51 protein-coding genes and 1 pseudogene (2 of these 52 only partly in view) are annotated in these 57,671 nt (G+C 52.7%); 37 read left to right on the top strand and 15 right to left on the bottom strand.

Translation table 11 applies throughout. The features are described from left to right. A protein-coding gene (gene xylE, locus NMD08_RS23985) for a D-xylose transporter XylE (protein WP_370620227.1) crosses the window boundary here: on the bottom strand, positions 1–1,404 show its 5' portion. It extends 51 nt beyond the left edge of the window; the window shows 1,404 of its 1,455 coding nt (coding positions 1–1,404); it begins with the start codon at positions 1,402–1,404; its stop codon lies beyond the left edge, outside the window. 49 nt (positions 1,405–1,453) lie between these two features. On the opposite strand from xylE, the gene NMD08_RS23980 reads away from it, so the two are divergent. Then, positions 1,454–2,151, top strand: a protein-coding gene (locus NMD08_RS23980; RefSeq protein WP_354689195.1) for an IS1-like element IS1B family transposase whose coding sequence is annotated in 2 segments (ribosomal slippage) — positions 1,454–1,703 and positions 1,703–2,151 — 699 coding nt in all. Because the reading frame shifts where the segments join, the coding sequence is not laid out codon by codon here. A 196-nt stretch (positions 2,152–2,347) separates the two neighbouring features. Here the strand turns inward: NMD08_RS23980 and malE are convergent. After that, positions 2,348–3,538 carry a maltose/maltodextrin ABC transporter substrate-binding protein MalE gene (gene malE, locus NMD08_RS23975; RefSeq protein ID WP_151218074.1) on the bottom strand — a complete coding sequence of 397 codons (1,191 nt, stop codon included), beginning with the start codon at positions 3,536–3,538 and terminating at the stop codon, positions 2,348–2,350. Positions 3,539–3,898: 360 nt separating this feature from the next. Here malE and malK point away from each other — a divergent pair, with 360 nt between their 5' ends. The 5 genes from malK (at position 3,899) to ubiA (ending at position 9,069) form a co-directional block, all read left to right on the top strand. Next, a complete protein-coding gene (gene malK / locus NMD08_RS23970) occupies positions 3,899–5,008 on the top strand; it encodes a maltose/maltodextrin ABC transporter ATP-binding protein MalK (RefSeq protein WP_151218073.1) in 1,110 nt (369 codons plus the stop codon). Positions 5,009–5,088: 80 nt separating this feature from the next. Continuing rightward, a complete protein-coding gene (locus NMD08_RS23965) occupies positions 5,089–6,444 on the top strand; it encodes a maltoporin (protein ID WP_151218072.1) in 1,356 nt (451 codons plus the stop codon). Positions 6,445–6,557: 113 nt separating this feature from the next. After that, positions 6,558–7,505, top strand: coding sequence for a maltose operon protein MalM (malM, locus tag NMD08_RS23960; protein WP_286541267.1), 948 nt, complete (start codon positions 6,558–6,560; stop codon positions 7,503–7,505). A gap of 180 nt (positions 7,506–7,685) precedes the next feature. Then, a complete protein-coding gene (gene ubiC / locus NMD08_RS23955) occupies positions 7,686–8,183 on the top strand; it encodes a chorismate lyase (protein WP_044715430.1) in 498 nt (165 codons plus the stop codon). Positions 8,184–8,196: 13 nt separating this feature from the next. After that, positions 8,197–9,069: a 4-hydroxybenzoate octaprenyltransferase gene (ubiA, locus tag NMD08_RS23950; RefSeq protein ID WP_151218070.1), complete on the top strand. Its 873-nt coding sequence runs from the start codon at positions 8,197–8,199 to the stop codon at positions 9,067–9,069. Positions 9,070–9,122: 53 nt separating this feature from the next. On the opposite strand, the gene plsB is transcribed toward ubiA, so the two are convergent. Further along, on the bottom strand, positions 9,123–11,543 hold the full coding sequence (gene plsB / locus NMD08_RS23945; RefSeq protein WP_286541272.1) for a glycerol-3-phosphate 1-O-acyltransferase PlsB: 2,421 nt from the start codon (positions 11,541–11,543) through the stop codon (positions 9,123–9,125). Positions 11,544–11,714: 171 nt separating this feature from the next. On the opposite strand from plsB, the gene NMD08_RS23940 reads away from it, so the two are divergent. From NMD08_RS23940 to NMD08_RS23925, 4 genes are all read left to right on the top strand, one after another. After that, on the top strand, positions 11,715–12,083 hold the full coding sequence (locus NMD08_RS23940) for a diacylglycerol kinase (protein WP_370619195.1): 369 nt from the start codon (positions 11,715–11,717) through the stop codon (positions 12,081–12,083). Between the two features lie 109 nt (positions 12,084–12,192). After that, positions 12,193–12,801 (top strand): transcriptional repressor LexA, encoded by a 609-nt coding sequence (lexA, locus tag NMD08_RS23935; protein WP_003826596.1) that lies wholly within the window; start codon positions 12,193–12,195, stop codon positions 12,799–12,801. 70 nt (positions 12,802–12,871) lie between these two features. Then, complete coding sequence (dinF, locus tag NMD08_RS23930; protein WP_370619193.1) at positions 12,872–14,191, top strand: MATE family efflux transporter DinF; 1,320 nt, start codon at positions 12,872–12,874, stop codon at positions 14,189–14,191. A 136-nt stretch (positions 14,192–14,327) separates the two neighbouring features. After that, on the top strand, positions 14,328–14,537 hold the full coding sequence (locus NMD08_RS23925) for a CsbD family protein (protein ID WP_003031706.1): 210 nt from the start codon (positions 14,328–14,330) through the stop codon (positions 14,535–14,537). Positions 14,538–14,585: 48 nt separating this feature from the next. On the opposite strand, the gene zur is transcribed toward NMD08_RS23925, so the two are convergent. Then, on the bottom strand, positions 14,586–15,104 hold the full coding sequence (gene zur, locus NMD08_RS23920; protein WP_151218068.1) for a zinc uptake transcriptional repressor Zur: 519 nt from the start codon (positions 15,102–15,104) through the stop codon (positions 14,586–14,588). A gap of 115 nt (positions 15,105–15,219) precedes the next feature. On the opposite strand from zur, the gene NMD08_RS23915 reads away from it, so the two are divergent. From NMD08_RS23915 to pspG, 3 genes are all read left to right on the top strand, one after another. Beyond that, positions 15,220–15,708, top strand: coding sequence for a cupin domain-containing protein (locus tag NMD08_RS23915; RefSeq protein ID WP_003031710.1), 489 nt, complete (start codon positions 15,220–15,222; stop codon positions 15,706–15,708). A gap of 106 nt (positions 15,709–15,814) precedes the next feature. Beyond that, on the top strand, positions 15,815–16,813 hold the full coding sequence (dusA, locus tag NMD08_RS23910) for a tRNA dihydrouridine(20/20a) synthase DusA (RefSeq protein WP_151218067.1): 999 nt from the start codon (positions 15,815–15,817) through the stop codon (positions 16,811–16,813). A gap of 133 nt (positions 16,814–16,946) precedes the next feature. Continuing rightward, positions 16,947–17,189, top strand: coding sequence for an envelope stress response protein PspG (pspG, locus tag NMD08_RS23905; RefSeq protein ID WP_151218066.1), 243 nt, complete (start codon positions 16,947–16,949; stop codon positions 17,187–17,189). Positions 17,190–17,559: 370 nt separating this feature from the next. Here pspG and NMD08_RS23900 read toward each other — a convergent pair whose 3' ends face one another. Beyond that, positions 17,560–18,543 carry a quinone oxidoreductase gene (locus NMD08_RS23900; protein ID WP_187253976.1) on the bottom strand — a complete coding sequence of 328 codons (984 nt, stop codon included), beginning with the start codon at positions 18,541–18,543 and terminating at the stop codon, positions 17,560–17,562. Between the two features lie 64 nt (positions 18,544–18,607). Between NMD08_RS23900 and dnaB the strand changes: the two genes are divergently transcribed. From dnaB to NMD08_RS23875, 5 genes are all read left to right on the top strand, one after another. Then, positions 18,608–20,023: a replicative DNA helicase gene (dnaB, locus tag NMD08_RS23895; RefSeq protein ID WP_061067020.1), complete on the top strand. Its 1,416-nt coding sequence runs from the start codon at positions 18,608–18,610 to the stop codon at positions 20,021–20,023. Between the two features lie 214 nt (positions 20,024–20,237). Continuing rightward, positions 20,238–21,317, top strand: a complete 1,080-nt coding sequence (gene alr, locus NMD08_RS23890) for an alanine racemase (protein WP_187253975.1) — start codon at positions 20,238–20,240, stop codon at positions 21,315–21,317. 133 nt (positions 21,318–21,450) lie between these two features. Next, positions 21,451–22,644: an aromatic amino acid transaminase gene (tyrB, locus tag NMD08_RS23885; RefSeq protein WP_151218065.1), complete on the top strand. Its 1,194-nt coding sequence runs from the start codon at positions 21,451–21,453 to the stop codon at positions 22,642–22,644. A gap of 184 nt (positions 22,645–22,828) precedes the next feature. Beyond that, positions 22,829–23,542 carry an acid phosphatase AphA gene (gene aphA / locus NMD08_RS23880; protein ID WP_151218064.1) on the top strand — a complete coding sequence of 238 codons (714 nt, stop codon included), beginning with the start codon at positions 22,829–22,831 and terminating at the stop codon, positions 23,540–23,542. Between the two features lie 119 nt (positions 23,543–23,661). After that, positions 23,662–24,015: an MmcQ/YjbR family DNA-binding protein gene (locus NMD08_RS23875; RefSeq protein ID WP_151218063.1), complete on the top strand. Its 354-nt coding sequence runs from the start codon at positions 23,662–23,664 to the stop codon at positions 24,013–24,015. Between the two features lie 41 nt (positions 24,016–24,056). Here the strand turns inward: NMD08_RS23875 and uvrA are convergent, their stop codons facing one another. Continuing rightward, the gene (gene uvrA / locus NMD08_RS23870; RefSeq protein WP_016155358.1) at positions 24,057–26,879 is read right to left on the bottom strand and encodes an excinuclease ABC subunit UvrA; all 2,823 of its coding nucleotides are present in this window, start codon (positions 26,877–26,879) and stop codon (positions 24,057–24,059) included. A gap of 252 nt (positions 26,880–27,131) precedes the next feature. Here uvrA and ssb1 point away from each other — a divergent pair, with 252 nt between their 5' ends. Together ssb1 and NMD08_RS23860 are read left to right on the top strand one after the other, a co-directional pair. Further along, positions 27,132–27,656 carry a single-stranded DNA-binding protein SSB1 gene (ssb1, locus tag NMD08_RS23865; protein WP_003826621.1) on the top strand — a complete coding sequence of 175 codons (525 nt, stop codon included), beginning with the start codon at positions 27,132–27,134 and terminating at the stop codon, positions 27,654–27,656. A gap of 458 nt (positions 27,657–28,114) precedes the next feature. Continuing rightward, the gene (locus tag NMD08_RS23860; RefSeq protein ID WP_370619191.1) at positions 28,115–29,620 is read left to right on the top strand and encodes an autotransporter outer membrane beta-barrel domain-containing protein; all 1,506 of its coding nucleotides are present in this window, start codon (positions 28,115–28,117) and stop codon (positions 29,618–29,620) included. Positions 29,621–29,703: 83 nt separating this feature from the next. Here the strand turns inward: NMD08_RS23860 and NMD08_RS23855 are convergent, their stop codons facing one another. Beyond that, positions 29,704–29,985, bottom strand: a complete 282-nt coding sequence (locus NMD08_RS23855; RefSeq protein WP_151218062.1) for a YjcB family protein — start codon at positions 29,983–29,985, stop codon at positions 29,704–29,706. A gap of 554 nt (positions 29,986–30,539) precedes the next feature. Here NMD08_RS23855 and NMD08_RS23850 point away from each other — a divergent pair. Next, the gene (locus tag NMD08_RS23850; RefSeq protein WP_151224610.1) at positions 30,540–32,126 is read left to right on the top strand and encodes an EAL domain-containing protein; all 1,587 of its coding nucleotides are present in this window, start codon (positions 30,540–30,542) and stop codon (positions 32,124–32,126) included. Positions 32,127–32,128: 2 nt separating this feature from the next. Here the strand turns inward: NMD08_RS23850 and soxS are convergent, their stop codons facing one another. Further along, positions 32,129–32,452, bottom strand: coding sequence for a superoxide response transcriptional regulator SoxS (gene soxS / locus NMD08_RS23845; protein ID WP_003031731.1), 324 nt, complete (start codon positions 32,450–32,452; stop codon positions 32,129–32,131). A gap of 86 nt (positions 32,453–32,538) precedes the next feature. Between soxS and soxR the strand changes: the two genes are divergently transcribed. The 3 genes from soxR to NMD08_RS23830 all read left to right on the top strand — a co-directional run bounded on the left by soxR (position 32,539) and on the right by NMD08_RS23830 (position 36,734). Further along, positions 32,539–32,997 (top strand): redox-sensitive transcriptional activator SoxR, encoded by a 459-nt coding sequence (gene soxR / locus NMD08_RS23840; protein WP_003031733.1) that lies wholly within the window; start codon positions 32,539–32,541, stop codon positions 32,995–32,997. Positions 32,998–33,580: 583 nt separating this feature from the next. After that, on the top strand, positions 33,581–34,930 hold the full coding sequence (gene ghxP / locus NMD08_RS23835) for a guanine/hypoxanthine transporter GhxP (protein ID WP_003031735.1): 1,350 nt from the start codon (positions 33,581–33,583) through the stop codon (positions 34,928–34,930). 157 nt (positions 34,931–35,087) lie between these two features. Then, on the top strand, positions 35,088–36,734 hold the full coding sequence (locus NMD08_RS23830; protein ID WP_079938973.1) for a Na+/H+ antiporter: 1,647 nt from the start codon (positions 35,088–35,090) through the stop codon (positions 36,732–36,734). Positions 36,735–36,814: 80 nt separating this feature from the next. Here the strand turns inward: NMD08_RS23830 and NMD08_RS23825 are convergent, their stop codons facing one another. Next, on the bottom strand, positions 36,815–37,705 hold the full coding sequence (locus NMD08_RS23825; protein WP_370619189.1) for a LysR family transcriptional regulator: 891 nt from the start codon (positions 37,703–37,705) through the stop codon (positions 36,815–36,817). A gap of 101 nt (positions 37,706–37,806) precedes the next feature. Here NMD08_RS23825 and NMD08_RS23820 point away from each other — a divergent pair, with 101 nt between their 5' ends. The 4 genes from NMD08_RS23820 (at position 37,807) to NMD08_RS23805 (ending at position 40,356) form a co-directional block, all read left to right on the top strand. Further along, the gene (locus NMD08_RS23820) at positions 37,807–38,217 is read left to right on the top strand and encodes a CidA/LrgA family protein (RefSeq protein WP_005132599.1); all 411 of its coding nucleotides are present in this window, start codon (positions 37,807–37,809) and stop codon (positions 38,215–38,217) included. Beyond that, the gene (locus tag NMD08_RS23815; RefSeq protein ID WP_151224611.1) at positions 38,210–38,899 is read left to right on the top strand and encodes an LrgB family protein; all 690 of its coding nucleotides are present in this window, start codon (positions 38,210–38,212) and stop codon (positions 38,897–38,899) included. Before NMD08_RS23820 ends, NMD08_RS23815 begins: the two co-directional genes overlap by 8 nt. Before the next feature lie 90 nt (positions 38,900–38,989). Further along, positions 38,990–39,934, top strand: a complete 945-nt coding sequence (locus NMD08_RS23810) for a DUF4431 domain-containing protein (RefSeq protein WP_279574288.1) — start codon at positions 38,990–38,992, stop codon at positions 39,932–39,934. 41 nt (positions 39,935–39,975) lie between these two features. Beyond that, positions 39,976–40,356 (top strand): hypothetical protein, encoded by a 381-nt coding sequence (locus NMD08_RS23805; RefSeq protein WP_151218057.1) that lies wholly within the window; start codon positions 39,976–39,978, stop codon positions 40,354–40,356. Between the two features lie 50 nt (positions 40,357–40,406). On the opposite strand, the gene actP is transcribed toward NMD08_RS23805, so the two are convergent. The 3 genes from actP to acs all read right to left on the bottom strand — a co-directional run bounded on the left by actP (position 40,407) and on the right by acs (position 44,562). Next, positions 40,407–42,056 (bottom strand): cation/acetate symporter ActP, encoded by a 1,650-nt coding sequence (actP, locus tag NMD08_RS23800; RefSeq protein ID WP_151218056.1) that lies wholly within the window; start codon positions 42,054–42,056, stop codon positions 40,407–40,409. Then, positions 42,053–42,367 carry a DUF485 domain-containing protein gene (locus NMD08_RS23795; protein ID WP_151218055.1) on the bottom strand — a complete coding sequence of 105 codons (315 nt, stop codon included), beginning with the start codon at positions 42,365–42,367 and terminating at the stop codon, positions 42,053–42,055. The genes actP and NMD08_RS23795 overlap by 4 nt, the downstream gene beginning before the upstream one ends. Before the next feature lie 236 nt (positions 42,368–42,603). Beyond that, positions 42,604–44,562, bottom strand: coding sequence for an acetate--CoA ligase (gene acs, locus NMD08_RS23790; RefSeq protein WP_151218054.1), 1,959 nt, complete (start codon positions 44,560–44,562; stop codon positions 42,604–42,606). Between the two features lie 434 nt (positions 44,563–44,996). Here acs and nrfA point away from each other — a divergent pair, with 434 nt between their 5' ends. From nrfA to gltP, 8 genes and pseudogenes are all read left to right on the top strand, one after another. After that, complete coding sequence (gene nrfA / locus NMD08_RS23785) at positions 44,997–46,433, top strand: ammonia-forming nitrite reductase cytochrome c552 subunit (RefSeq protein ID WP_151218053.1); 1,437 nt, start codon at positions 44,997–44,999, stop codon at positions 46,431–46,433. Between the two features lie 44 nt (positions 46,434–46,477). Then, a complete protein-coding gene (nrfB, locus tag NMD08_RS23780; protein WP_151218052.1) occupies positions 46,478–47,044 on the top strand; it encodes a cytochrome c nitrite reductase pentaheme subunit in 567 nt (188 codons plus the stop codon). Further along, positions 47,041–47,712 carry a cytochrome c nitrite reductase Fe-S protein gene (nrfC, locus tag NMD08_RS23775; RefSeq protein ID WP_370619187.1) on the top strand — a complete coding sequence of 224 codons (672 nt, stop codon included), beginning with the start codon at positions 47,041–47,043 and terminating at the stop codon, positions 47,710–47,712. The genes nrfB and nrfC overlap by 4 nt, the downstream gene beginning before the upstream one ends. Further along, complete coding sequence (gene nrfD, locus NMD08_RS23770; RefSeq protein ID WP_151218050.1) at positions 47,709–48,665, top strand: cytochrome c nitrite reductase subunit NrfD; 957 nt, start codon at positions 47,709–47,711, stop codon at positions 48,663–48,665. Before nrfC ends, nrfD begins: the two co-directional genes overlap by 4 nt. Positions 48,666–48,673: 8 nt before the next feature. Continuing rightward, the gene (locus tag NMD08_RS23765) at positions 48,674–50,401 is read left to right on the top strand and encodes a heme lyase CcmF/NrfE family subunit (protein ID WP_210905483.1); all 1,728 of its coding nucleotides are present in this window, start codon (positions 48,674–48,676) and stop codon (positions 50,399–50,401) included. A gap of 25 nt (positions 50,402–50,426) precedes the next feature. Continuing rightward, a pseudogene (gene nrfF, locus NMD08_RS23760) lies at positions 50,427–50,801 on the top strand (heme lyase NrfEFG subunit NrfF); the annotation flags it as partial. Beyond that, entirely contained in the window at positions 50,798–51,418 is a 621-nt protein-coding gene (gene nrfG, locus NMD08_RS23755; protein WP_151224613.1) for a heme lyase NrfEFG subunit NrfG, read from the top strand. The pseudogene nrfF and the gene nrfG, both read left to right, overlap by 4 nt. Positions 51,419–51,887: 469 nt before the next feature. Beyond that, positions 51,888–53,198, top strand: a complete 1,311-nt coding sequence (gene gltP / locus NMD08_RS23750) for a glutamate/aspartate:proton symporter GltP (protein ID WP_187253972.1) — start codon at positions 51,888–51,890, stop codon at positions 53,196–53,198. 96 nt (positions 53,199–53,294) lie between these two features. On the opposite strand, the gene yjcO is transcribed toward gltP, so the two are convergent. Together yjcO and fdhF are read right to left on the bottom strand one after the other, a co-directional pair. After that, the gene (gene yjcO, locus NMD08_RS23745; RefSeq protein WP_151218048.1) at positions 53,295–53,984 is read right to left on the bottom strand and encodes a Sel1 family TPR-like repeat protein YjcO; all 690 of its coding nucleotides are present in this window, start codon (positions 53,982–53,984) and stop codon (positions 53,295–53,297) included. Positions 53,985–54,087: 103 nt separating this feature from the next. Beyond that, complete coding sequence (gene fdhF, locus NMD08_RS23740) at positions 54,088–56,235, bottom strand: formate dehydrogenase subunit alpha (RefSeq protein ID WP_151218047.1); 2,148 nt, start codon at positions 56,233–56,235, stop codon at positions 54,088–54,090. Positions 56,236–56,522: 287 nt separating this feature from the next. On the opposite strand from fdhF, the gene NMD08_RS23735 reads away from it, so the two are divergent. After that, on the top strand, positions 56,523–57,254 hold the full coding sequence (locus NMD08_RS23735) for a response regulator (protein ID WP_210905466.1): 732 nt from the start codon (positions 56,523–56,525) through the stop codon (positions 57,252–57,254). 5 nt (positions 57,255–57,259) lie between these two features. On the opposite strand, the gene NMD08_RS23730 is transcribed toward NMD08_RS23735, so the two are convergent. Next, positions 57,260–57,671, bottom strand: the 3' end of a protein-coding gene (locus tag NMD08_RS23730) for a carbohydrate kinase family protein (protein ID WP_370620226.1). Its footprint extends 596 nt past the window's final position; only the last 412 of its 1,008 coding nucleotides appear in the window; the start codon falls outside the window, past its right edge — the gene reads right to left on this strand; the stop codon is at positions 57,260–57,262.

Below are 57,671 nucleotides of genomic sequence, written 5' to 3'. Positions count from 1 at the left end.
TTCAAGTTCTTCCAGCGTTTTGCCCTTGGTTTCCGGTACGAACCGCCACATAAACAAGGCTGCCAGAATGCCCATACAACCGTAGATCCAGTAGGAAAAACCGTTGTGGAAATGGGAAACCAGCCACGAATTTTTGTCCATCATCGGGAAGGTCCAGGAAACGAAGTAGTTTGCCAGCCATTGAGCGGCAACCGCAATGGCGAGTGCCTTGCCACGAATCGCATTGGGGAAAATTTCGGCCAACAGCACCCAGCAAACCGGCCCCCAGGACATGGCGAATGCGGCGACGTAAAACAGCATCGACAGCAGCGCTATCAGCCCGGAAGCCTGGGTGTAAAACGCAGTACCGAGACTGAACATACCAATGGCCATACCTAAGGCGCCAATAATTTGCAGCGGTTTGCGACCAAATTTATCCACCGTCATGATCGCCAATACGGTAAAGCTCAGGTTGATCACGCCGACAATAATGGTCTGCAGCAGCGCCACATCGGTACTGGCTCCCAGCGTTTTAAACACCTCCGGGGCGTAGTACAGCACGACGTTGATACCGACGAACTGTTGGAAAATGGAAAGCATTACGCCGATGACGATAACGCCTGCACCAAACATCAGCAGGCGACCACCGGTTTTGCGACCATGTTCCAGAGACTGATTGATCTCCTGCATGGCCTGAGTGGCGAGTGTGCTACCCATAATCTTGCGCAGAATACCTTCTGCTTGTTCGTGTCGACCACGCGCCATCAGCCAGCGCGGGCTTTCTGGTACGGTGTACAGCAGCAGTAAAAACAGCAGGGCGGGAATACTTTCTGACGCAAACATATATCGCCAGCCATCGGTATTCAGCCAGTTAGCGTCGCCTGAACGCGCGATGAAATAGTTAACGCAATACACTAATAGTTGACCAAAAATAATGGCGAACTGGTTAAACGAGACCAGTTTCCCACGAATGTGTGCGGGGGCCAGTTCGGCAATATACATTGGTGAGAGCATCGAGGCTAAACCTACGCCAATACCACCAATGATACGATAAATAACAAATTCGGGAACGTATCCGGCCAAATAAACGGGTACGGCGTTATCTGGATTAATCGTGGTAAAGCCTAATTCAGGCCAGGCGGAACCAATACCGGAAATAAAAAAAAGCAGGGCCGCGATTTTCAGCGAGTCCCGACGACCAAAGCGGTTACTACAATAGCCGCCCAGCGCACCGCCGATGATGCAGCCAATCAACGCGCTGGCGACGCAAAAACCCAACAATGAGTTGGCGGCGGATTCACTTAAGTGTTGTGGAGCGACAAATACGGTATTTAAGGATTCTACCGTTCCGGATATGACAGCAGTGTCGTAACCGAATAATAGTCCTCCTAAAGTTGCGACTAATGTAATCGAAAAAATGGTGATGCTGCCAACTTACTGATTTAGTGTATGATGGTGTTTTTGAGGTGCTCCAGTGGCTTCTGTTTCTATCAGCTGTCCCTCCTGTTCAGCTACTGACGGGGTGGTGCGTAACGGCAAAAGCACTGCCGGACATCAGCGCTATCTCTGCTCTCACTGCCGTAAAACATGGCAACTGCAGTTCACTTACACCGCTTCTCAACCCGGTACGCACCAGAAAATCATTGATATGGCCATGAATGGCGTTGGATGCCGGGCAACCGCCCGCATTATGGGCGTTGGCCTCAACACGATTTTCCGCCATTTAAAAAACTCAGGCCGCAGTCGCTAACCTCGCGCATACAGCCGGGCAGTGACGTCATCGTCTGCGCGGAAATGGACGAACAGTGGGGATACGTCGGGGCTAAATCGCGCCAGCGCTGGCTGTTTTACGCGTATGACAGGCTCCGGAAGACGGTTGTTGCGCACGTATTCGGTGAACGCACTATGGCGACGCTGGGGCGTCTTATGAGCCTGCTGTCACCCTTTGACGTGGTGATATGGATGACGGATGGCTGGCCGCTGTATGAATCCCGCCTGAAGGGAAAGCTGCACGTAATCAGCAAGCGATATACGCAGCGAATTGAGCGGCATAACCTGAATCTGAGGCAGCACCTGGCACGGCTGGGACGGAAGTCGCTGTCGTTCTCAAAATCGGTGGAGCTGCATGACAAAGTCATCGGGCATTATCTGAACATAAAACACTATCAATAAGTTGGAGTCATTACCCAATCCTCTTTACGCTTTATCCTTCGCACTACCTCTTTGTTGGCTGCGGAAGCGCACCCCAGTCACTTACTTATGTAAGCTCCTGGGGATTTGCCTCCTTGCCGCCTCGATGTAGCGCGAATGCTTTCGCGTAACAACGTATTCAATAAACCTGATTCCCTAAGAAATAAGGGAAACCGTATTACTTGGTGATACGACCCTGCGCGTCTTTCAGTGCAGCATCAACTGTCTGACGACCGCTGGCGGCGTTGATCACTGCAGTACGAACGGCATACCAGAATGCAGACATCTGCGGGATGTTCGGCATGATTTCGCCTTTCTGGGCGTTATCCATGGTGGCCGCGATACGTGGGTCTTTGGCTAACTGATCCTGGAAGGATTTCAGCGCAACCGCACCCAGTGGTTTATCCTTGTTCACTTCATCCAGACCCTGATCGGTCAGCAGGTAGTTTTCGAGGAACTCTTTCGCCAATTCTTTGTTCGGGCTGGCAGCGTTGATACCGGCGCTCAGCACGCCAACAAACGGTTTAGACGGCTTGCCTTTGAAGGTTGGCAGTAGAGTCACGCCGTAGTTGATTTTGCTCTTGTCGATGTTCGACCATGCCCACGGACCGTTGATGGTCATCGCCGTATCGCCTTTGTTAAAGGCGGCTTCGGCGATGGAATAGTCGGTATCCGCGTTCATGTGTTTGTTCTTGATCAGGGAGACCAGGAAGGTCAGACCCGCTTTCGCGCCGGCGTTATCCACGCCCACGTCTTTCACATCGTACTTGCCGTTTTCAAACTTGAATGCATAACCGCCGTCGGCGGCAATCAGTGGCCAGGTGAAGTACGGTTCTTGCAGATTGAACATCAGCGCGGATTTACCTTTCGCCTTCAGCTCTTTATCCAGTGCAGGAATTTCTTCCCAGGTTTTCGGTGGGTTTGGCACGAGGTCTTTATTGTAAATCAGCGACAGCGCTTCAACCGCGATCGGGTAGGCGATCAGTTTGCCGTTATAGCGCACGGCATCCCAGGTGAACGGATAGAGCTTGTCCTGGAATGCTTTGTCTGGCGTGATTTCAGCCAGCAGGCCAGACTGAGCGTAACCGCCAAAACGGTCATGCGCCCAAAAAATGATGTCCGGGCCGTCACCGGTTGCGGCAACCTGAGGGAATTTCTCTTCCAGTTTGTCCGGGTGCTCAATGGTGACTTTGATACCGGTGTCTTTTTCGAATTTTTTGCCCACTTCAGCGAGGCCGTTATAGCCTTTGTCGCCGTTAATCCAGATAACCAGCTTACCTTCTTCAATCTTGGCGAGAGCCGAGGCGGAAAACATCATCGTCGTTAATGCGGACAATGCGAGGATGCGTGCGCCAGTTTTGATTTTCATAGTTCCCATCCTGTTTGGTGATTTTGCAGAGGTGGCTTAACGGTGACTAGTTTCTTTATACGACAACCTCTTTCCATCCTCCTTACCCCTACGCCCCACCCACTCTTTATGTGATCTGTGTTACATAAATGTGAGTATTGCGTACTGGCGCACATAAAAACCCACCGATTTTTGCAGGCTGCATCACGAAATTCCTCTGAAGCAGGAGGGCCGGGTCTCAGACGCTGCTCTCTCATCCTCCCGCCTCCTCCCCCATAAAAAAGCCGGGGGGTGGAGGATTCACGCCATCAAGGGATAACGCATAGTCAGCCCATCATGAATGTTGCTGTCGATGACAGGTTGTAACGAAGGGAGAAGGGCATGGCGAGCGTACAGCTGCGTAATGTAACGAAAGCCTGGGGTGACGTGGTGGTATCAAAAGATATCAATCTCGACATTCACGAAGGGGAGTTCGTGGTGTTTGTCGGACCGTCAGGCTGTGGTAAGTCGACCTTGCTGCGTATGATCGCCGGACTTGAAACCATCACCAGTGGCGACCTGTTTATCGGTGAGACCCGGATGAACGACATTCCGCCCGCCGAACGCGGCGTGGGCATGGTCTTTCAGTCCTACGCGTTGTATCCCCATTTATCCGTTGCGGAAAATATGTCGTTCGGCCTCAAGCTGGCTGGCGCAAAAAAAGAGGTGATGAACCAGCGCGTGAATCAGGTGGCGGAAGTTCTGCAACTGGCCCATCTGCTGGAGCGTAAACCGAAAGCACTTTCCGGCGGACAACGTCAGCGCGTGGCGATTGGTCGTACGTTGGTCGCTGAACCGCGCGTATTTCTGCTCGATGAACCTCTCTCCAACCTCGATGCAGCACTGCGCGTACAGATGCGCATTGAAATTTCCCGTCTGCATAAACGTCTTGGCCGCACGATGATTTACGTCACCCACGATCAGGTCGAGGCGATGACGCTGGCCGACAAAATCGTGGTGCTGGATGCGGGGCGCGTGGCGCAGGTTGGTAAACCGTTGGAGCTGTACCATTACCCGGCTGACCGCTTTGTTGCCGGGTTTATTGGCTCGCCGAAGATGAACTTCCTGCCGGTGAAAGTTACCGGGACGGCCATCGATCAGGTGCAGGTTGAACTGCCCAACCGCCAGCAAATATGGCTGCCGGTAGACAGCCACGCGGTGCAGGTTGGCGCCAACATGTCTTTAGGTATCCGTCCGGAGCATTTGCTGCCCAGTGATATCGCCGATGTCACCCTCGAAGGTGAAGTGCAGGTGGTCGAGCAGCTTGGTCACGAAACACAAATTCATATCCAGATCCCCGCCATCCGTCAAAACCTGGTTTACCGCCAGAACGACGTGGTGTTGGTACAAGAGGGTGCCACATTCGCTATCGGCCTGCCGCCAGAGCGTTGCCATCTGTTCCGTGAGGATGGCACTGCATGTCGTCGGTTGCATCAAGAGCCGGGCGTTTAAGGCCCCCATAAAAAAAACGAAACGCAAAACTATCAAGTCGATGCGTTTAGAGAAAAGCAATGATCTCAGGAGATAGAACGATGATTACTCTGCGCAAACTTCCTCTGGCGGTTGCTGTGGCGGCAGGCATTATGTCTGTTCAGGCAATGGCTGTGGATTTCCATGGTTATGCACGTTCCGGCATAGGCTGGACGGGTAGCGGCGGTGAACAACAGTGTTTCCAGGCAACCGGTGCTCAAAGTAAATACCGTCTTGGTAACGAATGTGAAACCTATGCGGAAATCAAATTAGGTCAGGAAGTGTGGAAAGAAGGCGATAAGAGCTTCTACTTCGACACCAACGTAGCCTACTCTGTGGCACAACAGAATGACTGGGAATCGACCAGTCCGGCATTCCGTGAAGCCAACGTGCAGGGTAAAAACCTGATTGAATGGCTGCCAGGCTCCACTATCTGGGCCGGTAAACGTTTCTATCAGCGTCATGACGTCCACATGATCGACTTCTACTACTGGGATATTTCAGGTCCTGGCGCTGGTATTGAAAACATCGATCTGGGCTTCGGTAAACTGTCTCTGGCCGCCACCCGTTCTCAGGAAGCTGGGGGGTCTTATACCTTCAGTAGCCAGAATATCTACGACACCTCTAAAGATACCGCGAACGACGTATTTGACGTACGTTTAGCGCAGATGGCTACTAACCCTGACGGCATGCTGGAGCTGGGTGTGGACTATGGCCGCGCGAATAAAACCGACGGTTACAGCTACGCGGATGACGCAACGAAAGATGGTTGGATGTTCACCGCAGAACACACCCAAAGCATGCTGAAAGGCTATAACAAATTTGTTGTTCAGTACGCGACTGACGCCATGACAACGCAAGGTAAGGGCGGCTCGCAGGGGACTTACGGCTCTACCTTCGATACGCAGGTATCTCCAGATGCACCTGTCATCCATCATGTTGACAACAACATCAATAACAACGGTAGCCTGGTACGCGTACTTGACCACGGTGCAATCTCTCTGGGCGACAAGTGGGACCTGATGTACGTCGGTATGTATCAGAACATCGACCTGGATAACGACCTGGGTACCGAATGGTACACCGTCGGTATCCGTCCGATGTACAAATGGACGCCGATCATGAGCACCTTGCTGGAAGTCGGTTACGACAACGTCAAATCTCAGCAAACTGGTGATCGCAACAGCCAGTACAAAATCACCCTGGCGCAACAGTGGCAGGCGGGCGACAGCATCTGGTCTCGCCCGGCAATCCGCGTCTTCGCAACCTATGCCAAATGGGATGAAGAGTGGGGTTACGTGAAAAATGGCGACAAAGTTTCTAAATATGCCGCCGCAACCAACTCTGGTATCAGCACAACCAGCCGTGGCGACAGCGATGAGTGGTCCTTCGGTGCCCAGATGGAAATCTGGTGGTAATTCAGCACTAATCTGACGTAAAGACCGAAAGAGGGGCGCCAGCCCCTCTTGATTACGGTTTAGCGCGCTATTGCCTGGCCACCGCTGAACCCATGCTATCTGAGGTGATAACAATGAAAATGAAGAAAAGTCTCGTTGCCCTTTGTTTATCTGCAGGGTTATTTGCCAGCGCGCCTGGCATCAGCCTGGCCGATGTAAATATTGTTCCGCAGAACACCACCGCGGCTCCAGCTATTCCCACTGCTGCGCTACAACAGTTAACCTGGACGCCGGTTGATCAATCCAAAACCCAGTCGACACAGCTAGCGACAGCGGGTCAGCATCTGGATGTTGCTGGTATTACTGGCCCAGTCGCTGCGTACAGTGTACCCGCGAATATTGGTGAGTTAACCCTGACGCTGACCAGTGAAGTCAACAAACAAACCAGCGTATTTGCACCAAACGTTTTAATTCTTGATCAGAACATGACGCCATCTGCGTTCTTCCCCAGCAGTTATTTCACTTATCAGGAACCCGGCGTGATGAGTGCCGATCGCCTGGAAGGAGTCATGCGTCTGACGCCTGCGCTGGGCCAGCAAAAACTCTATATGCTGGTCTTTACCACGGATAAAGATCTCCAGCAGACCACGACCCTGCTTGACCCGGCAAAAGCCTATGCCAAAGGTGTAGGGAACGCGATTCCGGATATTCCAGACCCGATTGCCCGTCATACCACCGACGGTCTGCTGAAGCTGAAAGTCAAAACCAGCTCCTCTTCCAGTGTTCTGGTTGGGCCGCTGTTTGGTTCATCCGGCCCTGGCCCTGTCACGGTTGGCAATACCGCCGCGCCTGCGGTGGCCTACGCGGCCCCGGCTGCAACAGTGGCTACTCCAGCGCCACAACCGGTGAAGAAAAGTGAGCCAATGCTAAATGACACGGAAAGTTATTTTAACCAGGGCATTAAGGATGCCGTGGCGAAAGGCGATGTCGATAAAGCGCTGAAGCTGCTTGATGAAGCTGAGCGTCTGGGATCCAAATCCGCCCGATCCACCTTTATCAGCAGTGTAAAAGGCAAGGGGTAAACATTTCCCCGCAGTGCTGATTTTGCAACAACTGGTGCGTCTCCTGGCGCACCTTTTTTTATCCTTCGGTGCTAATTGTTACACTTATGTTGCTTTGACGATCACTTAATTGTGTTTGCTCACCCCGTAATGCATTTTCTGCGATACAATGCCTTCAGGTTATAAATCGGAGAGTAAGGCATGCCACACCCTGCGTTAACGCAACTGCGTGCGCTGCGTTATTTTGATGCGATTCCGGCGCTGGACCCGCAACTGCTCGACTGGTTGTTACTGGAAGATTCCATGACTAAACGTTTTGAGCAGCAGGGAAAAAAGGTTACCGTCACGTTACTTCGCGAAGGATTTGTTGGGCAAAATGAGGTGGCTGAAGAACTGATGCTGCTGCCGACAGAACCCCGTTATTGGTTGCGTGAAATCCTGCTCTGCGCGGACGGTGAACCCTGGCTTGCCGGGCGCACAGTGGTGCCTGAATCAACTTTGTGCGGCCCTGAACTGGCCTTACAAAACCTGGGAAAAACCCCACTTGGGCGCTACCTGTTTACGTCATCGACATTGACCCGAGATTTTATTGAGATTGGCCGTGATGCTGCGCTGTGGGGGCGACGTTCCCGCCTGCGGCTGAGCGGTAAGCCGCTGATGCTTACCGAACTTTTCCTACCTGCATCGCCGTTGTACTGAGAGGAAGATAAAGATGGAGTGGAGTCTGACGCAGAATAAGCTGCTGGCGTTTCACCGCTTGATGCGTACGGATAAGCCAATCGGCGCCTTACTGCTGCTCTGGCCTACGCTATGGGCATTGTGGGTGGCGACCCCAGGCATGCCGCAACTGTGGATCCTGGCGGTATTTGTCGCCGGCGTTTGGTTAATGCGCGCCGCCGGATGCGTGGTGAATGATTATGCCGACAGGAAATTTGACGGACACGTTAAACGCACCGCGAATCGACCGCTGCCGAGCGGGGCCGTCACCGAAAAAGAAGCCCGAACGCTGTTCGTCGTATTGGTATTGCTCGCCTTCCTGCTGGTTTTAACGCTCAACACAATGACCATTATGTTGTCCGTTGCGGCGTTAGCGTTGGCGTGGGTTTACCCGTTTATGAAACGCTATACGCATTTGCCGCAGGTGGTGCTGGGGGCGGCGTTTGGCTGGTCTATTCCGATGGCGTTTGCTGCCGTGAGCGAGTCTGTGCCGCTGAGCTGCTGGCTGATGTTCCTCGCCAACATTCTCTGGGCGGTGGCCTATGACACCCAGTATGCGATGGTTGACCGGGATGATGACCTGAAGATTGGCATTAAATCGACCGCGATCTTGTTTGGTCAAAACGACAAGCTGATCATTGGTATTCTGCAGGTGGGCGTGCTGGTGCTGATGGCGCTGGTGGGCTGGCTAAACGGGCTGGGGCTGGGCTATTACTGGTCACTGCTGGTGGCGGGTGCGCTGTTTGTGTATCAGCAGAAGCTGATCGTTAATCGTGAACGGGATGCCTGTTTTAAAGCGTTTATGAACAATAACTATGTAGGGCTGGTACTGTTTTTAGGACTGGCGATGAGCTACTGGCATTTTTGAGTTTGGCTTAGCCTGCAAAATAAAAACCGGTCATTTCGACCGGTTTTTTTTACTTACTCGCCCTGTGTGGCACTCTCGATGGTCAGACGAACATCCGATGTGACCAGTTCAGCCAGCATCTGATAGATCTTCATCGTCTCTTCCGGCTCGGCATCTCCGGTATCGCTAATGAATCCTTCGTCACGCAGCGTCAGCACCAGAGAGCTGAATACCGCTTTGTCGAAGAATTCCGGCGCGTTAATGCCGTGCAGTACGGAGAGGCGTTGCGCCACGGTGCGGCTCTCTTTCTCAAGCGTACCACGGTTGATGGACGGGTTGGCGCTCAGCAGCCAGAAGGTAATGGCGTAGCGTTGCAACGTCTCGCGAGCACCCGCAGCCAACAGCTGGAGCGTACGGGAGCGGGCTGGGTTAATATGCAGTTCGCCATCCTGCTGAGCGATCAATCCCTGGCGCTGCATTTCGCTGGCCAATTCGTCAATCACTCCGGCAAGCTCATTGCGTTCCCAGCGCAGGAACAGCTCGGCTTTCAGCATTGGATACAACGCATCAATATGCTGCTGTAGCGCGACGCGTGAAATACGACGGCGCTGAGTTACAATGGCTGCCATCAACGAAGGCAGAACCAGCATGTGCGCAATGTTGTTGCGATAGTAGGTCATCAATACGGCCTGCTCGCGCGGCAGTATGATGATGTCGCCGATGGTGTCTTTCTCGACCTCAAACTTGTTCATCTGCAAGGCGTGGTCGATCAACTCACTGGCGCTCTGTGCAGGAACAGTTGAGTCTGCTGCGTACGGCACGTTGCGCAGCAGGCTAAGGTAGCAGTCAAGCTGCTCGGTTAACTGTTCACGGGTCAGAGAGCGCTGGCGGGAAGCCAACAGCGCGGTACAACACAGGTTCATGGCGTTGGCCGCGCCAGCGTTGTTAATGCGCACCATCAGATCGGCGGCAATGTTATTCACTGTCGGCGTCAGCCAGGCCGGGCGGATAGACTCGATAGGATCGATAGATTCACGCCACTCCGGCACATGCTGATTGAGGTACGTCATCAGCGGCATCGGCTCGCCAAAGTTAACGTAGCCCTGACCCAGATTACGCAGCTTGCTTAAGCCACGCAGCATTTGTGGCAGACTCTCTTTTTCTTTTGTCGCGCCACGCAGCTCTTTTGCGTAGGTGCCTACTTCCATTACGTGCTCATAGCCGATGTAGATCGGTACGAGGGTAATCGGACGCGTACCGCCGCGCAGCATCGCCTGAATGGTCATCGACAGCGTGCCGGTTTTCGGGTCGAGCAGACGACCGGTACGTGAACGGCCGCCTTCGACAAAATACTCAACCGAGTAACCGCGGCTGAACAGCTCGCCCAGGTATTCACGGAAAACGGTGGAGTAGAGCTTATTGCCCTTGAAGGTACGACGAATAAAGAACGCGCCCAGGCGGCGGAAAATCGGACCTGCCGGCCAGAAATTCAGGTTGATACCGGCAGCGATGTGCGGTGGAACCAGCCCCTGATGATACAGAACGTACGACAGCAGCATATAGTCCATATGGCTGCGGTGGCACGGAACATAAACGATTTCATGCCCATCGTGCGCCAACTGACGTACACGTTCCGCATTATGAACGTTAATCCCCTGATACAGACGGTTCCAGGTAAAGCCCAGAATTCGGTCCGTGAGGCGGATCATCTCGTAGGAGAAGTTGGCGGCAATCTCTTCCATCAGTGCAATGGCATTTTGCTGTGCTTTTTCGTGGGAGATTTTTTTACTGCGCGCTTCATCTTCTACCGCGCGAGCGATCGCTTTTGACGCCAGCAGCTTATTAAACAGATCCTGGCGGGCAGGGAGGCGAGGGCCAACCGCGGCCAGACGCTGGCGAGCAAAATGCATACGCGCCACGCGTGCCAGTTTCTGAGCGATTATCTTATCCGTACCGTGTTCATCCGCCATACGACGCAGGGAGACTGATGGGGAGAAACGGACAAAACTGTCGCGACCCAGCCAGGACACAGCAAAGAATTTCTGTACGCCGTTCAGCATGCGCAGCGGCGGATTGACTTCGCCTTTTTCGCGTCCTGGCGCACGGCCAAACATCACCGAAACCGGCACCATCTGCACATCCAGATCTGGATTGCTGCGATGCAGGTCGAGATAGTTATGGAACAGCTTGATGGACTCTTCTTTCGGCGTGTAATAGGTGAACACGCGCGGGCCGCCGTGAATAAACACGTAGCGCGGCAGCAGAGTCCCGTCTATCTCCAGCGGTTCCAGGGGATCGGGGAGATCGTGCACCAGACATTGGGCACGCAGCGTCAGCAAGTCTGCTTTTGAATTGTACGGTAGGACGTACATAATGGGACGAGACGTATCGAGTCCCAATTCCGGGGCAGGTTCTGCCGGAATAGACTTGCTTTTTACCAGGATGCTTAATGGTAAATTCAGTAATTTGTAGTAAATTCGTGGCCAGCCGGACATAAACGATGTAAAGCCTCTGGTTAATAATGCAAATGCGCTGCAAGGATATCAGAAAGTTTAGTGAATTTCTGTGGTATCCCGTCATACTTCGCGCTGCTTTGCCACCCCCTGAAACAAACGGGGTAACGTTACAATGACATTGACGCTAATAATGTAAAAAGGTTCTTTTTGATGGCCAATAATACCACTGGATTCACCCGAATTATCAAAGCTGCAGGCTATTCCTGGAAAGGTTTTCGCGCCGCATGGATCAATGAGGCGGCATTCCGCCAGGAAAGCGTTGCCGTGCTGCTGGGCGTAGCTATCGCCTGCTGGCTGGACGTCGATGCGATTACCCGCGTGCTGTTAATTGGTTCCGTGATGCTGGTGATGATCGTTGAAATCCTCAACAGTGCGATTGAGGCGGTGGTTGATCGCATAGGCTCTGAGTATCACGAACTTTCCGGCCGGGCGAAAGATATGGGTTCTGCGGCGGTGTTGTTGTCTATTTTCGTTGCTCTGATCACCTGGGGCATTCTGTTGTGGCCGCATTTGCGATAAGGATTCCACATCTTCATAAATCTCCTGCTTTTTGTGCAGTTTGCGGTTCCAAAATCACCTTTAGCTGTATATACTCACAGCATAACTGTATATACACCCAGGGGGCGGAATGAAAGCGTTAACGGCCAGGCAGCAAGAGGTGTTTGATCTCATTAGAGATCACATCAGCCAGACAGGTATGCCACCGACGCGTGCGGAGATCGCGCAGCGTTTGGGGTTCCGTTCCCCAAACGCTGCTGAAGAACATCTGAAAGCGCTGGCGCGTAAAGGTGTGCTGGAAATTGTCTCCGGTGCATCGCGTGGTATTCGACTGCTGCAGGAAGAAGAAGAAGGATTACCGCTTGTCGGTCGTGTGGCGGCAGGCGAGCCACTTCTGGCGCAGCAACACATCGAAGGCCACTACCAGGTCGATCCCTCATTGTTCAAACCGAACGCCGATTTTCTGCTGCGGGTTAGCGGTATGTCGATGAAAGATATCGGTATTATGGACGGCGATTTGCTGGCGGTGCATAAAACTCAGGACGTGCGTAACGGACAGGTTGTTGTTGCCCGTATCGACGACGAAGTCACGGTTAAGCGCCTGAAAAAGCAGGGCAACAAGGTTGAACTTCTGCCAGAAAACAGTGAATTTAAACCTATCGTTGTCGATCTGCGCGAGCAAAACTTCACCATTGAAGGGCTGGCGGTAGGCGTCATTCGTAACGGTGAATGGCTGTAATCATGTATTAATACTGTGGCGCATTCTGCGCCACAGCTAGTTTTCACTTCTTTTCATCAGGCTTTCCTGTATGCCTTTCTTTACCGCCTCTGATAAAGCGCTCTGGCACCTCGCCTTACCGATGATCTTCTCCAATATCACCGTTCCCTTGCTGGGGTTGGTGGATACTGCTGTGATTGGTCATCTGGACAGCCCGGTCTATCTTGGCGGCGTTGCTGTCGGGGCCACGGCGACCAGTTTTCTCTTTATGCTGCTTCTTTTTTTGCGCATGAGTACCACCGGTCTTACCGCGCAGGCATTTGGTGCGAAAAATCCACAGGCGCTGGCGCGCGCGCTGGTACAGCCGCTGATGCTGGCATTGGGCGCAGGGGTACTTATCGCGCTGTTTCGCACGCCGATTATCGATTTAGCGCTGCATATTGTCGGGGGAAGTGAACCTGTACTTGAACAAGCCCGGCGTTTCCTTGAAATCCGCTGGCTCAGCGCGCCAGCCTCGCTGGCGAATCTGGTGCTGCTCGGCTGGTTGCTGGGCGTGCAGTATGCGCGAGCGCCGGTTATCCTGCTGATTGTCGGCAATATTCTCAACATTGCGCTCGATTTATGGCTGGTGATGGGTCTGCATATGAACGTGCAGGGTGCGGCACTGGCAACGGTGATTGCTGAATATGCCACACTGCTTATCGGTCTGATGATGGTGCGCAAAGTCCTGCATATGCGCGGAATATCGCTGGCAATGTTGAAACAGGCGTGGCGGGGCAACTTCCGTCGTTTGTTGGCACTCAACCGTGACATCATGCTGCGTTCGCTGCTGTTGCAGCTCTGCTTTGGGGCCATTACGGTGCTGGGGGCGCGTCTGGGAGGCGATATCATTGCGGTTAATGCCGTACTGATGACTTTGCTGACGTTTACCGCTTATGCACTGGACGGATTTGCCTATGCCGTGGAAGCGCATTCGGGCCAGGCCTATGGGGCGCGGGACGGCAGCCAGTTGCTGGATGTCTGGCGAGCAGCGTGTCGACAGTCAGGAATTGTGGCAATCCTTTTTTCGCTGATCTATGCCTTGTTTGGCGAGCAGATTGTGGCGCTGCTGACCTCACTGTCGCAAATCCAACTTTTGGCCGATCGCTATCTTTTCTGGCAGGTGGTTTTACCGCTGGTGGGCGTGTGGTGTTATCTGCTTGACGGTATGTTTATTGGCGCAACGCGGGCTGCAGAAATGCGTAACAGTATGGCCGTTGCCGCAGTGGGATTCGCCTTAACGCTCCTGACGTTGCCGTGGCTGGGAAATCATGGTTTGTGGCTGGCGTTAACCGTTTTCCTCGCGTTGCGCGGGCTGTCGCTGGCCTTTATCTGGCGGCGTCACTGGCGTAATGGAACCTGGTTTGCCTGATCAGAATGGTTAAAAATTCCGAATAGTAAATAAAACCCAGAATCACTGACTACACTTATTCTCACGTCCAGAGAAAACAGCATGTGTCTGGACATGGCACTCTCGCTATTCACAACCTAACGATGAGGACTTGATGATGAATAAAGACGAAGTCGGCGGCAACTGGAAGCAGTTTAAAGGTAAAGTGAAAGAGCAATGGGGCAAACTGACCGATGATGATATGACGGTCATTGAAGGTAAACGTGACCAACTGGTTGGTAAAGTCCAGGAGCGTTACGGTTACGCCAAAGATCAGGCGGAAAAAGAAGTTAACGATTGGGAAAAACGTAATGATTACCGCTGGTAATTGACCCTTCCCTCCTGAGAGTACAAGGATGTACGCTCTCCCACCTGACTAACGCCCAACTTTCTTCTTCACCTGAATTGTGTGGTCATGCTGGCAGTCGCCTGGATGACGGCATGACTCAACTTCCACACAGGCCGGACACAGCCCGTGGGCTTCAATAACATTATGTCGCAAAGCAAAGCCCATTTTGGCCGCCAGCGTATGCATGATGTCTTCCACACCTTCTGCGCACTCTTCTTTTACCACGCCACAGCGGTCGCAAATGAACATCGCAGAACTGTGCGTTGGCTGATCGAACAGATGACAAAGGACATAGCTGTTGGTGGATTCCACCTTATGCACAAACCCTTGTTCAAGCAGAAAATCGAGCGCGCGATACACGGTTGGTGGTTTGGCCTGCGGCTCGGTTTCCCGCAACAGGTCGAGCAGGTCGTAAGCGCTGATGGCACCTTCCTGCAGGCTCATCAGTCGCAGCACTTCGAGGCGTTGTGGCGTAAGCCGCACGTTGCGTTGCGCACAGAGTTTTTCAGCTTGAGCCAATAACTCTTGCGTAGTGGTTTTGTCCATTTGGCGCCTCGATTTGCGTGGAAGGTTAATCCCTTACTTTAACATGTTCTGCTTAAAACGCCGAGATCCGCCGCGATGTGCTATACCTGAGCCATCGCAATACTGGAAAATAAACATGAAAAGACCCGATTGTATTCGTCACTGGCGTGAAGTTGAGGGGGCCGATGATTCCACCTACCCAGACAGCGATGAGCTGTTTGCCATAGGAGCGCCGCTTGCCCGCAAATTGGGGTTAGGACGACTCGGCATTCATCATGAACGCCTGCCGCCAGGTCGGCGCACGTCTTACCCGCATGCTGAAAGTGATGAAGAAGAGTTTATCTATGTGCTGGAAGGATATCCTGAGGCCTGGATTAACGGTTATTTATGGAAGCTGGAGCCTGGCGACAGTGTTGGTTTTCCTGCAGGTACTGGCGTGTGTCACACCTTTATCAATAACACCAGTGAAGAGGTACGTCTGCTGGTCGTGGGTGAGGCGAACAAAAAATACAATCGCATTTATTATCCGCTTAATCCGGTCTATGCCGCCACGCGCGAGGATCGCTGGGTTGACCATCCGCCGCAGTTTTTTGGATCTCACGACGGAAAACCGGGGCGTAAGTAGCGTTGGTCGGCACCAGAGATGGAGAACTGTGAGGATGTGGCTCACTATCGTAACGGTCTATGCTATAGTAGCGCCCCTTTTTTAACCGGATGCTTGAATATTCGCCATGCTGCCTGAATCTCAGTCTACCGCTTTTCCCGCTCATCGTTTTTCTATCGCGCCGATGCTCGACTGGACGGACAGGCACTGCCGCTACTTTTTGCGCTTACTGTCCAGCCAGACGCTCCTCTATACGGAGATGGTAACTACCGGTGCGATCATTCATGGCAAAGGCGATTATCTGGCGTATAGCGAAGAAGAACATCCGGTCGCATTGCAACTGGGTGGGAGCGATCCGGCTGCACTGGCGCAGTGCGCAAAGCTCGCTGAACAGCGGGGGTATGATGAAATTAACCTCAACGTGGGCTGCCCTTCCGATCGTGTTCAAAATGGGATGTTTGGCGCTTGTCTGATGGGAAATGCGCAACTGGTCGCTGATTGCGTCAAAGCGATGCGTGATGTGGTGTCGATACCGGTCACGGTGAAAACCCGTATTGGCATTGATGATCAGGACAGCTACGAATTTCTGTGCGATTTCATCAACACGGTCTCGGGTAACGGCGAATGTGAGATGTTTATCATCCATGCCCGCAAGGCCTGGCTGTCTGGGTTAAGTCCGAAAGAAAACCGCGAAATTCCACCGCTGGATTATGACCGCGTTTATCAGCTAAAGCGCGATTTCCCGCATCTGACGATGTCGATCAATGGCGGCATTAAATCGTTGGCAGAAGCGAAAATCCATTTGCAGCATATGGATGGCGTAATGGTGGGGCGCGAAGCTTATCAAAACCCAGGTATTCTGGCCTCCGTTGACCGCGAGATTTTTGCCGCTACTACTCAGGATGCCGATCCGGTCGCCGTGGTGCGTGCCATGTATCCCTATATTGAGCGTGAACTGAGTAAAGGTACGTATCTTGGACATGTGACGCGTCATATGCTGGGGCTGTTCCAGGGGATTCCTGGGGCCCGTCAGTGGCGTCGTTATCTGAGCGAAAATGCGCATAAAGCCGGGGCAGATATTAACGTTCTGGAACACGCCTTGCAGCTGGTCGCTGACAAGCGTTAATTTTTCACCAAAAGTTAGTGAATTTCACCACGCCCTGCGCTTTGTCGCGGGGCGTTTGCTTTATAAATCAATATAATAATTTTGGCATGTTTCTTGTAATGCAGTGGAGAGTATTTAATTTCGGGAGAGAGCTATGCTGGAACTACTTTTTGTGATTGGGTTTTTTATCATGCTGATGGTCACCGGCGTATCTTTGCTGGGGGTATTGGCCGCATTAGTGGTCGCCACTGCAGTGATGTTTTTGGGCGGACTATTTGCCTTGATGATAAAACTTTTACCCTGGCTGCTACTGGCCGTTGCGGTGGTGTGGATTATCAAGGCGATAAAAGCGCCAAAAGTCCCACAGTATCAGCGTAATAACCGCCGATTTTACTAAGGTATTGAGCGGTGCGTCACAACCTGTAACATTGCCTTTAGAACCAAATAGGAATTGATTATCAAATCTGTCACTATTGCCAGGTTAACGAATTCATCGAGCTGTACCCTACATACAGCCGAACTAAAAAAAGAAAGGGCTTCCCACGGGAAGCCCTAATTCTTTATTTCCCCGTCATAATTCAAACCGCAGGTGTGTTGGCTGCTTTCATTCACCCCAGTCACTTACTCCAGTAAGCTCCTGGGGATTCATTCAATTGCCGCGTTACTCAGCTTAAAGCCTAGCCCCTTCAGGGTCAGCGCAAGCGCTGCTCAAAAACGCCTAATCATTTTTATCCTGCTGTTTGAATTGTTTAGGGGAAGTCGGAGCATTATGGGATGAGTAAACTCGAGCCCTGCGTGGCCCGGCTTTCCAGCACTTCATGGGCTCGTTGCGCGTCACTTAGCGCAAATTTCTGACCCGGCGCGACATCCACTTTGATCACCCCGCTGGCAATCAGCGAGAACAGCTCATTGCTGGCTTCGGTTAATTCATGGTGGTTGGTGATGTAACCCTGGAGCGAAGGGCGGGTCACGTACAGCGAACCTTTCTGATTCAGAATGCCTAAGTTAACGCCAGTCACCGGTCCGGAGGCGTTACCAAAGCTGACCATCAGCCCTCGACGCTGTAAACAATCCAATGAGGCTTCCCAGGTATCTTTTCCCACTGAGTCATAGACCACCCGCACTTTTTTACCGCCGGTTACCTCTTTCACTCGCTCAACAATGCTCTCTTCACGATAGTTAATGACCTGCCATGCACCGGCCTGCAGCGCAATTTGCGCTTTTTGCGCATTGCCGACGGTACCAATCAGCTTCGCACCCAATGCTTTTGCCCACTGGCAGGCAATCATCCCGACGCCGCCCGCAGCCGCATGGAACAAAAATGGTTCATCAGGCTGAATTTCATAGGTTTTACGCAACAGATAAAAAACAGTTAACCCTTTCAGGAATGAGGCTGCAGCTTGTTCAAATGAGATAGCGTTGGGCAGGATGGCGGCTTTATCGGCCGGAACGTTATGTACTGAGCTGTAAGCGCCAAGCGCAGACTGGGCGTAAACCACGCGATCGCCTGCTTTAATGTGCGTTACTTTACTCCCCACTTTGCTGACTATGCCCGCGGCTTCGGTTCCCAGGCCGCTGGGCAGAGAAGGCGGCGGATAAAGACCACTACGGATGTATGTGTCGATATAGTTGATCCCAATCGCTTTGTTCTCGACCTGGATTTCGTTCTCCGCCGGATCTGCAGGCGTAAACTCGACGACCTGAAGCACTTCAGGACCACCATGCTTGTGAAATTCAATACGTGTTGCCATGCTTCCTCCAAAAGAAATGTGGTAATCTTTCGACCCAATCATTATCTCGGTAACTCCATTCACTATGGCAGGAAATAAACCCTTCAACAAACAACAGACTGATGCTCGTGAGCGCGATCCCCAGGTCGCCGGGCTGAAAGTACCGCCGCACTCGATTGAAGCGGAACAGTCGGTGTTGGGCGGTTTAATGCTGGATAACGAACGCTGGGACGATGTGGCCGAGCGTGTGGTGGCGGAAGATTTTTATACCCGACCGCACCGGCACATCTTCACCGAAATGCATCGACTGCAGGAGATGGGAAAACCCATCGACCTGATCACGCTCGCAGAATCGTTGGAGGTTCAGGGACAACTGGACAGCGTCGGCGGCTTTGCTTACCTGGCTGAGTTATCTAAAAATACCCCAAGTGCGGCGAACATTAGTGCTTATGCGGATATCGTCCGTGAACGTGCTGTTGTTCGTGACATGATTTCGGTTGCGCACGAAATCGCGGAAGCCGGGTTTGATCCGCAAGGCCGTTCCAGTGAAGATCTGCTGGACCTCGCGGAATCACGCGTTTTTAAAATCGCTGAAAGTCGGGCCAACAAAGACGAAGGCCCGAAAAACATCACCGATGTGCTCGACGCAACCGTCGCGCGTATTGAGCAGCTGTTCCAGCAGCCGCACGACGGCGTCACCGGGGTGAACACCGGCTATGACGACCTCAACAAAAAGACGGCGGGTTTGCAGCCGTCAGACTTGATTATCGTCGCCGCGCGTCCGTCGATGGGTAAGACGACATTTGCAATGAACCTCGTCGAAAATGCGGCGATGTTGCAGGATAAGCCAGTTCTTATCTTTAGTCTTGAAATGCCCTCGGAACAGATCATGATGCGTTCCCTGGCTTCGCTTTCACGCGTAGACCAAACCAAAATCCGTACCGGTCAACTGGATGATGAAGACTGGGCGCGAATTTCCGGAACAATGGGTATTTTGCTGGAGAAACGAAACATCTATATTGATGATTCTTCCGGCCTGACGCCAACGGAAGTGCGCTCGCGTGCTCGTCGTATCGCCCGTGAACACGGCGGTATCGGCCTGATCATGATCGACTACCTGCAACTGATGCGCGTGCCGTCGCTCTCCGATAACCGTACGCTGGAAATTGCTGAAATTTCCCGCTCGCTGAAGGCGTTAGCAAAAGAACTGCATGTGCCGGTGGTGGCGCTGTCGCAGCTTAACCGCTCACTGGAACAACGCGCCGACAAACGTCCGGTTAACTCGGATCTGCGTGAATCCGGCTCCATCGAACAGGATGCCGACTTAATCATGTTTATCTATCGTGATGAGGTTTATCACGAAAATAGTGACTTAAAAGGCATCGCCGAAATTATTATTGGTAAGCAGCGTAACGGTCCGATTGGCACGGTGCGCCTGACGTTTAACGGACAGTGGTCGCGATTCGATAACTATGCGGGCCCACAATACGACGACGAATAAATCTCCGTCATCCTTCATGCTGCAGATGCGTTGACTACGCCCGTTCACCCCAGTCACTTAGCTTACTAAGCTCCCGGGGGTTCTCTGGCTTGTCGCGTGACTCGGACTGCGTCCTCGCCCCTTTGGGGCCAGCGCAGGCGCTGTTCAAAAACGCCAAAGCGTTTTTGTCCTGCAACACGAATGATTTAGGGGATTCTTTTATTAAGGAATACGAATGCAAGCGGCAACTGTAGTTATTAACCGCCGCGCTCTGCGACACAACCTGCAACGTCTGCGTGAACTGGCTCCTGCCAGCAAACTGGTTGCGGTCGTGAAAGCGAACGCTTATGGCCATGGTCTGTTAGAGACCGCGCGAACGCTCCCCGATGCGGACGCTTTTGGTGTCGCTCGTCTTGAAGAAGCCCTGCGGTTGCGAGCGGGAGGGATCACGCAGCCCATTCTGCTGCTGGAGGGATTTTTTGATGCCTCCGATCTGCCGACGATCTCCGCGCAGCGTCTGCATACTGCCGTCCACAACCAGGAGCAACTTGAAGCCCTGGAAGCCGCAGAATTGGCTGAACCGGTCACCGTCTGGATGAAGCTCGACACGGGAATGCACCGCCTGGGCGTACGTCCTGAGAAGGCTGAGGCGTTTTATCAGCGCTTGACCCAATGTGAAAATGTGCGTCAACCGGTTAATATCGTCAGCCACTTTGCGCGCGCAGACGAACCTGAATGCGGCGCGACCGAAAAACAGCTCGATATCTTCAATAGCTTTTGCGAGGGCAAACCTGGGCAACGTTCAATTGCCGCGTCGGGGGGAATTTTGCTGTGGCCCCAGTCCCACTTCGACTGGGCGCGTCCGGGGCTGATTCTGTATGGCGTATCGCCGCTGGAAAACCACTCTATCGGCGCCGATTTTGGCTGCCAGCCAGTGATGTCGTTGACCTCCAGCCTGATTGCGGTGCGTGAACACAAGGCGGGCGAACCGGTTGGCTATGGTGGAACCTGGCAGAGTGAGCGCGATACACGTCTGGGCGTGGTGGCGATGGGCTATGGCGACGGTTATCCGCGTGCAGCGCCGTCAGGGACACCGGTGCTGGTTAATGGCCGTGAAGTGCCGATCGTCGGTCGTGTCGCGATGGATATGATCTGCGTCGATTTAGGCCCCGAGGCGCAGGACAAAGCTGGCGATTCGGTGATCCTGTGGGGTGAAGGCCTGCCCGTTGAACGCATTGCTGAAATGACGAAAGTAAGTGCTTACGAACTTATTACGCGCCTGACTTCGCGCGTGGCGATGAAGTATATCGATTAATTAAGCGCATGATATGCCGGATAAGGCGGTTACGCCGCTATCCGGCAATATTCCTCTCAACATCCTCTCGATCTTCTCCTGCTTCCGGTTTATTGTGTTCTTATCCTCTGCCTGTAAACCTGGAGAACCACACGTGTTTCAAAAAGTTGACGCCTACGCTGGCGACCCGATTTTATCGCTTATGGAGCGGTTCAAAGAAGATTCACGTAGCGACAAAGTGAACCTCAGCATTGGCCTGTATTACAACGAAGACGGGATTATTCCTCAGCTTAAAGCGGTCGCGGAAGCGGAAGCCCGACTCAATGCCAAACCGCATGGCGCTTCGCTGTATCTGCCGATGGAAGGTCTGAACGCTTATCGTCATACCATTGCACCACTGCTGTTTGGCGCAGATCATCCGGTTCTCCAGCAGCAGCGCGTCGCAACCATTCAGACGCTGGGCGGCTCCGGCGCGCTAAAGGTTGGCGCAGACTTCCTGAAGCGCTATTTCCCTGATTCTGGCGTGTGGGTTAGCGATCCGACCTGGGAAAACCACATCGCGATTTTTGAAGGTGCTGGATTCAATGTAAGTACTTACCCCTGGTATGACAACACGACCAATGGCGTGCGTTTCAACGACCTGCTGGCAGCGCTGAATACCTTACCCGCGCGTAGCATCGTGCTACTGCATCCGTGCTGCCATAACCCGACAGGGGCGGATTTAACTCCAACGCAGTGGGATGGCGTCATTGAGATCCTGAAAGCACGTGATCTCATCCCATTCCTGGATATTGCTTACCAGGGCTTCGGCGGTGGAATGGAAGATGATGCCTACGCGATCCGCGCCATTGCCAGCGCCGGATTGCCTGCCCTGGTCAGCAATTCATTCTCGAAGATCTTTTCCTTGTACGGTGAACGCGTCGGTGGGCTGTCAGTGGTGTGTGAAGACGCCGATGCCGCCAGCCGCGTTCTGGGGCAGCTAAAAGCGACGGTGCGCCGGAACTACTCCAGTCCGCCAAATTTTGGTGCGCAGGTGGTTGCTGCGGTGTTGGGGGATGACACGCTGAAAGCCAGCTGGCTGGCGGAAGTCGAAGAGATGCGTACCCGTATTCTGGCGATGCGCCAGGAGCTGGTTAACGTATTGAATGCGGAGATCCCGGGCCGTAACTTTGATTACCTGCTGCAACAGCGCGGTATGTTCAGTTATACCGGGCTCAGCGCCGCTCAGGTCGATCGCCTGCGCGATGAGTTTGGGGTATACCTGATAGCCAGCGGTCGTATGTGCGTGGCCGGGTTGAATCACAGTAATGTGCAGCGCGTGGCGAAGGCATTTGCCGCCGTCATGTAACCGGGTGTACAGGCCTGATACGCGTCACGAGATCAGGCCTGTTTTCCAATGTGATCATGCTCCTTTTCCTGGACAAAACCAGAGAAAATCCTTCCTTTCCCTTCCCCCAAGGGGTAATGTCAGATAGTTTTTTGACCAGTTGTTAATAAAAAAATGATAACTAACTGACTACTTAGGGAAAAATATGCGCAAGTTTACCCTGGCACTGAGTGCCGTTTGTTTATTGTTCACGTTAAATCAGCCCGTTCAGGCGTTAGTTTCCTCTCCCTCTCAGCTTAACCCCGGCACCAACGTTGCAAAACTCGCTGAGCAGGCTCCCATTCATTGGGTCTCCGTGGCACAAATCGAAAACAGTTTGACCGGGCGCCCGCCGATGGCCGTCGGGTTTGATATTGATGACACCGTCCTCTTTTCCAGCCCGGGCTTCTGGCGCGGTAAAAAAACGTATTCCCCGGACAGTGAGGATTACCTGAAGAATCCGGCCTTCTGGGAAAAAATGAACAATGGCTGGGATGAATTTAGTATTCCAAAAGAAGTGGCGCGTCAGTTGATTGATATGCATGTGCGTCGTGGCGACCGCATCTTTTTCGTGACCGGGCGTAGTCAGACCAAGACCGAAACGGTATCGAAAACGCTGGCCGATAACTTTCACATTCCGGCCGGTAATATGAATCCGGTCATTTTTGCCGGTGATAAACCCGGTCAGAACACTAAAACACAGTGGCTGCAGGATAAAAGCATCCGCATGTTCTACGGTGACTCCGACAATGACATCACCGCCGCTCGCGACGTGGGTATTCGCGGTATTCGTATTTTGCGCGCCTCTAACTCCACTTATAAACCGCTGCCGCAGGCTGGCGCGTTTGGTGAAGAGGTGATCGTCAACTCGGAGTATTGAGAAGACGGAATGCTGATTTTTTAAACAAATTTACGCTACTGGCTTTTACCTTTTGCGGACTTGCTGCACACTGAATAAAGATGTTCTCATTAGGCAATATGCTGGTAAGGGGAATAAAGATGACGAATTCGGAGTTGCTGCAATACTGCATGGCAAAAACGGGTGCAGAGCAGAGCGTGCACAGTGACTGGAAAGCCACACAAATCAAAGTTGAAGATGTACTCTTTGCGATGGTCAAAGAGGTCGAAGGTCGCCCGGCGGTTTCTCTGAAAACCAGCCCTGAACTCGCAGAATTGCTGCGTCAGCAACATAAAGACGTGCGTCCCAGCCGTCATCTCAATAAAGCGCACTGGAGCACGGTGTATCTTGATGGCTCGCTGCCAGATTCACAGATCTACTATCTGGTAGATGCCTCCTGGCAACAGGCTGTAAATACGCTGCCGGAAGATAAACGTAAGTTGCTGGTGCAATAATTTACCGCTTCCTGTTGCGCCAGGAAGCGGTACGGGGATACTTACAACAGCGGTTTGAGGAAACGAGCCGTGTGTGAGGCTTCACATTCAGCGACCGTCTCCGGCGTGCCGGAGACTAAAATTTCCCCGCCGCCGCTGCCGCCTTCCGGACCGAGATCGACAATCCAGTCTGCGGTTTTAATCACGTCCAGATTGTGCTCAATCACCACGATGGTGTTGCCCTGATCCCGAAGCTGATGCAGCACGTCCAGCAGTTGCTGAATATCCGCAAAATGCAGGCCGGTGGTTGGCTCATCGAGAATATACAGCGTCTGTCCGGTACCGCGTTTGGACAACTCACGCGCCAGCTTCACGCGCTGCGCTTCACCGCCCGAGAGCGTGGTGGCAGACTGGCCGAGGCGGATGTACGTCAGACCAACGTCCATCAGCGTTTGCAGCTTACGCGCCAGCGCCGGAACGGCATCGAAGAACTCACGTGCTTCTTCAATCGTCATATCCAGCACTTCGTGGATAGTCTTGCCCTTGTACTTAATCTCCAGCGTTTCGCGGTTATAGCGCTTACCTTTGCACTGATCGCACGGCACGTAGATATCTGGCAGGAAGTGCATTTCCACTTTGATCACGCCATCGCCCTGACAGGCTTCGCAGCGTCCACCGCGGACGTTAAAGCTGAAACGACCCGGCGTGTAACCGCGTGCACGGGACTCCGGCACGCCGGCAAACAGTTCGCGCACTGGCGTAAATACCCCGGTGTAGGTTGCCGGGTTAGATCGCGGGGTACGGCCAATTGGGCTTTGGTCAATATCGATGACTTTGTCGAAATGTTCCAGACCCTGAACATCGCGATACGGCGCAGGTTCCGCCAGCGTCGCACCGTTCAGCGCCGTCTGCGCAATGGGGAACAGCGTATCGTTGATCAGCGTCGATTTACCTGAGCCGGAAACCCCGGTAATGCAGGTAAATAAACCAACCGGCAGCGTCAGGGTGACATCTTTCAGGTTGTTACCGCGTGCGCCGGTGAGCTTCAGCACTTTTTCCGGATCAGCTGCCACGCGCTGTTTCGGTACTTCAATTTTGCGCTTACCGCTCATGTACTGGCCGGTCAGCGACTCAGGCACCGCCATAATATCTTTTAGCGTTCCTTCGGCAACTACCTGGCCGCCGTGAACGCCCGCGCCGGGACCGATGTCGATAACGTGGTCAGCGGCGCGAATCGCATCTTCATCGTGTTCGACCACAATCACGGTATTACCCAGGTTACGCAGATGGATAAGCGTACCCAGCAGTCGTTCATTATCGCGCTGATGCAGACCAATAGACGGCTCATCCAGCACGTACATTACGCCGACCAGTCCTGCGCCGATCTGACTTGCCAGACGAATACGCTGGGCTTCGCCGCCGGAGAGCGTTTCGGCTGAACGCGACAGCGTCAGATAGTTGAGGCCGACGTTGACCAGGAACTTCAGACGATCGCCAATCTCTTTAAGGATTTTCTCTGCAATCTTCGCCCGCTGACCTGCAAGTTTCAGGTTGTTGAAGAAATCCATCGCATGACCGATGCTCATGTCGGAAATCGCGGGCAGCGGCGTATTTTCGACAAATACGTGGCGGGCTTCCCGGCGTAAACGCGTCCCTTCACAGCTGGCGCACGGCCGGTTACTGATGAATTTGGCTAATTCTTCGCGTACCGCGCTGGATTCCGTCTCTTTATAACGGCGCTCCATATTGTGTAATACGCCTTCGAACGGGTGACGACGTACGGACGTATCGCCGCGATCGTTCATGTATTTGAATTCGATATTTTCTTTACCCGAACCATACAGCACCACTTTATGCACAGCAGGGTTCAGGCTGGCCCATGGGGCTTCGACGTCGAACTTATAGTGCTCCGCCAGCGACTTAAGCATCTGGAAGTAATAGAAGTTACGACGATCCCAACCGCGGATGGCGCCACCGGCCAGCGACAGTTCCGGGTTTTGGATCACCCGGTCAGGATCGAAATACTGCTGCACGCCGAGACCGTCACAGGTTGGGCACGCACCCGCCGGGTTGTTGAACGAGAACAGGCGGGGTTCCAGTTCGCGCATACTGTAGCCGCAAATCGGGCAGGCAAAGTTGGCGGAGAACAGTAGCTCTTCCGCTTTCGGGTCGTCCATATCGGCGACCACCGCCGTACCACCGGACAGTTCCAGCGCGGTTTCAAAGGATTCAGCCAGTCGCTGAGTGAGGTCATCGCGGACTTTAAAGCGGTCAATCACCACTTCAATGGTGTGTTTCTTTTGCAGCTCCAGCTTGGGCGGATCGGAAAGGTCACACACTTCGCCGTCGATACGGGCGCGGATATAGCCCTGGCCCGCCAGGTTTTCCAGTGTTTTGGTGTGCTCGCCTTTACGCTCCTTAATTACCGGCGCCAGTAACATCAGACGTTTGCCTTCCGGCTGCGACAGTACGTTGTCCACCATCTGGCTAACGGTCTGCGCCGCCAGGGGAACGTCGTGATCCGGGCAGCGCGGCTCGCCAACGCGGGCAAACAGCAGGCGCAGATAGTCGTGAATTTCGGTAATCGTACCTACCGTGGATCGCGGGTTATGAGATGTCGATTTTTGTTCAATTGAGATGGCAGGAGACAGCCCCTCAATGTGGTCGACATCCGGTTTTTCCATCAGTGACAGAAACTGACGCGCGTAAGCTGAAAGGGATTCAACGTAACGACGTTGCCCTTCGGCATACAGGGTGTCGAAAGCAAGCGAAGATTTGCCTGAGCCCGAAAGCCCGGTGACGACAATCAGCTTGTCGCGCGGGATGACGAGGTTGATGTTTTTGAGATTATGGGTGCGGGCGCCCCGAACTTCGATCTTATCCATTCATCTTTCCCGGATTAAACGCTTTTTTTGCCTGGCTGCATGGTGCTACCGGCGATCACAAACGGTTAATTATGACACAACTTGACCTGAATGGATATACAGTATTGGAATGCAAAACGCATGTTCCTGTGCAACAATGTTTGACGGGGATTGTTTACTGGAATCGATCTCGCAACGTAGTAAAAGCGCTATTGGAAATGCTACAATCCCGCGCTTACACTTATTCAGTAACGTTTTTCAGGAGACACGATCATGGCCAGCAGAGGCGTAAACAAGGTGATTCTCGTCGGTAATCTGGGCCAGGACCCGGAAGTACGCTATATGCCGAATGGTGGCGCAGTTGCCAACATTACGCTGGCTACTTCCGAATCCTGGCGTGATAAAGCGACCGGCGAAATGAAAGAGCAGACTGAATGGCACCGCGTTGTGCTGTTTGGCAAACTGGCGGAAGTGGCCAGTGAATATCTGCGTAAAGGCTCCCAGGTCTATATCGAAGGTCAGCTGCGTACCCGCAAATGGACCGATCAGTCCGGCGTAGAAAAGTACACCACTGAAGTTGTTGTTAACGTTGGCGGCACCATGCAAATGCTGGGTGGTCGTCAGGGCGGTGGTGCTCCGGCAGGTGGCGGTCAGCAGCAAGGGGGTTGGGGTCAGCCTCAGCAGCCGCAGGGCGGCAATCAGTTCAGCGGCGGCGCGCAGTCTCGTCCGCAGCAGTCCGCTCCGGCAGCGCCGTCTAACGAACCGCCGATGGACTTCGACGACGATATCCCGTTCTAAGATAGCTGAACGCATTAACGTTCTAATTTATGAAAACCCCGTTGCGACGGGGTTTTTTTATATTTCTTATTCAGAATTAATTATTCGGTATTTTCTGGTTTATCATCGCAGCTTTATGATTCATTTAATACGAACTAATCTACGCTAATATTCGGTAATATTTATTGGTGGTTACGGCGAATGAAAATTAAGCTACGCTGGCAAATAATGGAATCTATGCGCGTGGTGTAGGTTCTACTATTACGGCAAACGGTGGCGATGTTTACATTAATACTTACTCCAGCAATTTCAAAGAACTGCTGGAGAACAATAGTGGTTATCCTGATGGCTCATCAAAAAGTGATGCGGTTAGTGCTAAAGATGGTGGTGTCGTAAATATTAATCAGTCAGGTGAGAACAAGGTTAATTTGTTAGGAAATATCGACTTCGGAGATAGAATATATGCTCATACCAGCCAGATGAATATTACGCTCAATGGTGCGGAATCATTTTGGCATGGACATGAGGCGAATGTTCTGGACATCGCTAGTGGTAAATGGGCCGGAGATTTGAATCTGACGCTGATGAATAATGCTTACTGGATCCCGGATGGCAAAGACGCTCAGATCAGCGCCATCACCTTGCAAGACGGCGGGACGATAAACCTGCACGGTTTTAACCTGCATACCAATCAGAGCATCAACGAAACCGTGAAGATTCACGATCTGAAAGGCAACAACGGTATTTTCCTGATTGATGTAAATACAAATAAAACCGATGAGCAGCGGCGTAATGGGAGCGACTTTATCGAAGTCGTTAAGAGTAGCACGGGGGGAACTCATGCTATTGAGGCGTTAAATATTAATAAGCTTAGCGATCTGCAAGAAGATATCTGGGTTGCCGATGCCGCCAGCAATGTGATGTTCGAAGCGTACGATAAAATCGATATCACTAACGAGTATGTATACGACTATAAACCGCTACTGCGTTCTGATATTCGGGAAGGTGATCCGGTAAGCCAGTATGGCACAAACTGGTATATTACGGGGGTTTCAACAAAAGCCAGTGCGGGTAGCAACACCGCGATTGCTAATGCCGGGTTAAACTACGCGGTGGCCACCGCCCGTCTCGAAATCGACAGCCTGAATAAACGTTTAGGGGAATTACGCCAGAACCAACAGCAAAATGGTCTGTGGATACGTTATAAAGGCGGCGAAATGGAAAGCGCTAATGGCAGCTACTTCAAAAACTTGTACAGCTTCTGGCAACTGGGTTATGACAATAAAGAAGAAAGTGAACAATCAGTCTGGACGCGAGGCATTGCGGCGCATTACATGAGAGGTAACGCTGACTTTACTTATGGCACGGGCGATAACAAGAGCTACGGTGGTTCACTTTATGCTGCATGGAACCGCCCGGAAAAACAGGACTACCTGGATCTGGTACTGAAATATAGCCGCCATGAGAGTGATTTTAACTACCGAAATGTGTACGGCAATATGGGGGTGGCGGATAGCAGTACGTGGTCAATTAGCGCCAGCGCAGAATACGGTCGTGAGTTTAGTCTGGGAGAATCCTCTTTCATCGAACCGCAAGCACAGCTCGTGTATACCCGGTTGGATGAAGCTCGTTATACCACCAGCAGCGGGCTACGGGTTCGTCAGAATGATATCGATAGCGTGATCGGTCGTGTCGGATTGCGAGGAGGTTATCGATTTGAAGAACGCCCGGACAGCGACATTTATGTGAAGCTGGATCTGCTGCATGAGTTTGCTGGTGATCGTGATGTCACTGTGTGGGGTAAAGACGCGTCCATGACGGTCCGCGAGGGAGGAAGTGACTCGTGGATCAACTACGGTATTGGAACCAATATCCATCTCACTCAGAACAATAATTCTCGACTGTACGTTGACCTGGAAAGGTCAGCTGGAGGCGACATTGATATGAACTGGCAGGTGAACGCAGGGTTCCGTATGGAGTGGTAAGCGGTTACCGGAACGTCAGTAGAATCGTTATCGCTTAAAACGGTGTCCGACCGGGTATATTCTGGTCGGACACACTGTTGTTATCAGTTCAACACCATCGGCCATTCTGGCGGTGTGTGGCTCATCATTTCGACCATCACGGTTTCAATATTCTTCCAGATCGTGGAAATATCCACCAGGGTTATGCCGAGCAATCCGGTCGCAAACCAGCAGGCAAAAACCAACCCTAAACCGCTGCTAATGACGGCCAGGCCAATATAGTCTGATTTACGAAAACGGATATTGAGCGTACTGGCTAAAAACATCAGCACTGCACTGAGTAATTGCCACCGCAGAAGAACCACGCCAGTTGTTATTGTTGCCATGAAAAACGTCCTCAGAAAGTCTGGATGCCCAGGACAGCGCGGGGGTGTTCACCGAGGGTGTAGTACTCTGGCTATCGACGGGCAATAACATGAATGAAACATTGTTTCTGTTACATGATTTTTGTGAACTATATCACAAGTGTTCGTTTGTTCACCAGTGCTGGACGTTATTTTTGCTGGATTATAACCATTATTAATGTGTGGTTATTTTTGAAAAGGCTACTGATACTAAATAATCAATCTTAAAGGTGTATTTACGCCACTAGTTTAATTCATCTTAAATTAATTGTTAAAAAAATTTAATGAATTTCTTAAATGCAACCAGGATAGTGCTCATAAAAAATTAACGTTTTCGGGATAATAACATTGTGAAATAAGCGTAACTTTAAGTTTGCATTACGGAAAAATAATATCATCCCCAACTATTATCAGACTTTTACATAGAGACGTCTGTTGCTAATACTGATAGATTCATGCAAGTTAACTAGCTGGTGTTTATAGCATCACTGCCGTGACAGGTACTGGCATAGACAAAACAGGGACATAAGGCTGACATGAATCACAGTGCGCGACGCAAGATGCTGAAGTTGCTGGGAACATTCATGGTGGTATTGCTCCCCGTGGTGCTGGCATTATGGTTTGCTCAAATCCGGGCTATGTCCGAAACCCGTAATGAACTTCACTCTTTTGCTCAACTGGTCTTAAATAAAACAGAATTAGTGATCCAACAAGCCGATTTAGCACGTGATATGGCCCAGTTGTATCAAGGTGAGATGTGTACCCCAACACATCAGAAAAGTATGCTGAATATAATTCGCGGTCGTTTATATATCAGCGAGCTAATTTATGCCCAGGGCGATCATTTTTTGTGCTCTACGTCGATGGTGCCATCCACTACCTATATTATGCCGACCGCAGACTATAAACGTACGCCGGACATCTCGATCTATTACTATCGCGATACCCCGTTTTTTGCTGGCTACCGAATGACGTATATGCAACGAGGAAACTACGTTGTCGTCATCAATCCGTTATCTTACAGCGAAGTCATGTCAGATGACCCAGACCTGTCCTGGGGCGTGTATGACACGGTAACGGATTCCTTTTTCTCTGCCAGCGAAGGGGCGCACATTGATCAATTCTCGCCGCTGGTGGGCGGCGAAGCCTCTACCTTCCCGTTGGCGGATCGCTTCTATACTATTGTGCGTTCAGAAAAACGGCCAATCGCGATTATTGTGTCGACCTCGGATAAACGCATAAATTCGATTTTTTATCACGAGGCTGCATTAACGGTTCCTTTCGGGATTATCTGCAGCATCCTGATGCTGTTAATGTGGTGGCGTACGCGTCAGGAATACCTCTCTCCCCGTCGTTTATTAAAACGCGCAATCAAAAAACGTCACCTGTGCCTGTACTACCAGCCGATCATTGATATCACAAACGGTCAGTGCGTAGGGGCCGAGGCTTTGCTGCGCTGGCCGGACTGTAAAGGTGAGGTGATGAGTCCGACCGAGTTTATTCCTCTGGCTGAAAAAGAGGGAATGATGGAGCGGATCACGGATTACGTGGTTGAAGAGGTGTTCAACGATTTGGGGTATTTTCTGTCGGCACATCCCCAGCTTTATATCTCGATAAATCTCTCCGCGTCTGATTTTCATTCATCCCGACTCATTGCCCTGATTACTGACAAAAACCGTGAGTACTCCGTGGCGGCCCGACAAATTAAAGTTGAGGTAACGGAGCGCGGGTTTGTTGATGTAGATAAAATGACGCCGGTAATCCAGGCGTTCCGCCAGGCGGGTTATGAAGTGGCGTTTGATGATTTTGGCACGGGGTATTCCAATCTACATAATTTGTCCGCGCTGAATGTCGATATCCTGAAGATCGATAAATCATTTATTAGTACTCTGTCCACTAACAGTACCAGCCACATGATTGCCGAACATATCATTGAGATGGCACAAAGCTTACATCTTAAGACGATCGCTGAAGGGGTTGAAACGACAGAGCAAGTCGAGTGGCTGCGTGAACGCGGCGTACAGTATTGTCAGGGCTGGTATTTTGCGAAAGCGCTGCCGCTGCAGGAGTTCATACGCTGGATACAACGGTCGCCCGCCATACTGACGCAGAGCGGGCAATAATCTTACAGGCGGTGGCGGTAATCGCTTGGAGTACGATCAAACTCACGACGAAACACGCGAGAGAAGGTTTGTTGCGATACATAACCAAGATCCATCGCAATGTCGAAAATAGGTCGCTCAGTCGTCCTCAGTTCAACCGCCGCCAGCAGAAGTCGGCGTTGGCGGATGTAGTCGCCCAGCGTCTGGCGCGTAACCGTGCGGAACATTCTCTGTAAATACCACTTCGAGTAACCTGATTTTTTCGCAACCGCCTCAATGTTCAGCGGCTGATCAATATGTTCATCAATCCATTCAATAAGGGTCTGAATAATCTGCTGATGGGACATAGGGCTGCCTCTTTTTCAGTATTCGATTCGTCGTTTTGCCTGCGAGTGAGTATAATTCCTCAAGTTAACTTGAGGTAAAGCAATTTATGGAAAAGAAATTACCCCGAATAAAAGCGCTGCTCACACCAGGTGAAGTCGCAAAGCGTAGCGGTGTGGCGGTATCGACCCTGCATTTCTATGAAAGCAAAGGGTTAATCAGCAGTATGCGCAACAGCGGTAACCAGCGTCGGTACAAACGTGATGTGTTGCGTTACGTGGCGATTATCAAGATTGCTCAACGTATTGGGATCCCGCTGGCAACGATCGGCGACGCGCTGGGCGTATTACCTGAAGGACATTCACTTAGCGCTAAAGAGTGGAAACAACTCTCTTCGCAATGGCGTGAAGAGCTGGATCGACGCATTCATACTTTGGTGTCACTGCGCGATGAGCTGGATGGGTGTATTGGTTGCGGCTGCTTGTCGCGCAGTGATTGTCCGTTGCGTAACCCAGGCGATCAGCTGGGCGAGCAAGGAACCGGGGCGCGGCTGCTGGAAGACGATTGATTGGTATAAAACTAAAGCGCCACAGAGGGCGCTTTAGTTTGGTTCCGGTCTTTGTCTTTCACTCTATCCCGCTGGTTCACGGGAGGGTTTCCCCCGACATCAACACCCCTCAGTCGAACACATTAGGGGAGGTTCCGGTTTGTGTTGATAAGGTAAGTGTAAGCCACCTCTCACCATTTGCCAGTGAAATGGTTATTTTTTAGCCAAAAAAAATTCCCGCATCTTCACCTGTTTTTTTGCGCGAGTTTGCGTGAAAAAGGAACACTCATGTTGTAATCACGCCGCGAAAATTGTTGCCAGATTGCGCATTGACGATAACGTTTGCGCATCGGCTGATTATTTATTGCGCGTTATAAGAAGAAATGAGTAAAAAGCGGCAAAGTTCAGTTGAAAACCAGCGTATGATCGCTGGATAATCGTTTGCTTTTTTTTACCACCCGTTTTTTATGCGCGGAGCTAAACGTTTGCTTTTTTGCGACACCCCTATTGACGCAAACCTGGCACATGGAGAAAACGTTTAGCAGGCAGTGGATTGTCCAGCACGCATAATGACGAAAAAATAAACTCTCAGGGGATGTTTTCTATGTCTACGCCTTCAGCGCGTACCGGCGGTTCACTCGACGCCTGGTTTAAAATTTCGCTTCGCGGCAGTACCGTTCGTCAGGAAGTCGTTGCCGGATTAACGACGTTCCTCGCCATGGTTTACTCCGTTATCGTGGTTCCAGGGATGCTGGGTAAAGCCGGATTCCCGCCTGCCGCTGTATTTGTGGCAACCTGTCTGGTCGCGGGCGTCGGTTCTATTGTGATGGGCTTGTGGGCCAACCTGCCGCTGGCAATTGGTTGCGCCATTTCTCTGACGGCGTTTACCGCATTCAGCCTGGTATTGGGGCAACATATCAGCGTGCCCGTTGCGCTGGGCGCGGTGTTCCTGATGGGGGTCCTGTTTACCATCATTTCCGCGACCGGTATTCGTAGCTGGATCCTGCGCAATTTGCCGCAGGGTGTTGCGCACGGCACGGGAATCGGTATCGGCCTGTTCTTGCTGCTGATTGCGGCAAACGGCGTTGGTCTGGTGATTAAGAACCCGCTGGACGGCCTGCCGGTTGCACTGGGCGACTTCGATACCTTCCCGGTGATAATGTCGCTGGTTGGTCTGGCGGTGATTATTGGCCTCGAAAAACTGAAAGTACCGGGCGGCATCCTGCTGACTATTATCGGTATTTCCATTGTTGGCCTGATTTTCGATCCGGCTGTACATTTCTCCGGTATTTTTGCCATGCCGTCTCTGAGCGACGAAAACGGCAACTCGCTGATCGGCAGCCTGGATATTATGGGCGCACTGAATCCTATCGTTCTGCCGAGCGTGCTGGCGCTGGTCATGACCGCCGTCTTCGATGCGACCGGAACTATCCGTGCCGTAGCCGGACAGGCGAATTTGCTGGATAAAGACGGACAGATTATCGACGGCGGCAAAGCGCTGACCACTGACTCCCTGAGCAGCGTGTTCTCTGGTCTGGTGGGCGCTGCACCTGCGGCGGTCTACATTGAATCCGCAGCGGGTACGGCAGCGGGCGGTAAAACTGGCCTGACAGCGATCACCGTTGGCGTCTTGTTCCTGCTGATCCTGTTCCTCTCTCCGCTCTCGTATCTTGTACCGGTGTACGCCACGGCGCCTGCGCTGATGTATGTAGGCCTGTTGATGCTGAGCAATGTGGCAAAAATCGACTTTGCTGACTTTGTCGACGCAATGGCGGGTCTGGTAACGGCCGTATTTATCGTGCTGACCTGTAACATCGTAACCGGCATTATGATTGGCTTTGCTACCCTGGTGATTGGCCGTCTTGTCTCTGGCGAATGGCGCAAGCTGAACATCGGCACGGTGGTTATCGCTATCGCGCTGGTGGCCTTCTACGCGGGCGGTTGGGCTATCTGATTCTTATTCGATAAAGATCCTGAAAACGGGTGGCTTTGGCCGCCCGTTTTTATTTTCAGAACACACTTGTTGTCTTTTGCGTTACTCTCAATTAGATAGAATTGAGGCACGACGCCTCTCATCACGAATCATAAGAAACATCGCAAACAGGGAACGCATGGAAATCTTTTTTACCATACTCATCATGACCCTTGTGGTCTCGCTGTCGGGGGTATTTACTCGCGTATTGCCCTTCCAACTCCCTCTACCCCTTATGCAGATCGCCATCGGCGCCTTGCTGGCGTGGCCGACGTTTGGTTTGCATGTGGAATTCGATCCTGAGCTATTTTTGGTTCTGTTCATCCCGCCGCTGCTCTTTGCCGATGGCTGGAAGACGCCAACGCGTGAGTTTCTCGAACATGGGCGAGAGATCTTTGGTCTTGCGCTGGCGTTAGTGCTGGTCACGGTGGTCGGGATTGGCTTTATGATTTACTGGCTGGTGCCGGGGATCCCTCTCATCCCGGCCTTTGCGCTGGCTGCCGTCCTGTCGCCAACCGACGCCGTTGCCCTTTCCGGCATTGTGGGGGAGGGACGCATCCCGAAGAAAATCATGGGGATCCTGCAGGGCGAAGCGTTGATGAACGACGCCTCCGGCCTGGTGTCACTAAAATTTGCCGTCGCCGTGGCGATGGGTACGATGGTATTTACCGTTGGCGGCGCAACGCTTGAATTCTTCAAAGTAGCAATTGGCGGTATCCTGGCCGGTTTTGTCGTCAGTTGGCTGTACGGGCGCTCCCTGCGTTTTCTCAGCCGCTGGGGTGGCGATGAGCCGGCAACGCAAATCGTTCTGCTGTTTCTGCTGCCGTTTGCGTCTTACCTGATTGCGGAACACATTGGTGTCTCAGGCATCCTCGCGGCGGTCGCTGCCGGGATGACAATCACCCGTTCCGGGGTGATGCGCCGCGCGCCGTTGGCGATGCGCTTACGTGCTAACAGCACCTGGGCGATGCTGGAATTTGTGTTTAACGGCATGGTTTTCCTGCTGTTAGGGCTGCAGTTGCCGGGGATTCTGGAGTCTTCTTTGGCGGCAGCAGAGGTCGATCCGAACGTTGAAATCTGGATGCTGTTTACCGATATCGTGCTGATTTACGTGGCGCTGATGCTGGTACGTTTTGGCTGGCTGTGGACCATGAAGAAGTTCAGTCTGCGCTTCCTGAAGAAAAAGCCAATGGAATTCGGCTCCTGGACGACGCGTGAAATCCTGATTGCTTCCTTTGCGGGCGTGCGCGGGGCAATAACTCTTGCGGGTGTGCTCTCCATTCCGCTGTTGTTACCGGATGGTAGCGGCTTCCCGGCCCGATATGAGCTGATTTTCCTTGCTGCGGGCGTGATCCTGTTCTCACTGTTTGTTGGCGTAGTAATGCTGCCGATTCTGCTACAGCATCTGGAAGTCGCAGATCACTCGCAGCAGCAAAAAGAGGAACGTATTGCCCGGGCTGCCACGGCGGAAGTCGCGATTGTCGCCATCCAGAAAATGGAGGAGCGCCTGGCCGCGGACAGCGAAGAGAACATCGATAATCAGTTGCTCACCGAGGTGAGTTCACGTGTCATCGGTAATCTGCGTCGACGCGCCGACGGACGCAACGATGTGGAAAGCTCGATGCAGGAAGAAAACCTCGAACGGCGTTTCCGTCTGGCGGCACTGCGCTCAGAACGCGCAGAGCTTTATCACCTGCGTGCCACACGTGAAATCAGTAATGAAACGCTGCAAAAACTACTGCACGACCTGGACTTGCTGGAAGCGCTGTTGATTGAGAACCAGTAACGGTAGTGCCTGATGGCACTACGCTTATCAGGCCTACGGGATTTTGTAGGTCTGATATGGCGTTAGCCGCATCCGGCATTTTACGACGCTTGCATTAGCCAAAAACCTTCGCAACATTTCAGCCATGCCTGGGCGCTGTGCGACAGATATACGCCCTCGCGCCAAATCATACCCAACTGCCAGCGTAAATCACTCTCCAGAGGGATCCAGCGCAAAGTTTGCTTATCCAGACGCTGGCAGATTGGCTCCGGCAAAATGGCGATTCCGACGCCGGCTTGTACCATCGCCGCCAGGAAATCCCACTGCCCGCTGCGTACTGCAATGCGGGGCTTGACGTTGTGCTGGCTAAACAGTTCAAGCAACTGGCGACTCAACGCGAAATCTTCGTTATAGATAAGTAACGGATGCTCCGCTAACGCCTCGGGGGAAATAGATTCGCACGTTGTCCACTGACCGGAGCGAGGGACCAGCACACAGAGCGGATGACTGAAAAGCGGTAAGGTCGCCAGACCGCTTTCTTCCTCAACCGGCAGCGCGGTCATCGCGACATCCAGATCGCCATTCATCACCGCCTGCTGGACGGTTAAGCCGCCAAATTCAGAGACCTTTAGCTCAACGCCGGGATAGCGCTGGCGAAAAAGGCTGATAGGCCCTGCCATCAACATGCCGACCATCGGCGGGATACCGAGGCGCAATAGCCCCTTGTTGAGATGGTTAATGTCGCTGAGTTCCGCTTCAAGCTGGCGAAACTCGGCGAGGATCGCCAGACCGCGCTCGAAAACCACTTGTCCGGTATCAGTCAACAAAAGCCGCCGACCGTCGCGGATTAGCAGCGTGCAGTTAAGCTCGTCTTCAAGATTCTTCAACATCTTGCTGATAGTGGGTTGAGTGACAAAAAGCTTCTCCGCTGCGCGAGTAAAGCTCTGCTGACGAACCACCTCAACAAAATATCGCAGCGTTCTGATATCCATGATTATTCCTTAAGACTATGCCTGCAATGAGTTTAATTCATTTCAGTCCGGGACGGGGGCTCTCTATACTGGCGCTCTCTATTTTTTAAGGACATACCCTCATGGCTGTGGCGATAAGCCGCGTGACGCCTGCTGTCATTCAACGACTTCAGATCCCCGTTCAGGTTCTGCTGTACGCAGGTCTCTTTGTATTTGCTCAATATCTTGTCTCCTGGCTGCATTTGCCGCTTCCTGCCAACCTGGTCGGGATGGTACTGATGCTGGCGTTAATTGTCTGCCGGGTTATCCCGCTGAACTGGATTCGCGCAGGCGCTCGCTGGTTACTGGCTGAAATGCTGCTGTTTTTTGTTCCGGCGGTGGTGGCCGTCGTCAACTATACGCAGCTGCTGCTGGTCGATGGCTGGCGCATATTCGCCGTTATTGCGCTAAGTACGCTGATGGTGCTCGGTGCCACGGCGTGGGTGGTCGATAAAGTGTATCGTTATGAAATGAGCAGGTTAAACCGTGAGTAATTTCCAGCTAAGCGTGTTGTGTCTGGTGATTACGTTGGGTATCTATTTTGCCAACAAGCGCCTGTATCGCCGTTTTCGCAAATTACCGCTGATGCCGCTGGTCCTCACGCCAGCATTGCTGGTGCTGATGTTGGTATTCGGACACATCTCCTGGCAAAACTATATTGGTGAATCGCACTGGCTGCTGTGGCTGTTGGGCCCGGCAACCATTGCGTTTGCCGTTCCGGTGTATGACAACCTTGCGGTGATTAAGCGGCACTGGATGTCGCTGACGGCGGGCGTGGTGACTGCAACGCTGGTGGCTGTCACCAGCTCCGTGTGGTTGGCGCGTTTGTTTATGTTGCCTGATGAGATCCAGCGCAGTCTGGCGGTGCGCTCTGTCACCACGCCATTTGCGCTGGCGGCGGCAGAGCCGTTGGGCGGGCAGCCGGACCTGGTGGCCTTGTTCGTGGTGGTGACCGGCGTATTCGGCATGGCGGTCGGCGATGTGCTGTTTTTACGCCTTTCCATTCGTGAAGGGATGGCGAAAGGCGCAGGATTTGGCGCGGCGTCGCACGGGGCAGGTACGGCGCGCTCTTATGAACTCGGTCAGCAGGAGGGTGTAGTTGCCAGTCTGGTGATGATGCTTTCCGGCGTGGTGATGGTATTGGTTGCGCCGCTGGTGGCGATGGTCATGTTCTGATTTTTCGGTGGACGATATTTTTTCAGGTTTATGTCTCTTACACTGACGGTCCTTTTTTATCGCAGTGTAAGGATACTCAGCGTGAAATATATGTGGCTACTGGTCGGCCTGTTTAGTCATGTCGCATTGGCATATTGCCCCGATGAAGACCAACAGGTGACCCTGCAAGGGGCATTAATCCAACAGACTTTTCCCGGCCCCCCAAACTACGAAAGCATCAAGGATGGTGACGAAGCGGTAACTTATGACTATTTAAAGCTCGATCAGCCGTTTGAGTGTGATTTTGCACCTGAAAATGATGTCGTGCCGGAAGTACAGCTTATTCTTGCTGGCAAACGTCATATTGATTATGCCGATCTGGCTCCCCTTTTAGGAAAAGAGGTCATCCTGAGCGGGAAAACGATGTACGCCCAGATTGGTCGCCACTTTACCCCTGTTCTGCTCATCCTTGATGACGTGAAAGCTGCTGGCACTCTTACCACACCTGAACAGAAGAAGAGCGCGCTGCTTCAGTTTCAGCAGTTCCAGCAGGCGTTGCGTGAGAAAAACGTTGCGGCGTTGAAAACGTATTTTGTATTCCCATTGCCGGGCAGCCTTTTAGATTTTATTCCCTACGATGAATCACAAGATATCGAGACGGAACCGCTTACCGAAGCGGAGTTTGATAAACATGCATTGCAGATTATTGAGGGGTTGCAGAGGCTGAACGACCTTGATGTTAACCCTGACACGTTGACGATAAAAGAACACAGAATTAATGCGCTATCTGCTCAGGAGCAGCAGCGAAAATATTATCCCGCTGATGAAGACGGCCAATTTTATTATGAAGAAAACGGTCAGCGTCACACGGTGGAAGGAACCTGCGATACGGTTGCCGACGGGGAATTTGAAGAGGGTATTTTAAGACTTTCTCAGGGTACCGAGGCGAATGCCCAACTGCCTGGCCTTTCAGAGTATTGTGATGGTGCGTCGATATATGATTTTGAATTGATTGATGGAAAACTCCGCCTGGTGCGCAGTTTTACCGCTGGATAAAAACAATATATTACGTGAGAAACAGAGAATAAGGATATCAAGTGAATATACTCAATGATTTATTTCTGGGCTGGAGAAAAGGTGTTCTGGGACGGTTGAAGTTTTTTCTTTATTTTGTATTGATTACCGTTATTTCATTATTTACAACATGGTTTTTAGTTGCGAATCCTTTTAGCAACTTCGCTATTTTTATCAATTGGCTGGGGATTATTTTAAGCTATTACTGTGGTTTTTTAGTCATCACCAAACGGTATCGGGAGTTGATGCCATTTCCAGTGATCATTGCGATTATTCACTGGGGAGCCGGGTTGCTGGCTTTCTGGAAGGGCTGGCAGTGGCTAAATATTGTGTGCGCGATTGTTTTCCTGTTGCTTATCGCTGTTCCTGCTCGCCGCTTTATAACGGATGAGAATCCCACATAATTGACAGAAATTCTTCCCCGGTCAAAATAACCGGGGAAGAGGAGGTGGGACTAGTGTGCGCGACCTTGTTCTACGCCGTACCCGGTCTGGGAACGGATGAACTGAGCACGGAACTGCTCGCGTTCGCGGTTGCCTTCTTCTGAGTTATCGGTAGCAGAGAAGAACCAGATCCCGAGGAACGCTACGCTGATGGAGAACAGCGCCGGATATTCATACGGGAAAATAGCTTTTTCGTGACCGAGGATTTGGACCCAAATGGTTGGGCCGAGAATCATCAGCACCACAGCCGTCAGCAGACCTAACCAGCCGCCGACCATGGCGCCACGGGTGGTCAGTTTTGACCAGTACATGGAAAGCAGGATGATCGGGAAGTTGCAGCTTGCCGCGATGGCGAACGCCAGGCCTACCATAAAGGCGATGTTCTGATTCTCAAACAGCACGCCGAGCAGGATGGCTATCACACCCAGCACCAGCACGGTAATTTTTGACACCTTCAGTTCTTCACGCTCGGTTGCGCCTTTGCGGAATACGTTGGCGTACAGGTCGTGAGAAACAGCCGAAGCGCCCGCCAGGGTCAGGCCGGCAACCACCGCCAGGATGGTGGCAAACGCCACTGCAGAGATGAAGCCGAGGAACAGGTTACCGCCCACCGCATTCGCCAGGTGAACCGCAGCCATGTTGTTACCACCGATCAATGCGCCTGCAGCATCTTTGTACTCTGGGTTAGCACCTACCAGCATGATCGCGCCAAAGCCGATGATAAAGGTCAGGATGTAGAAATAACCCATAAAGCCGGTGGCATAGAACACGCTCTTACGCGCTTCGCGGGCATCGCTGACCGTGAAGAAACGCATCAGTATGTGCGGTAAACCTGCCGTACCAAACATCAGACCGAGACCTAACGACAAGGCGGATATTGGATCTTTAACCAATCCGCCAGGACTCATAATCGCGGAGCCTTTCGGGTGTACCGCCATCGCTTCGGTGAACAGGTTATTGAAGCTGAAGCCAACGTGCTTCATCACCATAAAGGCCATGAAGCTGGCGCCGAACAGCAGCAGAACAGCTTTAATGATCTGTACCCACGTGGTTGCCAGCATGCCGCCGAACAGCACATACATCATCATCAGCACACCAACCAGGACGACGGCGATGTGATAGTTCAGACCAAACAGCAGCTCAATCAGCTTACCTGCGCCAACCATCTGGGCGATCAAATACAGTGCGACCACCACCAGGGAACCGCAGGCCGACAGAATACGGATTGGCCCCTGCTTCAGACGATAAGAAGCAACGTCTGCAAAGGTGTAACGACCGAGGTTACGCAAACGCTCCGCAATCAGGAACAGGATAATTGGCCAGCCGACCAGGAAGCCGAGCGAGTAGATCAGCCCGTCATACCCAGAGGTAAACACCAGCGCGGAAATCCCGAGAAACGATGCCGCCGACATATAGTCGCCCGCAATCGCCAGCCCGTTCTGGAAACCGGTGATGTTACCACCGGCGGTGTAGTAGTCATTACGTGAACGTACCCGCTTAGACGCCCAGTAGGTGATACCGAGCGTAAAGATGACGAAAATCAGGAACATGACAATCGCCTGCCAGTTGGTTGGCTGGCGTTGAACTGCACCGCTAATAGCATCCGCCGCGTTTGCAGCGAAGGGCAGCGTGGCGGCAAGCGCCGTCAGGACTCTCTTCATGATGCTTTAACCTCGTGCAGAACCGCATTGTTCAGGCGATCGAATTCACTGTTTGCCCGCCAGATATAGATCCCGGTCAGGATGAAGGAGATAAGGATCACTCCGACCCCAATCGGAATACCCCGGGTGACGCTGGTTCCCGCGTGGAGCGGTGTACCCAGCCAGCCAGGCGCAAAAGCAATCAGTAAAATAAAGCTGATATAAACTGCCAGCATGATGATGGACAGAATGGTGGCAAACCGTTGCCGTTTTTCAACTAATTCCCTGAAATGCGCACTGTCTTCTATCCGCTGATAAATTTGGTCATTCATCACAGAATCTCCAGAGGTCCCCCTGCGTCTTTCGTGCTACAGGTTCGTTGGCCGCACTTGCCTACCCCAGCCACATAGTGATCTATGCTCCTGGGGATATGCTTGCTGGTCGCCTTCCTGTAACACGAAATCCTTTGGGGGAGGGTTTTTATATTTCCCTCCCGGTCAGGGGAGGGGTAGGGATAGGATTTGTAGGCCCGATAAGCAGCGCGCCATCGGGCATTTCATGGTTATCGTTATGATGGCATTGCGATGGCCTGCTTCTCTTCGAGCAGTTTCTCTACCACGCCAGGATCGGCGAGGGTTGAGGTATCGCCCAGATTACTGGTATCGCCCGCCGCGATTTTTCGCAAAATACGGCGCATGATTTTGCCTGAGCGGGTTTTCGGCAGTGAGTCGGTCCAGTGCAGTACGTCTGGGGTTGCCAGCGGGCCAATTTCTTTACGTACCCAGTTGCGAACTTCGGCGTACAGCTCAGGTGACGGCTCTTCGCCGTGATTCAGCGTGATGTAGGCATAGATCGCCTGGCCTTTAATATTATGTGGGATACCGACCACTGCGGCCTCGGCAATCTTCGGATGTGCCACCAGCGCCGATTCGATTTCAGCCGTTCCCAGACGGTGACCGGAGACGTTTAGCACATCGTCCACACGTCCGGTGATCCAGTAATAGCCGTCTTCGTCACGACGCGCGCCGTCGCCGCTGAAGTACATATTTTTGAAGGTAGAGAAGTAGGTTTGCTCAAAGCGTTCGTGATCGCCAAACAGCGTTCTCGCCTGACCCGGCCATGAGTCGGTAATCACCAGGTTGCCTTCGGTCGCGCCTTCCAGCGGGTTACCTTCGTTATCGACAATTGCAGGCTGTACGCCAAAGAATGGACGGGTGGCGGAACCGGCTTTCAGCTCGGTAGCGCCTGGCAGTGGGGTGATCATGAATCCCCCTGTTTCGGTCTGCCACCAGGTATCAACGACCGGACATTTTTCGTTGCCGATCTTCTTCCAGTACCACTCCCATGCTTCCGGGTTGATCGGCTCGCCAACGGAACCCAGGATACGCAGCGATGAACGGTCAGTACCTTCAATTGCTTTATCGCCTTCGGCCATCAGGGCGCGGATGGCGGTCGGTGCGGTATACAGAATATTGACCTGGTGCTTGTCCACAACCTGCGACATACGCGCCGGGGTTGGCCAGTTTGGTACGCCTTCGAACATCAGCGTGGTTGCGCCGCAGGCCAGCGGACCGTACAACAAATAGCTGTGCCCGGTTACCCAACCCACGTCCGCGGTACACCAGTAGATATCGCCCTGATGGTAGTCAAATACATACTTAAAGGTGGTGGCGGCGTAGACCAGATATCCGCCGGTGGTATGCAGCACGCCTTTCGGCTTGCCGGTTGAACCGGAGGTATACAGGATAAACAGCGGATCTTCCGCGTTCATTTCTTCTGGCTGATGGTCCGGGCTGGCTTTCTCAATAAGATCGGACCACCACAGGTCACGGCCTTCCTGCCATTCCGTTTTTCCACCGGTACGTTTGAGGACGACCACATGCTCCACGGTCTTCACGTTCGGGTTTTTCAGCGCATCATCGACGTTCTTTTTCAGCGGGATGCTGCGTCCAGCGCGCACGCCTTCATCGGCGGTGATCACCAGGCGAGAATTGGAATCGATGATACGTCCAGCGACGGCTTCCGGCGAGAACCCGCCGAAGATGACCGAATGCACTGCGCCAATACGGGCGCAAGCCAGCATGGCTACCGCAGCTTCCGGAACCATTGGCATATAGATCGCCACCACATCGCCTTTTTTAATGCCTAAATCCAGCAATGTATTAGCAAAACGGCAGACATCGCGATGCAGTTCGCGATAGGTAATGTTTTTACTCTGGGTAGCATCATCGCCTTCCCAGATGATGGCGGTACGATCGCCGTTTTCCTGCAGATGGCGGTCAAGGCAGTTTGCGGCCAGATTCAGGGTGCCGTCTTCGTACCATTTAATCGACACGTTGCCGGGTGCAAAGGAAGTGTTCTTCACCTGGCTGTATGGCTTGATCCAATCAATAATTTTTCCCTGTTCGCCCCAAAATGTGTCGGGCTCGTTAACGGATTGCTGGTATTTCTCTGCGTACTGCTCCGGATTTATCAGGCAACGATCCGCAATGTTTGCGGGAATAGCGTGTTTATGTATTTGGCTCATGGCTTTTGTTCTCCTTGTAGGATGTTAATAATATGTCTCATAAACGTTAAATGTAGGGGCTTTGAGAGTTTTGTTTAGTATTTGCGCGGCAGATCACGCAATAAACGAATTGTGCAAATTAGCGACAAACTGAATTTTGAAGAGAACTAGCAAAAATTGACTAAATCTCGCGATAACATGTAGTTATCTAAAGGATTGTTGAAAAGGTGATCTGTCTCTGAATTAGACAAAAGAGGGTGCAATCAGAGGGGGTTACTAACTCTAAAGTGGTATTTTACATACACTTACAATTGATTAAAGACAACATTTTCAGTGTGGTTTCTTGTTACAAATAGGGTGGAGCAATGTCATGACAGTATTCGTGTGGTTGCTGTTATGGAAAACAATAAAAGAACCGCCATTGCAGATAATGGCGTCATCTGGATGAGACCCCTATGGCAAGGATAAAATCACGCGTACGCCGTTTCTTCAGCCTGTTAGTACCTTTATTATTTATCTCTGCAGTTCACGCTGAACAAACCCCCGTACCCGCAAAAAACGTCACCGTTGAAGCGAAGAATGAAGTCTTCGCGCCTCAGCATCCCGATCAATATCTCTCCTGGAAAGCCACGTCTGAGCAATCAGCCCGTGAAGATGCGCTGGCAGAAGATCCGCGTCTGGTGATCCTGTGGGCGGGATATCCCTTCTCGCGCGATTACAACAAACCGCGTGGACACGCGTATGCCGTGACCGATGTCCGTGAAACCTTACGTACAGGCGCACCCAAAACGGCAGAAGATGGTCCGTTGCCGATGGCCTGTTGGAGCTGTAAAAGCCCGGACGTGGCGCGTCTGATCCAGAAAGACGGTGAAGATGGCTACTTCCACGGTAAATGGGCGCGCGGCGGTCCTGAAATTGTTAACAATCTTGGCTGCGGCGATTGCCATAACACCGCGTCACCAGACTTTGCCAAAGGCAAGCCAGAACTGACGCTGTCGCGCCCTTATGCAGAACGCGCGATGGAAGCAATCGGCAAACCGTTTGAGAAAGCCGGTCGCTTCGATCAGCAATCCATGGTCTGCGGCCAGTGCCACGTGGAATACTACTTCGACGGTAAAAACAAAGCCGTTAAGTTCCCGTGGGACGACGGCATGAAAGTCGAGAACATGGAGAAATACTACGATACCATCGCCTTCTCTGACTGGACCAACTCCCTGTCTAAAACGCCAATGCTGAAAGCGCAGCACCCGGAGTATGAAACCTGGAGCGCAGGCATTCACGGCAAGAACAATGTGACCTGTATCGACTGCCACATGCCGAAAGTGCAGAACGCGGAAGGCAAGATTTACACCGACCATAAGATTGGTAATCCGTTCGATAATTTCGCTCAGACCTGTGCGAACTGCCACACCCAGGACAAAGCGTCCCTGCAAAAAGTGGTCGCCGAGCGTAAACAGGCCATTCATGACCTGAAAATCAAAGTTGAAGACCAGCTTGTTCGTGCGCACTTTGAAGCGAAAGCCGCATGGGATGCGGGTGCGACCGAAGCGGAAATGAAGCCGATTCTGGAAGATATCCGTCACGCGCAATGGCGTTGGGACCTGGCTATCGCCTCACACGGTATTCACATGCACGCCCCGGAAGAAGGTTTGCGGATGCTGGGTAGCGCAATGGATAAAGCTGCCGATGCGCGTACCAAACTGGTCCGTTTGCTGGCAACTAAAGGCATCACGCATGAAATCCCGTTACCGGATATCTCTACTAAAGAGAAAGCCCAGGCAGCGATTGGTCTGAATATGCAGCAAATCAATGCTGAGAAACAGGACTTCATCAAAACGGTGATTCCGCAGTGGGAAGATCAGGCGCGTAAAAACGGTCTGTTAAGCCAATAACCCCATTTCGCCCCGCAAGGGGCGGATAACTCAACGGAGTGAATATGAGCGTATTACGTTCGTTATTAACTGCTGGGGTGCTGGCGTCAGGCTTGTTCTGGAGCCTGAGTGGAATCACAGCCACGCCAACGCCGCAGGAGTCGGATCAACGCTGGACGGTTACCCAACAGCGTAATCCAGATGCCGCCTGTCTGGATTGCCATAAGCCCGATACCGAAGGCATGCATGGTAAGCATGCAGACGTTATCAACCCGAATAACAAACTGCCGGTCACTTGCACTAACTGTCACGGCCAGCCGTCACCGAACCACCGTGAAGGGGTGAAGGATGTGATGCGTTTTAATGAGCCGATGTACAACGTGGAGCAGCAAAACAGCGTCTGTATGTCCTGTCACCTGCCTGAGCAGTTGCAAAAAGCGTTCTGGCCGCACGATGTCCACGTAACCAAAGTGGCGTGTGCCAGCTGTCACTCGCTGCATCCGAAGCAAGACACGATGCAGACGCTAAGCGATAAAGGACGGATCAAGATTTGCGTCGATTGCCACAGCGATCAGCGTAACAATCCGAACTTTAACCCGGCGTCGGTTCCGTTGCTTAAGGAGCATCCATGAGTTGCTCTCGTCGCCAGTTTATCACCGGCGTCGGCGCGCTGGTGGCAGTGAGCGGGACGGCGGGACGCGTTGTGGCGAAGACGCTGAACATCAACGGCGTACGTTACGGTATGGTTCATGATGAGTCTTTATGCATTGGCTGTACGGCCTGCATGGATGCTTGTCGGGAAGTTAACAACGTGCCGGAAGGCGTATCGCGTCTGACGATTATTCGCAGCGAGCCGCAAGGGACATTTCCTGATGTGAAGTATCGCTTCTTCCGTCACTCGTGCCAGCATTGCGATCACGCTCCCTGCGTTGACGTCTGCCCGACGGGGGCATCGTATCGCGATGCCGCCAACGGCATTGTGGATGTGAACCCGGACCTTTGCGTTGGCTGCCAGTACTGTATCGCCGCGTGTCCTTACCGTGTGCGCTTTATCCATCCGGTGAGCAAAACGGCGGATAAATGCGATTTCTGCCGGAAAACCAACCTGAAAGCGGGCAAACAGCCCGCCTGCGTTGAGTCATGTCCGACGAAGGCGCTGATGTTTGGTAATCTGGACGATCCCAACAGCGATATCTCCCGCTTGTTGCAGCAGAAAACTACCTACCGTTACAAGCTGGCGTTGGGCACAAAACCGAAGGTCTACCGCGTTCCCTTTAAATTTGGGGAGGTGAGCCAATGACATCCGCTTCTGCATTTCATTTCGAATCACTGGTGTGGGACTGGCCTATTGCCATCTATCTGTTCCTGATAGGCATCTCCGCTGGACTGGTCACGCTGGCAATTTTGCTACGTCGTTTCCATCCGGAGGCGGGCGGTTCAGACAGTACGCTGTTGCGCACCACGCTGGTGTTAGGGCCCGGGGCGATTATCTTCGGTTTGCTGATTCTGGTGTTCCACCTGACGCGCCCATGGACTTTCTGGAAACTGATGTTCCACTACAGCTTCACTTCGGTGATGTCGATGGGGGTCATGCTGTTTCAGTTATACATGGTGGTGTTAGTGCTGTGGCTGGCAAAAATCTTTGAAAAAGAGGTGATTGCACTGCAGCAGCGGTTCGTGCCGCGACTGACGATTGTGTCAAAACTCCTGACACTAATCACGCCGTTCCATCGTGCGCTTGAGACGCTGATGCTGGTACTGGCGGTCCTGCTCGGGGCGTATACCGGGTTCCTGCTGTCGGCGCTGAAATCCTACCCGTTCCTGAATAACCCGATCCTGCCGGTGCTGTTCCTGTTTTCCGGGATCTCCTCCGGCGCGGCGGTGGCGCTGATCGCCATGGCGTTACGTCATCGTAGCAATCCGCACAGTACTGAAGCGCACTTTGTGCATCGCATGGAAGTCCCGGTGGTATGGCTGGAGATCTTCCTGCTGGCGGCGTTCTTCGTCGGCCTGGCGCTGGGCGATGACGGCAAAATGCGCGCGCTGGCGGCGGCACTGGGCGGCGGATTCTGGACCTGGTGGTTCTGGCTGGGCGTGGCCGGGCTTGGGTTGATACTGCCGATGCTGCTAAAACCCTGGGCCAATCGCAGTTCGACGTTTCATGGCGTGCTGGCAGTGTGCGGCGCCAGCCTGACCGGCGTACTGCTGCTGCGCTTTTTTATTCTCTATGCGGGTCAGCTAACCGTTGCGTAAGGTGATTTCTGGACGTTCTCCTTCCTGAAGCCGGTTTTCTGGCACTGTTATTAAGCCTCGGGGTCAACGTATTGACCCCGCTTGCCGTGTTGGTGGGTGTCCGCCAGCGCTGGCAAGGCCTGATGCGCCTGGCAAGTGTGGGCGTGTGGACGCAATTTTCGCTGCTGATGCTGGCCTTTGCCATTCTGGTATTCTGCTTTCTGACCAGTGACTTTTCGGTAGTCTATGTTGCGCAGCATAGCTACAGTCTGCTGCCGTGGGGGTTAAAACTGGCCGCGGTGTGGGGCGGGCATGAAGGGTCGCTGCTGCTGTGGGTGCTGTTTCTTTCCGGCTGGAGCGCGCTGTTCGCTTTTTGCTATCGACGTGACACCGATGCGCTGTTTCCGCTGACGCTCAGCGTCCTCTCAATGATAACGGCCCTGCTGCTGTTGTTTGTGGTGGTATGGTCCGATCCGTTTGTGCGCATCTTCCCGCCAGCCATTGAAGGGCGTGACCTTAATCCGATGTTGCAACATCTCGGGTTAATCCTCCATCCGCCGCTGCTGTACCTGGGTTATGGTGGTTTAATGGTGGCGGCAGGCGTGGCGCTGGCTTCGCTGCTGCGCGGTGACTTTAATGCACAAAGCGCCTGGGTGTGCTGGCGCTGGGCGCTGCCCGGTTGGTGCGCTCTGACGCTGGGGATTATTCTCGGCTCCTGGTGGGCGTACTGCGAGCTGGGCTGGGGGGGCTGGTGGTTCTGGGACCCGGTAGAAAACGCTTCCTTATTGCCCTGGCTTTCCGCCAGCGCGCTGCTGCATAGCTTATACATCACGCGCCAGCGCGGGATCTTCCGCCATTGGTCGCTGCTGCTGGCGATTGTCACGCTGATTTTATCGCTGCTGGGGACGTTGATTGTGCGTTCCGGCATTCTCGTTTCAGTACATGCCTTCGCGCTGGATAACGTCCGCGCCGCGCCGCTGTTTGCGCTGTTTACCGTATTGAGCCTGGCGTCGCTCGGGCTGTATGCCTGGCGCGGGCAGAATATTCGTCAACGTGCGCATTTTGGCGGCTGGTCGCGCGAGATGCTGATTCTGGTTGCGCTACTGCTTTTTTGCGCGGTGCTGATGATTGTGCTGATTGGCACGCTCTACCCGATGATTTACGGACTGTTCGGTTGGGGACGGCTCTCTGTGGGCGCACCGTACTTTAATCGTGCGACGCTACCCTTTGGGCTGCTGATGCTGCTGGTTATCGTGATGGCAACGTTCAGAAGTCGCAAAGTACCTGTACGTGCTCAGCTTCCGGCGCTGCTGGCGCATGCCGGGGTTTTGGTGTTTGCCGTCGGGATTGTCTTTTCCTGCGGGAGTCGTCAGGAGATAAGCCTGAACCTGAGCCCGGGGCAGCAGGTGGAACTGGCAGGCTACATTTTCCGTTTTGAGCGTCTGGACCTGGAAGCAAAAGGTAACTACACCAGTGAAAAAGCGCAGATCACGCTGTGGCAGGATGAAAAACGCATTGGCAGCCTGCAGCCTGAAAGGCGCTTCTATGCCGCGCGCCGTCAACAGATGATGGAGCCGGGGATCCGCTGGAATCTGTTACATGACTGGTACGCGGTGATGGGCGAAAAAACAGGACCGGACCGTTATGCCATGCGCTTGTACGTGCAGACCGGCGTACGTTGGATTTGGGGCGGAGGGCTATTAATGGTCTTTGGCGCGCTGCTGAGTGGATGGCGAGGGAGGAAACGTGATGCGTAATATCTGCGGTTTTATCGTTCTGTTTTTTATCACTTTCGCTACGCATGCCCAGGTTGTGGACACATGGACTTTTGCCAACCCACAACAGCAGGAGAAAGCGCTGTCGATTGCCAGTCAGCTGCGCTGCCCGCAGTGCCAAAACCAAAACTTGCTGGAATCCAATGCGCCGGTAGCGGTCAGCATGCGCCATCAGGTTTACAGCATGGTGGCGGAAGGGAAAAGTGAAGCCGAGATAACCACGTGGATGACCGATCGTTACGGCGATTTCGTGCGGTATAACCCGCCGTTGAATGAGCAAACGCTGCTGCTGTGGGCGTTGCCGTGCCTGCTGCTGTTACTTGTAGGGGTGGTGGTCTGGCGGGTGAGAAGGCGTCAGCGCGCAGAGGACGAAGTGTCATGAGCCAACCCGTATATTCTACAGCGTCGTTACGACCAATGCCCGTGAAGCGGCTGACTGCTGTGGTGGTGGTGATGGTTGTGGCCTGCATCGGTGGTTATCTGTTGACGTCAAAATGGCAGGCGGTACGGCAGGAACAGGCCCGACTGGCAGATCCATTACATGCGTTCTCCGATGAAAACGTTCAGGAAAAACAGCTGCTTTCCTTACAATCGCAAATTCGTGCCAATCCACGTGATAGTGTGAAATGGGCGCAACTCGGCGAGTATTATCTTTGGCAAAACGCGTATCATAATGCGCTGCTGGCCTACGAGCAGGCGCTGCGTGTCGGTGGTGAAAATGCTGAGATTTATTCAGCGATGGCAACGGTATTGTATTACCAGGCCGGACAACATATGACGCCGCCCACTCGCGAAATGATTGATAAGGCTCTGGCGCTGGACCCGGCTGAGGTGACAGCGCTGATGCTGCTAGCCTCAGATGCGTTTATGCAGGCCGACTATTCGCAGGCCATTTTGCAGTGGCAAAAGGTACTCGATTTAAACTCGCCGAGAGTCAACCGGGCGCAACTGATTGACTCGATTAATATGGCGAAATTACTGCAGAATCGGCAAAAATAATTTTGTTTTTTTTGTGATTTGTATCATTTGGCCTGTTTAAAAAACAGGCGAACGAACAAACGGACAAAAAAAACTCATGCCATGACTTCTTCATTTTTGAACATATTAAAATTCTTTTATAACAAAAAGTTATTCATACTTAGTGCGATAAAATTGCATTTTTATGCATAAATTCAGCTAAAGTCCCTGTTCTTAGAGGGTTGCGCTGAATGCCATGCAGATGATAATGATAATATACCCGTCATACTTCAAGTTGCAGGTGTGTTGGCTTTCCTCGCTCACCCCAGTCACTTACTGGCGTAAGCTCCTGGGAATTCGCTGCGTCGCCGCCTTCCTGCAACTCGAATTATTTAGGGTATAAGCGTTAAAAAACTCCATAAACGAACGCAACACAAATCATACCCTTTCAGTATGTACTATTCCCATTCTTTATAGGTGGAATAGCGCTCCATCGAGGAAGTCCGTTGTTATGAAAAATTTGAAAGTCAGCCTGGCATGGCAGATTCTAATCGCTATGGTGCTGGGCATTCTGCTAGGGAGTTACCTGCATTACCATAGTGACAGCCGCGAATGGCTGGTGGTGAACCTGCTGTCACCGGCGGGCGATATCTTTATCCATCTGATTAAAATGATTGTCGTGCCGATTGTTATCTCCACGCTGGTGGTTGGAATTGCCGGGGTGGGTGATGCAAAACAACTGGGCCGTATTGGCGCCAAAACCATTCTCTATTTCGAAGTGATCACCACCGTAGCGATTATTCTTGGTATTACGCTGGCGAATGTGTTCCAGCCGGGTTCCGGGATTGATATGTCGCAACTGGCGACCGTGGATATTTCGAAATATCAAAATACGACCGCAGAAGTGCAGAGCCACGCGCATGGCTTGATGGGCACGATTGTGTCGCTGGTGCCGACTAACATCGTTGCGTCGATGGCGAAAGGCGATATGTTGCCGATTATCTTCTTCTCGGTGCTGTTTGGTTTAGGCTTGTCTTCCCTACCAGCAACTCACCGCGAGCCGCTGGTGACCGTGTTCCGCTCGATTTCCGAAACCATGTTTAAAGTGACCCACATGGTGATGCGCTATGCGCCAGTCGGTGTTTTTGCGCTGATTGCTGTGACCGTCGCGAACTTTGGTTTTGCCTCACTGTGGCCGCTGGCGAAGCTGGTGCTGTTAGTGCATTTCGCCATTCTGTTCTTCGCACTGGTGGTGTTGGGGATTGTGGCGCGTATTTGTGGTTTGAGCATCTGGATCCTGATCCGCATTCTGAAAGATGAGCTGATTCTGGCCTACTCTACCGCCAGTTCCGAGAGCGTACTGCCGCGTATTATCGAGAAGATGGAAGCCTACGGCGCACCAGCTTCAATCACCAGCTTTGTTGTACCAACTGGTTACTCATTTAACCTTGATGGTTCAACGCTGTACCAGAGTATTGCCGCTATTTTCATTGCGCAGCTGTACGGTATCGACCTGTCGCTGTGGCAGGAAATCGTATTAGTACTGACGCTAATGGTCACGTCGAAAGGGATTGCGGGCGTGCCGGGCGTCTCTTTTGTGGTACTGCTGGCAACGCTGGGCAGCGTCGGGATCCCACTGGAAGGTCTGGCGTTTATCGCCGGTGTTGACCGTATCCTCGACATGGCGCGTACCGCGCTGAACGTAGTTGGGAATGCGCTGGCGGTGCTGGTTATCGCCAAGTGGGAGCACAAATTTGACCGCAAAAAGGCGCTGGCCTACGAGCGCGAGATGCTGGGTAAATTTGATAAGACCGCGCAGTAATTGGTGATGGTCGCCTGACAGCGACGCTCACGCGTCTTATCCGGCCTACACATCCTTTGTAGGCCGGATAAGCGTAGCGCCATCCGGCAACCAGCATCAACCATTGGTCAGCTTTTCAAACTCTTCACAGCCGGTATCAAATCCTTCCATACAGCTCAGATTCAGCCAGTGCAGCGCTTTCTGTTTATTCTTCACGATAAAACCCTGCTCGCCGTTTAAGAACATCATTCCGGCCCAGTACTCTGAATAACCGGTGCGGGAGATGGCGGAGCTGCGTTTGAAATACCACGTCGCTTTTTCATCGTCTGCGGGGATCCCCACGCCATTGGCGTAAATCAGCCCGAGCAGCATTTGCGCGTCGACGGCGGAGTCATTTTCCAGATCTTCAGAGGCGTTTTGCAGCAAAGTGATGGCTTTGGGGTAATCGGTGCGGCCTGCCTGGGTGTTGACCAGAATCCGCGCCAGGGTGAGTTCACCTGCTTTACTGCCCGCTTTGGCTGCCTTTTCCGCCAGCGTTTTGGCCTGGGGGTAATCCAGACTGACCGGATTCGTAATTTTGATTTGCGCCAGTAGCGCGCAGGCGTCGGCATCGCCATTGTCTGCGGCTTTTTGCGCCCAATACTCGGCTTTGCTCAAATCGCCCGAACTGAACCAGGTATCGGCAAGAAAATACTGTGCGCGACGGTCCCCTGCCTCAGCGGCCTGTAAGTACTGGCTTCCTGGCTCAGTATCACTGGCATGGGCAAAGAATGTCATAAAGAACATCAATGCAATGAGTTGTTTCATTTTGAGTTTTATTTAGGGTACGGAATGAACAGTATAAAGAGATCGTATGGATAAAAAAACAGCCTCCGGGCGGAGGCTGTTGTAGAACAGGTACGTAAACGGACTAACCCATCGCGCTTTCGCGCAGGCTGGCTTTCAGCTTGGTGTACTCATCAATCACATACTGTTCGGCGGCGCGCTGATCGGTAATGCGTTCAACGTTAACGGCACAGTACTTGTACTCCGGCGTTTTGGTAATCGGGCTTAAATTCTCGGTTACCAGCTCATTACATGCCCCAATCCACCATTGGTAGGTCATGTAAATCGCGCCTTTGTTCGGACGATCGCTGACCGCCGCACGGGTAATGACCCGACCTTTACGCGAGTTAACCCACACCAAATCTTCGTCCTGAATGCCCAGGCGTTCTGCGTCGGCAGTATTGATCTGGGCATAACCCGGCTCATCCGCCAGCGCGGCCAGCGCCGCACAGTTACCGGTCATCGAACGACAAGAGTAGTGGCCGACTTCACGTACCGTAGACAGTACCATTGGGTACTCTGGGGTGAGTTTGTCGATTGGCGCTACCCAGTCGCAGGTGAAGAACTGCGCCAGGCCGTTCGGGGTGTCGAACTTCTCTTTAAAGAGGTAAGACGTCCCCTGGTCGGCATCAGAGGTGTCGCGACAAGGCCACTGGATATAACCCAGTTCACCCATTTTCTCATACGTTGCACCGTAGAAATCCGGGCACAGATGACGCAACTCATCCCAGATTTCCTGGGTGTTGTTGTAGTGCATCGGGTAGCCCATACGGGTGGCGATTTCACTGATAATCTGCCAGTCCGTTTTCAGATCCCACTTAGGCTCAACGGCTTTAAAGAAGCGCTGGAAGCCACGGTCAGCCGCTGAGAAGACGCCTTCATGCTCGCCCCATGACGTAGATGGTAAAATAACGTCTGCGGCAGCGGCGGTTTTGGTCATGAAGATATCCTGCACGATGACCAGTTCCAGATCCTCAAAGCCTTTGCGTACTGCGGAGAGTTCAGCATCGGTCTGTAATGGATCTTCACCCATGATGTACGCTGCACGGACTTCGCCATGCGCCGCACGGTGCGGCAGTTCGCTGATGCGATAACCAGTGTGTGCAGGCAGACTTTCCACGCCCCAGGCTTTAGCGAACTTCTCGCGGTTTTCCGGGAACTTAACGTACTGATAGCCCGGATAGGTATCCGGTAGCGCGCCCATATCGCATGCGCCCTGAACGTTGTTCTGGCCACGAACTGGGTTAACGCCCACGCTTGGCTTACCGAGGTTGCCGGTCAGCATGGCGAGGCTAGTCAGTGAACGTACGGTTTCCACGCCCTGATAGAACTGGGTGACACCCATGCCCCACAGGATGGCCGCGCTTTTCGCCGTGGCATACATACGTGCAGCCTGACGAATATCCTGCGCGCTAACGCCAGTGATATCTTCGACGGACTCCGGCGTGTAGCCTTCGACAATTTTGCTGTACTCTTCGAAGCCTTCTGTACGGGAAGCGACAAACGCCTGGTCGTACAGTTTTTCTTCGATGATGACATGACCCATAGCGTTGAGCAGCGCGATGTTCGAGCCGTTTTTCAACGCGATGTGCATGTCGGCAATACGCGCGGTTTCAATTTTGCGCGGATCGCAGACGATGATTTTCGCCCCGTTACGTTTAGCGTTAATCACGTGATTCGCCACGATCGGGTGGGAATCCGCCGGGTTATACCCGAAGATGAACACTAAATCTGTGTTATCAATTTCATTGATAGCATTACTCATTGCGCCGTTACCGACCGATTGGTGCAGACCTGCAACCGATGGGCCGTGTCAGACGCGAGCGCAGCAGTCGACGTTATTGGTACCAATAACGGCGCGCGCGAATTTTTGCATTACATAGTTGGTTTCGTTACCTGTACCGCGAGATGAACCGGTCGTCTGAATAGCGTCCGGGCCATACTTCGCTTTGATGGCGCTCAGACGAGTGGCGACGTAATCAAGGGCTTCATCCCAGGAAACAGATTCCAGTTTGCCGCCACGCTGGCGACGGATCATTGGGGTTTTCAGGCGAGGGGTCAGGATCTGGGTATCATTGATAAAATCCCAGCCATAGTAGCCCTTCAGACACAGGGTACCCTGGTTGGTTTTCCCCTGCGCCGCTTCAGCCCGGACGATTTTGCCGTTATCGACCACCAGGTTGATTTTGCAACCTGATGCGCAATATGGGCAAACCGTGACGACTTTTTTCATCGGTCTCGCTCCAGTTAATCAAATCGCGCATACGCGCTGTCGCCCTTAGTATGCATCTTCTATGCCACTTTTTTATTGTGGGCATTCCCTGATATTACGGGTGATTTTTGGTCAAAACCCTGACGAAAAACAGGCTGTCGTCATATTTGACGTGTCGAATCTCCAATACGTGACGCCCCGGCAGTGTGACCGAGGTTATGTTTCCTACACATCCTTGTGCCTTATCGCTGTCACTCTGGGCAGAATCAATCACACTCATTTAAGTTGGCCAGAAATGGGGAAAGATAATGAAGCCAGCCATACTGGTTGTGGATGATGACGTTGCGGTCTGTTCGCTTTTGCAGGATGTGCTGAGCGAACACGTCTTTGCGGTGACTGCTTGTCATACCGGGCAGGAGGCGCTGCGCTGCATTGAGACTCAGCCGGAGATCGCGCTGGTATTGCTGGATATGATGTTGCCCGACATCAACGGCCTGATGGTGCTGCAGCAGGTGCAAAAAATGAGACCCGGGCTGCCGGTGGTGATGCTGACCGGGCTTGGTAGTGAATCGGATGTGGTGGTCGGGCTGGAAATGGGCGCTGACGATTACATTGGTAAACCGTTCAATGCCCGGGTGCTGGTGGCGCGGGTGAAGGCGGTGCTCAGACGCGTGGGCGTGCTAACGGCTGAAAGCGGCACTCCACAAACCTCGGGTCTTTCTTTTAACGGCTGGCATCTTGATACCGCGGGCTGCCAGCTTCGTAATCCTCAGCAATTGAAGGTGGACCTGACGCAGGGTGAATACAGTCTGCTGTTGGCGCTGGCGCAAAATGCCCGTCGGGTGCTTAGTCGTGAGCAATTGCTGGAACTGACGCGTAGCGACAGTGTTGAAGTGTTTGACCGTACTATTGACGTGTTAATCATGCGGCTGCGGCGAAAAATAGAGAACAACCCGCATCAGCCGATGCTGATCAAAACCCTGCGCGGGCTGGGCTATGTATTCGCCGCCGACGTGCAGCATCACGACAAGGCGGCGTAAACGCCTTATCCGGCATCAGTCATTGCGGCCTTTAACTCTGTCAGCGTTTTTGCGCCGTCTATCGCATTGGCACACAACAAACTGGCTCGCGCGCAGGCGTGCGCTAGCCGGATGCTCTCTTCCAGTGACCAACGTTCATGACAGCCATACAAAAATCCGGCGCAAAACGCATCTCCCGCCCCCACGCTGCCGACAATCTCCTCCTGCGCCAGATACTGTGACGGGATCCAGACGCCTGCCCGATCCGGCGCTTCACCCCAGGCACCTTCCGGACAGTGGATCACCACCCGCTGGTGTACGCCCGCATTCAGCAGTTCGCGCGCGGCGGTAGCGATATGTGGGATATGCAGCTCGCCGTTGGGCTGGCGGATCTCCAGCCCGCTGAACTCTCCGGCTTCCAGCTCGTTAATCACCAGA

The sequence above is a fragment of the Citrobacter meridianamericanus genome (genome assembly GCF_041320245.1).
Classification (GTDB): domain Bacteria; phylum Pseudomonadota; class Gammaproteobacteria; order Enterobacterales; family Enterobacteriaceae; genus Citrobacter; species Citrobacter meridianamericanus.
This window is presented reverse-complemented; position numbering and strand designations above follow the sequence as displayed.

Excerpts from the sequence above, each read along its gene's own strand:
- acs (WP_151218054.1), bottom strand. The coding sequence starts at position 44,562 with ATGAGCCAAATACATAAACACGCTATTCCCGCAAACATTGCGGATCGT.
- NMD08_RS23940 (WP_370619195.1), top strand. The coding sequence starts at position 11,715 with ATGGCCAATAATACCACTGGATTCACCCGAATTATCAAAGCTGCAGGC.
- uvrA (WP_016155358.1), bottom strand. The coding sequence starts at position 26,879 with ATGGATAAGATCGAAGTTCGGGGCGCCCGCACCCATAATCTCAAAAAC.
- NMD08_RS23735 (WP_210905466.1), top strand. The coding sequence starts at position 56,523 with ATGAAGCCAGCCATACTGGTTGTGGATGATGACGTTGCGGTCTGTTCG.
- NMD08_RS23825 (WP_370619189.1), bottom strand. The coding sequence starts at position 37,705 with ATGGATATCAGAACGCTGCGATATTTTGTTGAGGTGGTTCGTCAGCAG.
- NMD08_RS23855 (WP_151218062.1), bottom strand. The coding sequence starts at position 29,985 with ATGGCAACAATAACAACTGGCGTGGTTCTTCTGCGGTGGCAATTACTC.
- gltP (WP_187253972.1), top strand. The coding sequence starts at position 51,888 with ATGAAAAATTTGAAAGTCAGCCTGGCATGGCAGATTCTAATCGCTATG.
- NMD08_RS23925 (WP_003031706.1), top strand. The coding sequence starts at position 14,328 with ATGAATAAAGACGAAGTCGGCGGCAACTGGAAGCAGTTTAAAGGTAAA.
- NMD08_RS23795 (WP_151218055.1), bottom strand. The coding sequence starts at position 42,367 with ATGAATGACCAAATTTATCAGCGGATAGAAGACAGTGCGCATTTCAGG.
- dinF (WP_370619193.1), top strand. The coding sequence starts at position 12,872 with ATGCCTTTCTTTACCGCCTCTGATAAAGCGCTCTGGCACCTCGCCTTA.
- nrfC (WP_370619187.1), top strand. The coding sequence starts at position 47,041 with ATGAGTTGCTCTCGTCGCCAGTTTATCACCGGCGTCGGCGCGCTGGTG.
- nrfB (WP_151218052.1), top strand. The coding sequence starts at position 46,478 with ATGAGCGTATTACGTTCGTTATTAACTGCTGGGGTGCTGGCGTCAGGC.
- yjcO (WP_151218048.1), bottom strand. The coding sequence starts at position 53,984 with ATGAAACAACTCATTGCATTGATGTTCTTTATGACATTCTTTGCCCAT.
- zur (WP_151218068.1), bottom strand. The coding sequence starts at position 15,104 with ATGGACAAAACCACTACGCAAGAGTTATTGGCTCAAGCTGAAAAACTC.
- dusA (WP_151218067.1), top strand. The coding sequence starts at position 15,815 with ATGCTGCCTGAATCTCAGTCTACCGCTTTTCCCGCTCATCGTTTTTCT.
- nrfA (WP_151218053.1), top strand. The coding sequence starts at position 44,997 with ATGGCAAGGATAAAATCACGCGTACGCCGTTTCTTCAGCCTGTTAGTA.
- ghxP (WP_003031735.1), top strand. The coding sequence starts at position 33,581 with ATGTCTACGCCTTCAGCGCGTACCGGCGGTTCACTCGACGCCTGGTTT.
- NMD08_RS23850 (WP_151224610.1), top strand. The coding sequence starts at position 30,540 with ATGAATCACAGTGCGCGACGCAAGATGCTGAAGTTGCTGGGAACATTC.
- dnaB (WP_061067020.1), top strand. The coding sequence starts at position 18,608 with ATGGCAGGAAATAAACCCTTCAACAAACAACAGACTGATGCTCGTGAG.
- NMD08_RS23820 (WP_005132599.1), top strand. The coding sequence starts at position 37,807 with ATGGCTGTGGCGATAAGCCGCGTGACGCCTGCTGTCATTCAACGACTT.
- soxR (WP_003031733.1), top strand. The coding sequence starts at position 32,539 with ATGGAAAAGAAATTACCCCGAATAAAAGCGCTGCTCACACCAGGTGAA.
- NMD08_RS23915 (WP_003031710.1), top strand. The coding sequence starts at position 15,220 with ATGAAAAGACCCGATTGTATTCGTCACTGGCGTGAAGTTGAGGGGGCC.
- malE (WP_151218074.1), bottom strand. The coding sequence starts at position 3,538 with ATGAAAATCAAAACTGGCGCACGCATCCTCGCATTGTCCGCATTAACG.
- nrfD (WP_151218050.1), top strand. The coding sequence starts at position 47,709 with ATGACATCCGCTTCTGCATTTCATTTCGAATCACTGGTGTGGGACTGG.
- NMD08_RS23860 (WP_370619191.1), top strand. The coding sequence starts at position 28,115 with ATGAATATTACGCTCAATGGTGCGGAATCATTTTGGCATGGACATGAG.
- malM (WP_286541267.1), top strand. The coding sequence starts at position 6,558 with ATGAAAATGAAGAAAAGTCTCGTTGCCCTTTGTTTATCTGCAGGGTTA.
- NMD08_RS23875 (WP_151218063.1), top strand. The coding sequence starts at position 23,662 with ATGACGAATTCGGAGTTGCTGCAATACTGCATGGCAAAAACGGGTGCA.
- lexA (WP_003826596.1), top strand. The coding sequence starts at position 12,193 with ATGAAAGCGTTAACGGCCAGGCAGCAAGAGGTGTTTGATCTCATTAGA.
- aphA (WP_151218064.1), top strand. The coding sequence starts at position 22,829 with ATGCGCAAGTTTACCCTGGCACTGAGTGCCGTTTGTTTATTGTTCACG.
- malK (WP_151218073.1), top strand. The coding sequence starts at position 3,899 with ATGGCGAGCGTACAGCTGCGTAATGTAACGAAAGCCTGGGGTGACGTG.
- ubiA (WP_151218070.1), top strand. The coding sequence starts at position 8,197 with ATGGAGTGGAGTCTGACGCAGAATAAGCTGCTGGCGTTTCACCGCTTG.
- plsB (WP_286541272.1), bottom strand. The coding sequence starts at position 11,543 with ATGTCCGGCTGGCCACGAATTTACTACAAATTACTGAATTTACCATTA.
- NMD08_RS23810 (WP_279574288.1), top strand. The coding sequence starts at position 38,990 with ATGTGGCTACTGGTCGGCCTGTTTAGTCATGTCGCATTGGCATATTGC.
- ubiC (WP_044715430.1), top strand. The coding sequence starts at position 7,686 with ATGCCACACCCTGCGTTAACGCAACTGCGTGCGCTGCGTTATTTTGAT.
- ssb1 (WP_003826621.1), top strand. The coding sequence starts at position 27,132 with ATGGCCAGCAGAGGCGTAAACAAGGTGATTCTCGTCGGTAATCTGGGC.
- pspG (WP_151218066.1), top strand. The coding sequence starts at position 16,947 with ATGCTGGAACTACTTTTTGTGATTGGGTTTTTTATCATGCTGATGGTC.
- NMD08_RS23830 (WP_079938973.1), top strand. The coding sequence starts at position 35,088 with ATGGAAATCTTTTTTACCATACTCATCATGACCCTTGTGGTCTCGCTG.
- actP (WP_151218056.1), bottom strand. The coding sequence starts at position 42,056 with ATGAAGAGAGTCCTGACGGCGCTTGCCGCCACGCTGCCCTTCGCTGCA.
- NMD08_RS23900 (WP_187253976.1), bottom strand. The coding sequence starts at position 18,543 with ATGGCAACACGTATTGAATTTCACAAGCATGGTGGTCCTGAAGTGCTT.
- soxS (WP_003031731.1), bottom strand. The coding sequence starts at position 32,452 with ATGTCCCATCAGCAGATTATTCAGACCCTTATTGAATGGATTGATGAA.
- alr (WP_187253975.1), top strand. The coding sequence starts at position 20,238 with ATGCAAGCGGCAACTGTAGTTATTAACCGCCGCGCTCTGCGACACAAC.
- nrfG (WP_151224613.1), top strand. The coding sequence starts at position 50,798 with ATGAGCCAACCCGTATATTCTACAGCGTCGTTACGACCAATGCCCGTG.
- NMD08_RS23965 (WP_151218072.1), top strand. The coding sequence starts at position 5,089 with ATGATTACTCTGCGCAAACTTCCTCTGGCGGTTGCTGTGGCGGCAGGC.